We start from the raw sequence: 57,671 nt of genomic DNA, 5'->3' as shown, positions 1-57,671 counted from the left end.
TCCGCGCTTCGGACCCGGCGCGCCTGGGCGCCTGGTACCGGGACAGCCTCGGCCTCGACGCCGACGAGCACGGCCTGTGGCGCCAGGAGGCGGGCCCCACGGTCTTCGCGCCGTTCGAGGCCGGGACCGACTACTTCGGGTCCCCGACCCAGCAGACCATGCTCAACTTCCGGGTCCGCGACCTGGACGCCATGCTCGCCCAGCTCCGCGACCGGGGCGCCGACGTCGCCGAGGAGACCCAGGACATGGACGGCGTCGGCCGCTTCGGCTGGGTCACCGACCCCGAGGGCAACCGCATCGAACTCTGGCAGTCGGCCTAGTCCAGCCCGCGCAGCTTCGCGGGCTGAGCTTTCTTCGGATCGGGCTTTACCTCGTGACCGGCGGCAGGAGCGCCGCCGACGCCGGACTCGATGGCCGCCGTCACGATGCGGTTGCGGTCGCCTGAGGACAGCACGCCGTTGCTGACCAGCTCCTGGGTCACCGCCTTCACGTGCTTCACGAACCGGTCGTGGGACGCGTACTCCGCGTTCTCGTCGATGACGTCGTTGAGCGTGCAGCCGTTGCCGATGTCGGTGTTCTCGACCTGGCTGTCGACCCCGCCGATCACCACGGTCTCCCGGGTGTCGGAGTTCGGGCAGGCGTCCGGCGGTGGCGGCGTCGCGACCACCTTGAACGTCCCCGACTGCTCCGCCGAGACGTTCCCGGCGACGTCGGCGGCCCGGAACCGGACCGTGTGCGCGCCGAGCGCGGACACCACCACCGGCGCGGTGTACCGCGTCCACGCGCCGCTGTCCACTTTGTACTCGGCGAAGTCCACACCGGACTCCGCGTCGGCCGCCGTCAGCGTCACCGTCGCCTGGCCGACGTACGACCAGTCGCCGCTCTGCTTGCCGCTCACCGTCAGGGACACCGTGGGCGCGGTCGTGTCGCCACCGGCGACCACGGAGAAGGACACACTCCCCACCGCAGAGGTGTTACCCGCGACGTCACGAGCCCGGTAGTCCACCGTGTGCGCGCCGGCCGAAGAAACCTGAACCGGAGCGGAGTAGGCGGTCCACGCACCACCGTCCACTCGGTACTCCACGGCGCCGACCCCGGAACCCGCGTCCGACGCCGTGACCGTGACGACCGCCTTGCCGACGTAGTTGCCGTCACCGTCCTGCGTGCCGGCCACGGAGGCCGTGACGACCGGCGCCGTCGTGTCGCTCTTCACCACCGTGAAGTGGGTCATCCCCTCCGGTGACGTGTTCCCGGCGACGTCACGAGCCCGGTAGGAGAGCATGTGCATGCCCGCCGCGGTCACCGGAACCGGTGCCGTGTAGGCGGTCCACGCGCCGTCGTCCAGTTTGTACTCGACGGCGGCGACCCCGGAATCCGCGTCCGTCGCTGTGATCGTTGCCGTCGCGACGTCGACGTAGTTGCCCGACGCATCCTGCGTACCGGCGAGCGAGGCGGTCACCGTGGGCGCGGTGCCGTCCCCCTCCCGTTCGACGATCGTGAAGTGCGCCATGCCTTCGGCGGACGTGTTCCCGGCGACGTCGGTCGCGCGGTAAGCCAGCATGTGCATGCCCAGCGACGACACGACGACCGGCGCCGAATACGGCGTCCAGGTTCCGCCGTCGAGCTGGTACTCGACCGACGCGACGCCGGAGCCCGCGTCGGTCGCGGTCAGCGCCACGGAAGCCGACCCGAGGTAGTTGCCGGACGGGTCCTGGTCACCCGTCACTGCGGCGGTCACTGTCGGCGCGGTGGTGTCGCCGGTGCCGTCGGACACCACGAACTCCCCCACCATCGACGTGTGACCGGGGATGGTGCAGAAGTACCGGTACTTGCCCGGGGTGAGGGTGACGACGGCCTCGTGCCGGCCGTTCTGCGGGTCGAACGGGTTGGCCAGGACGTTCAGCGTGACGTCGTGGTTGTACCCCGGCGTCGAGGTGTCGAACGTCAGGGTGTGCGACATCCCCGTCGTGTTGCCGGTGGCTTCGCTGTTCTCGAAGACGATCGTGGTCTCGCCGGGCAGCGCGCCCGTCGGCGCGGACGCGTATTCGGTGGTGCTGTTGCTCCCGGTCCAGGTCAGGGTCTGGACCGGCGCCGCCACCGCGGGGGTGGCGAGCCCGAGCAGGGCCAGGAAAGCGGCCAGCAGCACGGCGATCAGGCGTGGGGACATCGCGGAAACCTTCCTGGGAGGAACGGGGGCCGGGCGTGTGCCCGGCCCCCGTCGCGCTACAGCTGCCGCACCCGGATGTTGCGGAACTCGGTCAGGTCGTTGTCACTGTGGTTCTGCAACCCGATGAACCCGCTGACGAACTGCCGCAGGTCGGTCGGCGGGTCCCCGGCGCGCGAGGACTGCTGGCCGGGCGTGTTGTCGAACTCGTTGATCACCACGCCGTTGCGGACGATCGTGTAGTGCTGCCCGACGACCTTGATCTCGTAGTCGTTCCAGGTCGCCTTCGGCCGCGCCCCCGCCTGGTCCAGCGGGCGCGGGTCGAAGTTGTAGATCGACCCGGTCTTCTGCGGCTCACCACTGTCGCCGTCGTAGATCTGGACCTCGTGGCCGCAGTAGATCGCGACCCACGCCTGCGACGTTCGCGCCGAGCCGACCGTCCCGCAGCTGCCCGCCGGCCGCTCGGCCAGCGGTGTCCGCGGATCCGGGAACCGGACGAAGACCCCGCTGTTGGCCCGGTTCGGGTCCGGGGCGATGTCCTTGAACTGCAGTTTCACCGAGAAGTCCCCGAACTGGCGCTGGGCGTACCAGAGCATGCCCAGCCCGCCGGCCGAGCGGATCGACCCGTCGGGTTGCAGCGTGAACTGCCCGGACGGCGCCTGTTCCCAGGCCCGCAGCGAGTCGGCCGTGCCGTCGAAGAGCGCCTCGTAGCCAGTGGTGCCCGGCTTCCCGATCGGCGACGCCTCCGCCGCCGCGTTCAGCTCGGCCGCCTCGGGAGTGCTGAGCACCCCGAGCTCGTCGAGCGTCTCGGTGGCCTGCTCGACGTGGTTGACGAACGCGGCGTGCGTGCTCCACGTGCCTTCGTCGTCGATGAAGTCGTCGACCGTGCAGCCACCGCCGGCGTTGCGGTTCGGCACCTTGGTGATGGTGTCGCCCAAGGTCACCACCGGACTCGGGTCGGCCACCGCGCACCCGACGTTCACCGCGGTCCGGGTGGTCACCGCCTCACCGTCCGCGTAGGTCACGGTCAGCTTGGCGGTGAAGATCCCGGTGCGCGGGTAGGTGTGGCGCGGGTCGGCCTGGGTGGACACCGAGCCGTCGCCGAACTCCCAGCGGTAGGACACACCGCCGGACTTCGACCCGGTGAACGCCGCCGTCAGCGCCTTGTTCTGCACCAGCACCGACGACGCGGCCGGCGCCGGGGTCGGCGCGCCACCGGTGTAGCTGATCTTCAGCAGCTTCTGGTTGGCGTCCAGGGAGAAGAAGCCGTTGCCGTAGTCGAGCACGTACAGCGCGCCGTCCGGCCCGAACTTGGCGTCCATCCAGCTCTGCACCCGGTTGTCCCCCGCGCCGCCCGGGATGATCTGGCGGAACGTCTCGGCGAACACCGGCGGCTGGTGCGTCGGCACGCCCGCCGGGTCCACGGTCACCGCGACCCGGTTCTGGGCGTTGGACTCGTCGCCGATGAACCACTTGTTGTCCCAGTACGCCGGCCACGCGACACCGCTGTTCGTGTTGACCAGGGAGCGGTGGTACGTCGGACCGGACATGACGGCCTGGCCGCCACCCCGCAGGTACGGCTGGGTGTAGGTGGCGTCCGCCGCGTTGTACGTCGGGATGGAGCTGTTGGGGCGGTTGGGGAAGACCGGGCCGCCGCCGTCGGGCGAGTACCAGATCATGTTGTCCTTGATCGGCGGCAGGTTCACCAGGCCGGTGTTGCGCGGCGAGGTGTTCACCGGGTTGTTGCAGTCGTACCAGCCGGTCAGCTCCGCGGCGTTCGTGCTGCTGCGGTCGCGGTAGGGCTGCCGGTTGCCCATGCAGTAGGGCCAGCCGTGGTTGCCCGCCTCGGTGATGATCGTCGCCGTTTCGTACTTCGCCGGCCCGAGTTCCGGGCTCGGCGAGGACGCGTCGGGGCCGACCCAGCCCGCGGTCATCCAGTTGTGCACCGGGTCGATCTGCAGCCGCGAGATGTTGCGGACGCCCATCACGTAGATCTCCGGGCGCGTCTTGTCCGCCGGCCCGTTCGGGAAGAGGTTGCCCTGCGGGATGGTGTACGTCCCGTTCGCCTCCGGGTGGATGCGCAGGATCTTGCCGTCGAGGTCGTTCGTGTTGCCTGCCGTGCGGCGCGCGTCCTGGAACGAGATGCCCTTGTAGTCGAGCGTCCAGTTGTTGCCCGAGTAGCCGTTCGAGCCGCCCGAGGAGTTGTTGTCCCCGGACCCGACGTAGAGGTTCCCGTCCTTGTCGAACGCCATGCCGCCGCCGGCGTGGCAGCAGCTGTGGATCTGGACGTCCCAGGACAGCAGGTCCTTGCGGGTGGCCTGGTCGAGCGTCTGCGCGGTGGCGTTGTAGGTGAAGCGCGAGACCGTGCGCTTGCCGATCCGCTTGTCGCGGTCGATCGACGCGTGCGGCATCCAGTAGGCGTACATGAACCCGTTCTCGGTGAACTTCGGGTCCAGCGTCAGCCCGAGCAGGCCCTCTTCGTTCTTGACGAGCTCGTCGCCGCTGCCGCGGTTGCCCATCACCGGCAAGGTCGTGAGCAGCTTGACCTTCTTGGTGACCGGGTCCCACTGGTGGACCGTGCCGCAGCCGAGGCCGACGTTCGGGTCGTCCCAGCTGACGATCGGCCCGGTCGGGCAGGCCGCCTTGCCGATGTAGAACACCTTGCCGTCCGGCGCGATGGTGAGCCCGTGCGGCTCGCCGATCTGGTCGAGCTGCCCGGCCGCGTTCTTCCCGGTCAGCCGCTCGACCTTGTAGTTCGCGGCGATCCCGGCCTGGCAGTCGCCGCGCACCATCCCGGTGGTCCAGCGCAGGGCGCCGAGCAGGTGCTGCCGGAACTGCGCCTCGCCGTAGGACCCTTCGGTGCGGCCCATGCCGGTGTAGAAGGAGCGGCCGCCGTCGTAGTCACGGCACCACGAGACCGGGTGGAACGCACCGTTCGCGCCGACCCCCGGGTTGTAGCCCTTCTCCTCGACCTGGGCGACCGTGTGGACGGTGCCGACCGGGTTGGACTCCCAGTTGAGCCAGCGGTCGGTGCGCGTCCAGTTCTGCGGCAGCCCGGCGGTGGCCGGGTGCTGGGCGTCGAGGACGTCGACGACGGCCTGCTGCGGTGCGGGCTCGGGCGGCGGCGGGGTCGTCGAGGTGTCCTTGAACAGCTTGAGGTCCGCGAGCTGGATGAGCGGCTCACCCGCGTTCGCGGTGATGTTCAGCCGGTAGTTCGGGTAGACCGTGGTGTTGGCGAAGGTGAACGTCCGCGTCTGGAACCGGTCGGTGAACGTCTCGTTCGTGCGGGTGTCCAGGTCGGTCCAGGCCTGCCCGTCGGCGGAACCCTGCAGGGTCCAGCTCTTCGGGTCGCGGCCGGGGAAGTCGTTCGCCGAGACCAGCGAGTAGCTGCTGACCGCGACCGGGGTGGCCAGCTTGTAGGCCGCCCAGCCGGTCGTCGCGCGCGCCAGCCACTTGGTGTTCTCGTTGTTGTCGGCCAGTTTCTCCTTGGTCTCGTCCGGCGGGTTCTCCGCGCTGGCGGTCACCGACGCCACCGTCTCGGGCGTCGGGCGGGCGCCGACCGGGCGCGCGCCGATCAGGCCGGTGAACCACGGCGACGAGTCCTGCGCGCGAGCCGCGTCGGAGACGCCGAGGAACCCGCCGCCCGCCTTCATGTAGGCCTGCAGCGCGGCTTCCTGCTCCCGCGCGAGCGTCACGCCCTGCGCGGACAGGAACACCACACCGCGGTAGCGGGCCAGGTTGGCCGTGCTGAACACGGCCGGGTCGGACGAGGCCGTGACCGTGATGCCGTTGTCCTGGCCGAGCCGCGCGATCGCGTCCGCCGCGCGCAGCACCGGGTCCTTCTGGCCGTCCGCCGAGCCGTGGAAGACCAGGACGTTCACCGGCACGTTCACCACGGCCGGCGCCGCCTGGGCCACCGGCATCACCATCAACGGCGAGCCGGCCGCGAGGACTGACCCGATGGCGAGCACCAGCGCTCCGCGTCTGCCGAACCAACGTCGTTTCATGGCTCCCCTCCTCATGCGTGCGTCCGGCCGTCGGGACTCATGTCGTGCCCGGCGTGGCCGTGCTGCTTGAACCGGTCGATCGCTTCCTGGGCGCCGTCGGGCATCCCGCCGTCGGCGTTGCGGACCAGGAACAGGCCCACCATCCCGCCGTCGGAGTGGGTCTGGACGTGGCAGTGGTACATCCACACCCCCGGCCCGGCGCCTTCCCCGGCGATCACCTGGAAACCGAACGAGCTGCCGGGGTCGAGGTTCTTGTTGTCGACGACCTGCGCGTTGTCGGCGGCGCCGTCGAGCATCCCGGTGCGGGTGTCGGCCCAGCGGTGCCCGTGCAGGTGGAACGTGTGCGGCAGGCTGCCGTAGCCGACGCAGACCCACTCGACGCGCTCGCCGAGGCGGGCCTCGAACATCGGCGTGTCGGGCGCCATCTCGTGGTTGATCATCATCTCGTTGAACACGACGGTGTACTGCTTGGCCGGCAGCAGGTCGCCGCGCTTGCGCACGATCAGCCCGCCGTAGAGCCCGCGGGCGAGACCGCCGGTGCCGTGGTCGGTGCCCATCGCGTGGTCGTGGTAGTGCCAGTACCCGGCGCTGCCCGGCATCCAGAACCCGCCGCTCGCTTCGTAGCGGGTCCGCGTCTTCCAGGTGTAGGTCCGCGTCTCGCGCGGGTTGTTGAACGACGCGTTGAGCGGGGCGCCGTCGGACGCGGTGTCGTAGGTGACCCCGTGCGGGTGGATCGACAGCCGCTGGTCGGTCAGGTTGACGAGCTCGATCTCGACGGTGTCGCCCTCGTAGACCTCCAGCAGCGGCCCCGGGATCGTGGCCTTGCCCGGCTCGAGGCCGTAGCCGTACAGGCCACCGGGCAGCGCCTCGGCGTAGATCGTGATCCGGCGGGTCAGGCCCGCCGCCGACGCCGCGTCGGCGGCGACGCCGACCGCCGGGATCAGCACCCCCGCGGCGGTTCCGGCCAGCATCGACCGGCGTGACACTCGCATGTGGACTCCCCCGCGTCTCAGAAGCGCACGGTGCGCAGGTACTCGAACCCGACCTTGGCGGTGTTCAGCGGATCCGTCGGCTCGTCGTGCTCGACGATGTACTCGGCGATGTTGTGGCAGGACGCGGCGAAGATGCGCGGGAAGTTGATCACCCCGGTGCCGGGGTCGGTCATCTGCCCGTCCGCGGTCCGGTCCTTCACGTGGTACTGCGTCACGCGCGGGTAGTTGCGCCGGAACAGCTCGACGGGGTCCGCGCCGCCGTTCACGGCCCAGAAGAGGTCGATCTCCAGGTGGACGTCCCGCTTGTTCGTCTTCGACGTCAGCACGTCGTACGGGAGCACGCCGTCGATCGGGTGGAACTCGTGGTCGTGGTTGTGGTAGCCGAGCTTGAGCCCGGCCTTCTTGAACGCCACCGCCGCGGTGTTCATCCGGCCCGCGAAGGCCTCCCACTCGGCGATGGTGCCGAACTGCGCGAACGGCACGACGGCGAAGGAGTTCCCGAGGATCTTCGCGTCGGCGATGGTCTGGTTCAGGTCGCCGTCGATGCCGACGTGCGTCGAGGACGCCTTGAGGTGGTTCTTGTCGAGGATCGCGCGGAACTCGGTGGCGCTGCGCCCGTACGTCCCGGCCAGCTCGACCTTCCGGTAGCCGATGTCGGCCAGCGCGGACAGCGTGCCCTCGGGGTCGTTCTGCAGCAGGGAACGCAGGGAGTAGAGCTGGATGCTGATCCTGTCGAGCGGAACGCGCTGCCTGCCTGGTGACGCGCTCGCGGTGCCGGGCAGCGCGAGCGCCGCCGCCCCGACCGTGAGCGCCGCTGTCGCGACGTTCAGGATCGTCCTTCGGGAGTACTGCTCAGCTTCATGACCGCACATGGAACTCCCTCATCTCGTTCGCTGACGTGCTGAAGAGCTGAAAAGCGGAAACGGGAACTAGTCCGCGATCGCGATCCACGCCGACTGCGTGGAAGCGCTTTCCTCGACGGCGTGCAGCACGCGCTGGACACGCAGGCCGGCGTCGAAACCCGGCTCGGGATCGGTGCCCGCGCCGATGGCGTCGAGCAGGTCGGCGACCTCGTGGGTGAACGTGTGCTCGTACCCGAGGAGGTGCCCCGGTGGCCACCACACGCCGACGTACGGGTGCTCCGGTTCGGTGACGAGGATGCGCCGGAACCCCGCCTCGGTACCGCCGCCCTCGTACCACTGGAGTTCGTTCATCGACTCGAAGTCGAAGGCCAGGCTGGCTTTCGACCCGTTGACCTCGAGCCGCATCGCGTTCTTGCGGCCCAGCGCGAACCGCGTGGCTTCGAAGCTCGCCACGGCTCCGCCGGACAGCCGCGCCAGGAACAACGCGGTGTCGTCGACCGTCACCGCGTCCGTCCCGCCGTTCTCGGACGGCCGCTCGTGCACGAAGGTGTCGGTCAGCGCCGAAACCCCGGTGAGATGCTCGCCGGTGACGAACTGCGCGGCGTCGACGATGTGCGCGCCGAGGTCGCCCAGGGCGCCCGACCCGGCGGATTCACGGCGCAGCCGCCAGGTCATCGGCAACCGCGGGTCGGACAGCCAGTCCTGCAGGTAGACCGACCGCACGTGCCGGATCTCGCCGAGTGCCCCGCCCGCCACCAGGTTCCTGGCGTGGGCGAGCGCGGGCACCCGGCGGTAGTTGAACGCGACCATGGCCCGTACCCCCAGTTCACGGGCCCGTCGCGCCGCCTCGGCCATCGCTTCGGCCTCGGCCACCGAATTCGCCAGCGGTTTCTCGCACAGCACGTGTTTCCCGGCTTCCAGCGCGGCGATCGCGATCTCCGCGTGGCTGTCACCCGGCGTGCAGATGTCGACCAGGTCGACGTCGTCGCGCGCGATGAGCTTCCGCCAGTCCGTTTCGACGTCGGCCCAGCCGAACCGCTGCGCCGCCGCCTTGGCCCGGGTCTCGTCCCGCCCGGCGAGGACGGCGAGTCTCGGCACCAGCGGTGGGTCGAAGAACCGGTGCACGCTGCGCCAGGCGTGCGAATGCACCGCACCCATGAACGCGTGGCCCACCATGCCGATCCCGATCGTTTCCCGTGCCGGGCTCAATGCCCCTCCTTCGGTTTGGTGAAGCCAGGTCAGGAGTCGAAGCCGACGTCGAGGTACTGGTCGACGTTCTCCTTGGTGACGACGGCGGAGTACGTCGTGATCTCGGCCGGGATGTCGTGCTCGGCGAGGTCGGCGACCCCCTTGCTCTGCCCGAGCAGGCGGGCCAGCGCGATCGCGGTCGAGGCCATCGACGGGCTGTAGAGCACGGTCGCCTTGATCGGCGACGCGTCGGCCTTGATCAGGTTCATCATGTTCTTCGAGCCGGCGCCGCCGACCATGATGAACTCCTTGCGGCCCGCGGTGTCGATCGCGGCGTTGACGCCGATGCCCTGGTCGTCGTCGTGGTTCCACAGCGCGTCCAGCTTGGGCGCGCTCTGGAGCAGGTTCGCGGTCTGCTGCTCACCCGACTCCGACGTGAACTGCGCCGAGACCCGCGGGCCGACCTTGTACCCGGCGCGCGCGAGGGCGTCCGAGAAGCCCTTACTGCGTTCCTGGGTCAGCGGCAGCGAGTCGATCCCGGCGACCTCGCCGATGACCGGGTTGGCGACGTTCTTCGCCTTGAGCTGCTTCGCGATGTAGTCGCCGGCGTTGACGCCCATCCGGTAGTTGTCGCCGCCGATCCACGTGCGGTACGCGAGCGGCGTGTCGAAGACGCGGTCCAGGTTGATCACCGGGATCCCGGCGTCCATCGCCTGCTGCCCGACCGAGGTGAGGGCCTTGCCGTCGAAGGGCAGGATCACCAGCACGTTCACCTTGGCGTTGATCAGCGTCTCGACCTGGGAGATCTGCTGGTTGACGTCGTTGGTGCCCTCGGTGGCGCTGAACTTCACCTCGCTGAACTTCTGCGCCTGGGCCTTGGCGTTCTTGGTGATCGCCGCGATCCAGCCGTGGTCGGCGGCGGGCGCGGAGAAGCCGATGGTGACCGGCTTTCCCGGCTCGGCGTTGCTGCCCGCGTTGGCGACGGGCGCGTTCGACTCCGAGTTCGCGGGCGTGTTCGACGTGCAGCCGGCCAGCACCGCGCCGGCGCCGAGGGCGGCGCCGCCGAGGAGGAACCCCCGGCGGGCGAGGAAGGGTTGTTCGGTCATGACGACCTCCAGAAGTGGTGATTACTACGGAGTCCTGGCCTTCCTGGCCCGGAACTGCAGGAGCACGGCGAGCACGATGATCACGCCCTTGGCGATGTTCTGGATGTCGGTGTCCAGGTTGTTGAGCGTGAAGAGGTTGGACAGCACCGTGAAGATCAGCACGCCGATCAGGGTGCCGATCAGCGAGCCGCGGCCGCCGGTGAGCAGGGTGCCGCCGATGACGACCGCCGCGATCGCGTCGAGCTCGTAGAACATGCCGTTGGTGGACGCGCCCGCGGTCGTCCGCGCGACGACCATGAGCGCGGCGATCCCGCAGCACAGCCCGGCGACGCCGTAGACGAGCGCGAGGTGCCGCTTGACGTTGATCCCGGCCAGCCGCGACGCCTCGATGTTGCCACCGACCGCGAAGGTCCGGCGGCCGAAGGTGGTGCGGTTGAGCACGACCCAGCCGACCACGAACACCAGTGCGAACAGCCAGATCAGCACCGGGATGCCGAGCAGCGCGCCGCGGAAGAAGGTGAGGAAGTCCTGGTCGGCGACGACCTGCGTGCGGCGGCCGCTGAGCCGCTCGGCGAGCCCGCGTGCCGAGACGTACATCGCGAGCGTCGCGATGAACGGCACGACCTTGCCGTAGGAGACGAGCACGCCGTTGACCAGCCCGCAGCCGAGACCCACTGCGAGTCCGCAGAGGACCATCACCCACGGGCCGTAGGACTGCGTGGCCAGTGTCGTCAGCCAGACGCTCGACAGCGCGACGATCGAGCCGACGGACAGGTCGATGCCGCCACTGATGATCACGAACGTCATCCCGACGCTGACCACGCCGATCGCCGCGGCGAGCCGCAGGATCGTCGAGATGTTGCTTTCGGTGAAGAACAGCTCGGGCCGGGTGAACTGGCCGACCAGGCACAGCACCACGAGCACGCCGGCCAGGCCCAGCAGCCGCGGGTCGGCCCGGAAGGAGAACCGCCTCGCCGGTGCGGACAGCGCTTTCGGTGGTGCCGTTTCGGTGTCGGTCATGCCGCGCTCCCCTCGAGAATCACGTCGAGCACCCCGGCCTCGGTGAGCCCGGACGAGGGCCGGTCGGCGAGGACGCGGCCCTCGCGCAGCACCAGCACCCGGTCGGACAACCCGAGCACTTCGGGGATCTCGCTGGACACCAGCACGATCGCCACGCCGCTCGCGGCCAGCTCGTCGATCAGCCGGTACAGCTCGGCGCGGGCGCCGACGTCGACCCCGCGGGTCGGCTCGTCGAGCAGCAGCACCCGGCAGCCGCGCACCAGCCACCTGGCCAGCACCGCCTTCTGCTGGTTGCCGCCCGAGAGCGTGCGGACGATCCGCCGCGGGTCGGCGGGGCGCAGGTCGAGGCGCCGCAGGCTCGCGCCGGCGTCGTCCAGTTCCTTCCCGCGTTCGGTGAACCCGAGCTTCGCGTAGCGGCCGAGGCTGGCCAGCGTCACGTTGTGCACCACCGGCAGGTCCAGCAGGAGCCCCTGGCTCTTGCGTTCCTCCGGGGCCAGCCCGATTCCCGCCTTGACGGCGGCGCCGATGTTCCCGGGGCTCAGCGCTTTCCCCTGCACCGCAACGGTTCCGCTGTCGGCCTTGCGCGCGCCGAAGATCGTCTCCAGCAGCTCGCTGCGGCCGGAGCCGACCAGGCCGGCGATGCCGACGACCTCTCCGGCGTGGACGGTGAAGCTCACGTCCTCGAACTCGCCGTCGCGGGTCAGCCCTTCGACTTCGAGCAGCGGTGTGGTGCGGTCGGCGTGCCCGTCGTGGCGCGGCCCGAACACCGTCTCGACCTTGCGCCCGGCCATCAACGCGACCAGGTCGGACGTCGGCGTCGTGCGGGCGTCGAGTCCGGTACCGACCGTCTGACCGTCCTTGAGCACGGTCACCCGGTGCCCGATCCGGCGCAGCTCCTCGAGCCGGTGGGAGATGTAGACGACCGAGACGCCGTCGGCGGTCAGCTCGCCGACGATGCGGAAGAGGTTGTCGACCTCCTCACCGGCCAGCGCCGCGGTGGGCTCGTCCATCACGAGCAGCCGGGCGTCGTGGGCCAGCGCGCGGGCCATCGACACCAGCTGCTGGCCCGCCGCGGACAGCTTGCCGACCTCGTGCCACGGCCGGATGTTCGCGTGACCCAGCCGGGCCATCAGCCGGGCGGCCTCGTCCCGGGCCTGCGAGATCCGGGTGAACCCGAACCGGGCGCGCTCGTGACCGAGGAAGATGTTGTCCGCCACCGAAAGCCCGGGCACGAGGTCGAGCTCCTGGTACATGGTGGCGATGCCCAGGCGCAGCGCGTCGACCGGCGAGCCGAGTTCGACCCGTTGTCCCTGCCAGGTGATCTCGCCCGCGTCCGGCCGGTGCGCGCCGGAGAGGACCTTGATCAGCGTCGACTTGCCGGCGCCGTTCTGCCCGAGCAGGCAGTGCACCTCGCCGGGTTCGACGTCGAGGTCGACGCCGTCGAGCGCGCGGACGCCCGGGAAGGACTTCACGATCCCGCGAACGGAAAGCAGGCTCATACCGAGGCCTCCTCGGTGCCGGCGGCGAGGGTGGGGTCGGTGAACAGGCGTTCGGCCGCCAGGTGCGCGGCACCGCGCAGCGGGGCGCCGAGGCCGAGTGCGGACGCCACGACCCGGGCGTGCCGCTCCGGCTGGGCGTGGGCGGCGAGTTCGACGCGGACCGGTTCCACCAGCCACTCCCCCAGTTCCGCGAAGTAGCCGCCGAGCACGACGACGTCCGGGTCGAGCACGTCGACCACAGTGGACAGTGCGACACCGAGCGCGACGCCGAGTTCGTGCACCGCGGTGACCGCGCGCTGGTCGCCGCGCCGCACGCGGTCCTTCAGCAGCGCGACCCGGCCTTCGACACCGAGTGCGGGGTCGAGCAGCGGGTCACCCGGCGCGGCGGCCGCGCGCAGGACCGCGGCCAGGTTCGCCTTCGTCTCGAGGCAGCCGGTGCGGCCGCAGGAACACCGCTCGCCGAACGGGTCGACGGCGATGTGCCCGACCTCGCCCGCGAAGCCGCGTGCGCCGCGCAGGACCACACCGCCGGACACGAGCCCGCCGCCGACCGCCGTCCCGCCGCTGAGGTAGAACAGCTCGCCGATTCCGGTGAGCGACTCGGCGAGCGCGCCGAGGTTGGCTTCGTTGTCCACGGCGACCGCGTCGGCGGGGAGGTTCAGCCGGGCGGCCATGAGGCCGGCGATCTCCGCGTCACGCCAGCGCAGGGCCGGGGCGAACCGCAGCACCGCGGCGGCCGAGTCGACCAGCCCGGGCACCGAGATCGCGACGCCGACCGGCGGGCCGGGCAGTACCCGGTGCGCGAGGTGGGCGAGCTCGTCCATGCCGCGCTGCAGCCCCGCCGCGGCGACGTCGACGGTCTCGGCCCGCTCGGCCAGCACCCGGCCGGACAGGTCGGTGACCACCGCCGACAGCCGGTCCGCCTCGATGCCCAAGGCCAGCGCGTAGGCGTCTTCGCCGTCCAGCTCGACCAGAACGCTGGGCCGGCCGTTGCCGGGGAGGACACCGGCGGGCCGGACCAGGCCCCGCCGCGCGAGTTCGGCGAGCAGGCCGGGAACGGCCGACTTCGCGACCCCGCAGCGGGTGGCCAGCTGGGTGCGGGACAGGGGGCCGGTGCGCAGGGCCCGCAGGACCGCGGCGAGGTTCGCCGTACGCGGGCTCACCGAGTCGGCTCGCCTGGTACCGGTCACGGCCACGATGCCCCCACCTGTGCTGCTGCGCCACTTTGTTACTCAGTCAGCGAAAGTAGGGTGACCCGTGTCACCCGTCAAGGTGATGAAGGCGTGCTTAGTCCGGTTTTCACCCGGATAGACGCGCCAAACCGTACATACTTTCGAATGTTTAGTGCAAAAGTCTGCACGGTTCGAGCGCTACGGCGGGGGTGTGTTCAGCGACCGAGGGTGAGGTTCCGATCGGCTCCTGCCGCAGGGGGTCGTGAGTGCGGCGGTCTGCTCCACCGGGGCGTGGCGCGGTGGCGATGGAGGATTTGGGACGCCTGACGGCCAGATTCCTCCATCGCCGAGCGCCGAGACTCCTGGAGCCCGACCAGCTCCCGCCGCAGACCTCTTGCGTGGGGGCGCGTCAGCTGCTGAGGGTGAAGGCCCGGTCGGTCGCGGACCACGCAGCACCGATCACGCCCGCCGTCTCGCCGAGTTCGGACGGCCGACCCGAGTCAACCACGAGTGAGCCGGTCGGGAATCTTCGGCCCCGGGACACGGCCGCGAAGTATCGATGGAGGATTTGGGACGCTGAGTGTCCAGAAAGCTCCATCGACGAGCGCTGAGGCCCCTGCCGTGACGCGGCTCTGAACGCCCACAACCGCAGGCGAGCGTGGTCAGCTGCTGAGGGTGAAGGCCCGGTCGGTCGCGGACCACGCCGCACCGATCACGCCCGCCGTCTCGCCGAGTTCGGACAGCACGATCGGGAGGTTGCCGGTCGCCAGGGGCAGGGAGCGGCGGTACACCGCGCTGCGCACCTCGGCGAGCAGCTGGTGCCCGAGCTGCGCCACGCCGCCGCCGATCACCACCATGCCCGGGTTGATGAAGCTGACCAGCGACGCGACGACGTGGCCGAGCCGGCGCCCGCCGTCGCGGATCAGGTTGACCGCGCCGAAGTCGCCCGCCGCGGCGGCTCGGCCGACGTCGCGGGCGGTGACCACCCCGCGTTCGGCGGCGGCGTCGGCGAGGTGGGCCGACCGGCCGCTGCGCGCGAGGGCCAGCCCGTCGCGGGCCAGCGCGGCGCCGCCGAAGTAGGCCTCCAGGCAGCCGACCTCCCCGCAGGCGCAGGTCGGGCCGAAGTCGTCGAGCCGGATGTGCCCGATGTCCCCGGCCGTGCCGGCGACCCCGCGGTACACCTTGCCGCCGAGCACGATGCCACAGCCGATCCCGGTGCCGATCTTGACGAACATCAGGTCGTCGGTCGAACGCGCGACCCCGGCGTGCCGTTCGCCGAGGGCCATCGCGTTGACGTCGTTGTCCACCGCCACCGGGCAGCCCCAGAGCCCGCCGAGGTGGTCCCGCACGTTGAACCGGTCCCAGCCGGGCATGATCGGCGGGGCGACGGCCATCCCCTCGGCGAAGCTGACCGGCCCCGGCAGCCCGATGCCCGCGGCGACCAGCCGGCCGGGTGCCTCGTCCCGGACCTTCGCCGCCAGCTCGGCGACCCGGCGCAGCACCGGGTGCGGCCCCTGCCGGACGTCGCAGTCCTCGACGGTGTGCGCGAGCACCTCGCAGGACGCGTCGGTCACGGCCACGCCGACCGACGTCGCGCCGACGTCCACCGCCAGCACCCGCAGCTCACCGGAGAGCCGGACCAGCGTCGACCGGCGCCCGCCGCGGCTGGCCGAGGGCCCCGCGGTCTCGACCAGGCCGACCTCGTCGAGGCGCGCCACCTCGGCCCCGACCCGGGCGCGCGGCAGCTCCAGCCGCTCCCCCAGCTCGACCCGCGACATCGGGCCCTCGTCCCGCAGCAGCGTCAGCAACCGGGTCTGGTGCCGGGTTTCGACCATCGAGTGCTCCGGAGACGACGCCGTGGATACCCCGCTCATCCGGTGGAGCCTACTGTGCCGGCGGCCGTCACTCCGCTGATCCGGGGTTCTTGCGCTGGTTGGCGAGGAAGCGCGCTTTCTTCTGGCGATTCCCGCACGTGTTCATGTCGCACCATTTCCGGGTGCGGCTTTGGCTGGTGTCGAAGAAGGCGGCTTGGCACGTCGTCGAGGCGCACAACGCCAGTTTTCCGTCTCGTTCGCCCGCGATGATGCTGATCGCGTCGGCGGCGATCACGCCGAGGGCGTCCTCCACTCGGGACGCCGAACCGAGCTGCCATCGTCGTGTGCCCTCGGGCGTCAGGATGGCCGCCGCCTTGCCGTCAGCACTGCGGTGGTTGAGGACCTCGACGGCGGACGCGGGAAGCACGTCCCGGATCGCGGCCGCCGTCGCGGCGGCGTGAATCGATTCCCGCAGTTCCCGGGCGAGTTCGAGCTGAGCGGGCGTGCAGGAGTCCACGGCGAGGCCGCTCACCACCAGCCAGTCGACGAGCCGGCGCGGGGTGGGAATGCGTTCCACGGCATCGCCGTGACGCTCCGACAGAGTCCCCGTGAAGCTGGTCGCCAGCACATTTCCGAGGCGGAATTCGGGGAACTCGATACGCATGGAACCAGCTTAGCAGGTTGCGTGAAGCCTTGGACGCCTGTTAGAACCATCTAAGACGGTTCACGACGACAGGAGGGCTCATGACCACCGGCGTGCACGTATTCGCAGCCCAAGCACCCGACGCCGACCTCGACGATCTCTGCGCACGGCTGGCCGCCGCGCGGCTGCCGGAGCCCGAAACGGTCCGTGGCACCCCGCGACGGTGGGACCAGGGCGTTCCGCTCGCCGACCTCGTCGATCTCGTGGACTACTGGCGCACCGGCTACGACTGGCGCTCGTTCGAAGAGCGCCTCGACCGGATCGGCCAGTTCCGCACGACCATCGACGGTCTGGGCATCCACTTCCTGCACCGCCGATCCGCGCGCGCGGACGCCACACCGCTGCTCATGACGCACGGCTGGCCGGGCAGCGTCGCCGAGTTCGTCGACGTGATCGACGAGCTGGCGGATCCGGAAGACGCGGACGCGCCGGCGTTCCACGTCGTGGCGCCCTCGCTGCCGGGCTTCGGTCACAGCGACAAGCCGGCCACCACCGGCTGGGGAACCGAAAAGATCGCGGCCGCGTGGGTGGACCTGATGGGACGGCTCGGTTACCCCGAGTTCGCGGCCCACGGCGGCGACTGGGGCGGCAACATCACCACGGTGCTCGGCGGCCGGTTCCCGGAGCACGTTCTCGGCATCCACACGACCTTCGCCGAGGGACCGCCCGGCTTGACCACGGACGGCCTGACGGCGGCCGAACGCCGGTGGACCGAGGAAACCCGCCACTTCTGGCGCCACCGCGCGGCGTACGCGAAGCAGCAGGCGACCCGGCCGCAGACCATCGGCTACTCGCTCGTCGACTCACCGATCGGGCTGCTCGCCTGGATCCTCGACAAGTTCGCCGAATGGTCGGACACCGAGGACAGCCCGTTCGAGACGATTTCCCGCGACCGCGTGCTCGACGACGTCACCCTGTACTGGCTGACGCGATCCGGCGCGTCGGCGGCCCGCATCTACTACGAAAGCCACAACTCGCTCGATCCCGGCCTCCGGGTCGACGTCCCCTCGGCGATCACCATGTACCCCCGCGACATCGAGAAGTACCCGCGTGCCTGGTCGCAGGAGCGGTACCGCCGGATCGTCCGGTGGACGGAGCCCGAAACCGGCGGGCACTTCCCGTCGCTGGAGGTTCCCGGGTTCTTCGTCGACGATCTGCGCGAGGGTCTCGCGGCCGTGCTGGCCGCTCCTCGGTGAGCCGGATCATTCCTTGGGTTTCTTCGTCTTCTCCGGCTTCGGGGTCTTGGACGTCTTCGGCGCCTTGGTCTTGGTCTTTTCCTTGGTCTTGTCGGCCTTCTTCTGCTTCCCCGTCTCAGCGGCCGTCTCGCCCGACGCCTCCTCGCCGGCGCTGTCCGTGACGTCGGGCTCCTCGCTCGTCGTCACGACTCCCGGAACCTCCGGCGCGGTGGTGAGCTGCGGGGGCGAACCCGGGTTCTCACCCTGCCCGGCGGGTCTGGCCGGGGCCATCACCTTCGTCGGCGCCGGGGCCACCACCCCGCCGTCGGTCACGGACGCGGGCGGCCCGGCGGAGGTGCTCGCGCCGATCGTCACCGTCGTGACCAGTGCCGCGCTCGCGGCGGCCACCTTCGCCGCCGTGGCCCACGACAGGGCGGACGCTCCGGTTCCGGCGGCCGCGCCCGTGCCTGCGGCCGCGCCGGTCCCGGCGAGGGACCCGGACAGCCACTGCGTGACGAACGGGACGCCCAGCAGCAGCGGCGCGATCGCGGCGGGCAGTTCCTCGTTGAGCCGCCGGAGACCGGTGGCCAGCTCGCGGCAGTCGGCGCAGCGGTCGAGGTGGGTGGTGATCCGGTTCGCTTTGTGCTCCCCGATCCCGTCGCGCACCCACCGGGAGAGCTGGCCGCCGACGACGCGGCAGTTCCGCCGCCGCGCGGCCGGGATGTGCTGGTCCAGGTAGGCCTGCCGCAGCCCTTCCCGGGCGCGGTAGGCCAGCGCGGCGACGCTGTTGGGCGTCATCCCGAGGTCCTCCGCGATCCGCGCCGGCGAATCGCCGTCGATCTCGGTGCGCCACAGCACGGTCCGCCACCGTTCGGGCAGTTCGGCGAAGGCGTCCGCGGCGACGGTGGCGTGCAGCCGGCTCCCCACCGGCTCGTCGCTGCCCACCGCCGGCAGCACGTCCGGCACCTCGGCGACCACGGAGACGCCGGAATCGCGCCGGCGCCAGTTGATCATCGTGTTCCGGATGGTCGTGAGCAGGTACGCGCGGAAATCCTCGTCCGGACCCGCGCCCGAGCTCAGAATCCGCAGTACACGGGTGAATCCTTCGGCGATCAGGTCGTCGCGCTCGGCGGCGTCGGCCGCGATCGCGGCCGCCACCCGCCGGGCGGCGACCAGGTGCCGGTCGTAGAGCTGGCCGTACGCCGAGGTGTCCCCGCCTCGCACCGCCTCGATCAAGGCCGCGTCGCTCGGAACGTCTGCCGTCCCGGCCACCGCCGGCACCACCTCGGTCATGCACCCCCCTTTGCCCGTGCGCCTGCACGTGCAGAACGTCACGAGATGGTGGTGCACCGAGCGCCCCGGCGCAAGGCATCGGCGCCAAGTCCCGCCTTCCTCCGGGGAGAGCGCTTCCCGGGCCCGCTTTGTCAGGCTCTGCGGCGCTGAGGCGTGGTTTCAGCGGCGCCCGGCCAGCGCCCGCACCTCGTCCTCCCCGAGTGCCCGGCCGTACAACCGGAAATCGGCGACGGCGCCCTTCAGGTACGGGTGTTTCGGGTTCTGCGAGCGGCCGAGGTAGTTCAGCTGGGTGGCGCCGAGCAGGAGCGGGCTCATCAGCGGCGCCGGGTTCGCGCCGGTCAGCTCACCGCCGAAGTACAGGCGCAGCCCGGCGCCCGCGGTCACCACCACGTGCGTCCACACCCCCGCCGGGAGCGCGACGGCGGCGTCCACGAAGTCCTCCGTCTCCATCCCGCCGAGCTTCATCGCGCAGCGCGCGACGCCGAGCCCGGTGCGCGGGGTCAGGAAGAGGTAGGACTGCGCGTTGAACCCGAGGTCGAACACCCGCGCCGAGTTGACGATCGTGTCCGCCCGGACCCACATCGACACCGTCAGCTCGGTCAGGTTCGCCGGCAGGCCCGAAGCCAGCCGCACGTGCCCGTCGACGCCGTCCAGTTCGATGCCCCGCGCCCCATGGGTCGCGCCGCCCGAGAGGATGGCATCCGGCCAGCGGTGGGTGCTCTCGGCCAGGCTCGCGCCGAGCGGGTACAGCGCGACGGTCTTCGGCGCCGGGCGCTCCGGCGGTGAGGCGAAGTAGACGCTGTAGTGCTCGTGCTGGACGTCGAGGAACGGGCTCAGCCGCAGCCGCCGCTCCCCCGCCTGGACGCTGAACTCCGCGCGGCCGGGCTCACGCCGCAGGGTGCGCGGATCCACGGTCGGGATCACCGGCGGCCCTTCCGCGCCGTGCCGGGCGGCCAGCACCAGCGGGCCGTAGGTGAGCGCGCGCACGGCCGGGTTGTCCGGCGCGGGCAGCCACCGCGGGGCCATCGGCAGGTGCAGCTCGACGACGTCACCCGCACGCCACCGCCGCCGGATCGTCGCGAAGCGCCCCGGTTCGGCGGACACGGGGGCGCGGTTGACCGTCAGCCGCGGCTTCGAGACCCACGACGGGATCCGGACGCGCAGCGCGAACTCGCCGGAGCCGTCGACGCGCAGCCGGACCGTCTCGTCGTACGGGTACTCGGTCTCCAGGCTCACGCGCGCGCCGTGGAAGTCCACTGTGGACGGGATGAACAGGTTGACGTACAGCGTGTCGCCCGTCGTGAAGTAGATGTTCTCGGCGTACTTGACGTGGGTTTCCAGGCCGGTGCCGTGGTCGCAGGTGAAGTTGCCGTAGTCGCTGCTGTAGGTGCCGGGGTCGGAGGTCACGCCCTCCTTGGGCTTGCGCTCGGTGCCCGGCGTCAGGCCGGTGTAGTAGGTGACGAACCCGTGCGGCGAGTCCGGGTCCTGCTCGCCGAGCAGCTGGTTGAGCAGCGTCCACTCGTAGTGGTCGAGGTACTCGGTGCGGCTCGGGTCCTGCCGGAACAGCAGGCGGCCGAGCTTGAGCATGTTGTAGCTGTTGCAGTTCTCGCAGGTGTTCTCGCCGAGCTGGCTGACGATCTGGTCGGGCGGGCCGAAGAACTCCGCGTTGGCGTTGCCGCCGATCACGTAGCTGTGGTGGTGGACGACCTGGTCCCAGAAGTACGTCGCGATCGTGCGGTAGCGCTGCTCGCCGGTGACGTCGTATTCGGCCGCGGCGCCGACGATCTTCGCGATGTCGGTGTTGGCGTGCCGCCCGGCGAGGGTGTCGGTGCGCGCCGCGAGCGGGGTGAAGATCTCGTCGTGGTCGAAGCGGCGGGCGAGCGTGAGGTGCAGCGGGTCCTTGGTGACGGCGTAGAGGTTGGCCAGGGCCTCGTTCATCCCGCCGAACTCGGTGTGGAGGACCTTCTGCATGGCGTCGTGGGACAGCGGCGCGGTGCGGGCGTCGATCCAACGGGCGATACCGCGGGCGACGTCGAGAGCGCCGGCGGTGCCGAGCAGCCGGTGCTGGTCGAGGAGCCCGGCGAGGATCTTGTGGATCGTGTAGTACGGCGCCCACACGGACTTCCCGGCTTCGAGGTTGACGAAGTCCGACTCCGGGAACGCCGAAAGGTAGCCGGACGGCGCCTGGCACTTCGCCAGCTCCGCCACCAGCCGGGCGCCCTTCGCGGCCAGCTCGGCGTCCCCCGTGTTCGCGGCCGCCAGGGCGAGGCCGGACAGCAGGTGCCCGGTGGTGTGCCCGCGCAGCTGGATGTCGGGGGCCTCCCAGCCGCCGCACGGCTCGGCCGAGGTGGGCAGGCCCGCGTTCAGCCGGAAGGTGTGCAGCAGCCGGTCGAGGTCGACGAACTTCAGGTACGCCACGGTCCGGCGCATGTTCGCCAGGTACCGGCTCTCCAGCAGCCGGACGCCGCCGAGCGCGACGGGCCGCACTTTCTCGGAAGCAGCAGCGGCACTCCACGGGACCACGGCGGCCAGACCAAGAGCGGCACCAAGACTGAGCGCGGTGCGCCGGGTGACGTTCATCGGATCTCCTCCTGCCGGTACGGCACCAAGCGCACCGGCCCGACCAGGCCGTACGCCTGGCGGGCCGCGATTGCGAACACCTCGGGGCGGCTCACGCGGAGCCGGTTGTTGAGCGTGGTGGCGATCTCCACCTCGATGCTGTTGCGCCCGGACCGCAGCCACGGGCCGACGTCGACCACCGTGTCCAGTACGTCCTGCGGCGGCAGGGCGGTGCCGTTGACCCGCACGCGGTAGGTGTCGAACACCTCCCCCAGGTCCAGGTACGCGCCCAGCCCGTGGTCCCACCGGCCCAGGTCCACGGTGGTGCGGTAGCGGCCGACCCCCGAGACGTCCTCCAGGCCCGGGATGGACGACCACGCCGCGAGCGCCGTCAGCGAGAACTGCCGCTTCGGCTTCACCGTCGAAGTCGGCGTCGCGCCGGGCTGCCAGTCTTCGACTTCGAGGGACCAGGTGGACAACGCCAGCGGCGCGGGCGGGGCGGCGACCGAAGTCCGCGCGACCCGGCCGGTCGACAGCGTTGTCGAGTACGTGCCTGCGACCGAAGAACGCACCTGCAGCTTGCCGTCCAGGTACCGCACCTCGGAGGCGTCCGACGAGACCGCGTGCGGGCCCCGATCGGACGTCAGGGCGACGATCACCGACTGTCCCGGGTTCAGCGACACCGACACCCGCACCTTGTTTCCGGAGCGGGTGAACACGCCGAGCCGTTCGGTCTCGCCGGTCCAGGCGTTGTACACCACCGGCTGCGCGTCACGGTCCTGCGCGGTCAGCCAGACGTCCTGCGTGACGGCCGTGATCTTGCGGTTCTCGGCGTGCCGCGCGTTGCAGAGGTAGTAGTAGTCCGTGTCGCCGTCGATGCGGTGGACGCTCATCACCGTGGACGGGTCGTGCTCCACGTCGCGCGTGACGCCCAGCTCGGCGAGCGCGGCCGGGATGCCCGTGGCGTCCGCGACCACGCGGACCGAAGGCAGCGCGACCAACGCTGTGACCAGCGCGCGAAGCCGGTCGTTCTCCCCCGCCAGCGCGAGGCCCTCGGTGTGGACGTCGGACGTCCAGGTGCCGATGACGATCGTCGGCAGGCCCGCCCGCGCGAAGTCCAGCAGACGCTGGGCCGCACGGACGGACAGCGTGTGCTCACTGCCGTGGAACTGGTCGCCGCCGAGGATCATCGCCTTGTACGCCGGGCCGTCGGGGGCCAGGCGGCCGTGCCGGACGACCGCGCTCGGCAGCTCCAGCACCGCTTCGCTCAGGAAGCCGTGGGTCCAGCCGGCCGGGATGCCGTCGTTGGTCGCCCACGGCGCGCCGATGCCGGTGGAGGTCCAGCCCTTCTGCCGGTAGAACGCGATGTCCACCTGCGGTTTCCCGGTGCGCAGCACCAGTTGAGTGCGGGCGAACCAGCCGGCGATGTCCGGCACGTGCCCCCACGTCGGCTGCCGCGGGCCCCACGCCTCGGCGTACCCGATGCCGTTGCCGTTGTACGGCGAGAACGCCGCGAACCCGGGCCACTGCGCACCCGGCGCCGTCGCGTACGCGAACCCGTGCAGCACGGCCTGGTTGACGCCGCCCGCGAACACGCTGCCCATCGTCTGCAGCACCTTGTCCCAGGTGGTGTTGTACGCGCCATTCGCGTACGCCGCGGATTCGCACGACAGCAGCTTCCGCCCGCCCATGTCCCGGCCGGACGCGAGCACCCGGTAGTCGTCGAGGTTCTTGAACCCCAGCGACTCGCTCTCCGGGACGTCCAGCAGCGCGGCGCTGCGGATGGCGTCGGTCTGCAGGCCGTACGGCTGGACGCGCAGCGTCATGCCGAGGCGGTGCGCGAAGTCGCGCACCGGGATCAGGTGGTTCTCGTGGTAGAGGTCCGAAAGCACCTGGTTGTAGTCGTCACGGACGTGGTTCGACGTGTCGGCGTCGAACGCGTACAGGTACTTGCCCTTCTTCTGGACGACGATCGGCAGGTACGGCAGCAGGTCGTAACCGGCGCGCCGCCGGAACTCGGCCAGGAAGGACGGCGTCCAGATCGTCGCGTCGGTCTCGATCTCCAGGGAGTCCTCGAACAGGTCGCCGCCGACGTCATGCAGCAGGCCGCGGATGGCGCGGGTGAGGATCGTCGAGTTCCACTCGTCCAGGACGACGCGGGTGCCCGCCGCGCTGAAGTGGTCGACGACGTACGCGAGCGGTGTGGTGTGCGGGCCCGCTTCCGGCTGCTGCGCCGAGCCGCGCGCCCAGTACGCGAACAACAGCCAGGTCCCCGACGGCGCGGTCCAGTCGATCTGTCCATTGTGGACCTCGATAGTCCGCACCGACGCCGGATCCAGTGTCACCGTCGCCGCGGTGGGTGAACCGACCACCAGAGCGGCCTGGACGGCGACCAGGTCCTGCTTGCCCACGACGTCCTCGGCGGGCACCACCGCGGCCGGCGGCGGGCCCGAGTAGCTGCCCTCGACCGTGACGACGCCGTGGGCCAGTTCCTTGCTGGCCGCGACGTCGTCGGGCGTGATCGTCGGGACCGCGGTCGGCCAGCACGGGCCCATCGCGAGGTCGACGGTCAGGCCGCGGGCCTTGGCCCGGCGCAACGCCGTCTCCACCGCGGCGAGCCACGCGGGCGTGCCCCAGCCGTGGTGCTCCGGGTCCATCACGGTCTGGACGCTGTGGTGGACGTCCTGGATCTCGACCCCGCCGAACCCGGCGTCGGCGATCTGGTCCACCTCGCGGGCGATCTCGCCGAGGTCGACCAACCCGTGCGGCCACCACCAGCGGAACTTGGCGGCGGTACTCGCATCGGGCTTGGCGAACTGCTTCAGGAACGGCTTCCCACCTGAGGCGAGGGCGGGAGGAGCCCACGAGAGGGTGGCGCCCACACCCAGGGCGGCGCCGACCGTGAGCACCGTACGTCTGCTGATCGTCATCGGGTGGCCTCCAGCCGGGCGGTGACGGCGGCCTGCGGGCGCAGCGCGACCGGGCCGACGAGGCCCGACACGAGGATCTTGTTGCGCTCGTTGGCCAGGGTGTTGGTGACGCGCACGCTGATCGTGTTGACACCCGGGTGCAACGCCTTGGTGGCGTCCACTGTGTACGGATGCCAGAGCGCGGCGGGCAGCTGCGTGCCGTTCACCGTCGCCGTGGCGAGGTCGTGGACCTCACCGAGGTCGAGCACCAGCTTGCGTTTCGCCAGGTCAGCGGCCGTGAGCGTCACCGTTGTCGTGTAAACGGCGCTGCCGGAGAACGTCGGCGCGAAAGTGGTCCAGGAACCGAGCGGGCGTTCGGTGGCGACGGCGCCGTCCTGCTCCAGCTTGACGGTCCACGGCCCGTTCAGCGCGATCGGCGCCAAGGGATCGGTCACGCGAACGGTGCCCCGGTAGGTGCGGCCGTTCGCCTGCCCGGTGAGGGTGTAGCTGCCGGACGCCGTCGCGGTGACCGCGGCCTGGAGGTCGCGCCCGTTCTGCGAGACCGCAGTCGCGGGCAGCGTGCCGTCGGTGAGGTGCGCGGTGTCGTGGACGCCCTTGCGGAACACCACGCCCAGCGTCTCGTACGGCTGGAGCGTGACCGGGACGCCGGTGGTGCTCCGGCCGGTCGTGTACGCCGTGGCGACCTTCGCCGTGCCGGTGCGCGGGTCCCAGATCTCGGGGGTGCCGTCGACCGGGAACGTCGCCGTGGTGGTGACGACCGCGTCGCTCTCGTTGTTCAGCAGGAACGCCGTGTCCGCGCCACGGCCGGTGCGCGACACCCGGACGGCGTCCGCCGCGGGCTGCAGCCGGGCCGCGCCGTCCCCGGCGTTCTGCGCCAGGCCCGCGATCGTGTTCACGTCGGTGACGACCGCGACCGCACCGGCACCACGCCGGGTCCACGAAGCGCCCGCACCACCGAAGAGTGAACGCAGCTCACGCGCCAGGTCGGCGTCGCGGCCGGTGGCCTCGCGTATCGGCAGCGGTCCGACCGCGACGACGTGCCCGCCGGTCTGGACGAACTTCGCCAGCGAACGCGCGGTCGCGAGGTCGAGCACCGGGGTGCGCGGCAGCACCGCGAGCTGGTAGTCCGCCTGGCCGACCTGCAGGGTTCCGCCGCGCGAGACGGCCTGGAACCGCGCGGCCGGGTCCCCGGACAGCGACGAGTCGCTCAGCAGGTCGAAGTCGACCTGGCCGCGTTCCAGCGCGTACGCCGTCGCCGAGAAGTCGGCGTCCAGCTGGTGCGACGCGTCGGCCACCCGGGTCTGCTCGGCGGCCCGCTGCGGCTGCACGAGCGCGGTCCGGGCGAGGCTCTCGCCCCGGCCCAGCTCCATCACGCGGCCGATCCACGCGTCGACGTCCGGCATGTCCTCCCAGAACGTGCTGCGCGGGCCGAACGGCGGTGCGAACGTCACCGATGTCTCGTCGGTGTACATCGCGTGCAGGAACGTGAGGTTGACACCGCGGGTGGCCAGCGCGCCGACGGTGGCGTGCATGTAGTCCGGTGCCACCTGCCAGCCCGCGTTGCCGAACGTCTCCATCAGTGTCCGCGGCGCGCCGCTCTGGTGCGCGGCCGAGGAAGCGTTGCGCCCCAAGGTGGTCTGCTGGCCGGCGGTGTAGTCGGTGGTGATCATGTCACTGCCGGGCACCTGCGCCCACTGGTTGTCCTTCGACAGGTCGCCCGTCGAGTTCATCCGCTGCTGCGGGCTCTGCTCGTCGAGCAGCGGGTTGGAGATCAGCTTGAGGTGGTGCTTGGCCATCCAGTCGGCTTCGCGCCTGTAGTAGCTGGTGGAGAACAGGTTGTCGACGGCCCGCCAGTACGTCCCGGCGGCCTGGTCGGCGACGGTGTCCAGGCCGTCGGCCGCCGCGGTGTAGGCGACGCCGGGGGTGCCGCCGGCCGCGCGGACGGCGTCGGCGAGCCCGGGTGAGGAGGGCAGGCGCTTGAACGGGTGCGGCTGCGCGGAGGCGATGAACGGCTCGTCGTCCCAGAACCCGGGCACGACCGTGCCCATCGCCCACGGGAAGCGGCGTGCGTACTCCTCGGGCGCGATGCTCAGGAAGGCGTCCGTCGCCTTCGGGTCGAGCAGGTCGAGGTACCCGCGGGTGTAGCCGCTCGAGTCGTCCTGCAGGAGGACCTGCGAGTAGACGTCGACCTGCCAGCGGCCCGCGGGGACCTGCCAGGTGGAGCCCTTCAGTTCCACCGCGGCGTTCGTGCCGACCGGTCGCGCGGCCGCCGCCGTGACGCCGGCGAGGTTCACGCGGTTCTGCGGGAAGTCCGCGAGCGCGGTGGCGTTGTCGAAGGTCGACGTCCACAGCTTCGTGCTGTCGGGGGCGGTGACGGTCAGGTCGTCCCACAGCGAGCGTTGGGTGCCCTCGGCCGAGACCGCCGCGGCGCCGGTCGGGTAGCTCGCGTCGGTCGCAGCGGGCTGCACGGTGTTGTTGATCTTTGGCGTGATCGTGTTCCCGGAGACCGTGACGTTGATCGTCTGGACGTGGGTCGGGGTGAAGCCCGGGGTGTTGACGCCGGTGGTCAGCCGCGTCCGCGTCGCACCGTCCACTTTGTACACACTCGCCGCGCCCTTCGGGTCGACGTCCACGAGGTAACCGTGGGTGCCGTCCGAGCGCACGGCCAGCTGGACGCCACCCGCGGTCAGCGTGACCTTGCCGCTCACGGTGTAGTCGGTCCAGCCGGCACCAGGGGTGAGCGGGGCCATGCCCGGCTTCGTGGCCGGGTCGACGACCAGCTTGCCGGTGTCGACGCTGAGCCCCGACGTCTCGGCGAGCGGCAGCGTCACCGGGCCGTCGACGATCCGCGTCGACCGCAGCAGGCCCTTCAGCCGCAGGTCCGGGCGGGCCGGGATGGTGCGGGTGCCGAGGGTGCCGCCGTTGACGACGTAGTTCGCGCCGCGGCCGCTCGGGAAGTTGTTGTCGTTGAACAGCCACATCTTCATGCCGGTGCGCTGCGCCTCGCGCAGCACGTGCCCGACGAGCGTGAACCAGTCTTCGCTGAGGAAGACCGGTTTCATCGAGTCGCCGCCGAGCGGGAAGATCACCGCCTCGTACACGCCCTTGGCACGCATCTCGGCCATCTGCTGGTCGGTGATGTCACTGGTGATGGTGTTGTTCCAGTACCAGTAGATCGCCGGGCTGCTGTCCTTCGGCGGGTTCGCGAAGGCGGCCGGGTCGAACCGGGCCGGGGTGGTCGTCTCGGCCGGGCCCCGGTCGTGGTCGGCGGTGGCCGGGGTGGCGACGGCGATCGCCGTCGCCGCCGCGAGCACCAGGGAGGTCAGGGTTCTGCGCATGGGATTCCCCTTCAGCCGCGCGGAATGGGTTGCCGGAAGGTGTGGGTGCCGGAGCCGACGTGGAACACGGCGTCACCCTGCGGCAGGTGCACTTCGGCCGTGCTGCCGGGCGGGATCGTGACGGTCAGGCGGTATTCGCGGTCGGACTTCGTCCAGGCCGTGGAGATCCGGCCCTGCGGGCTCTCGTAGCTCCCGGACGCGGACGTCAGGTCGCCGACCACCGCCGGGTCGATCACCAGGTTCTTGAAGCCCGCCGAACCGGCCGCCTGCCCGATGCCGGTCAGGCGGGTGGTGAGCCAGCCGTCCATCGCGCCGAGCATGAAGTGGTCCTGCGACTGGCCGCTGCCGCCGTCCCAGGTCTCGCCGAGCGCGGTCAGCCCGGCCGCGACCTGGTGGCCCAGGCTGGGGCTGGTGGTCTGCGTGGCGATCCGGTAGACGACGTCGTCGCGGCCCGCGGCCGACAGCACCCGCAGCACCGACGGGAACGAGATCTCTCCCATCACCAGGTGCCAGCCGGCGGCCTCGACGACGTCCACCAGGTGCTGGGTCTGGCCGGCCCGCAGGTCGGCGGGCACCGCGCCCATGTCGAGCGCGAGGGCCGTCGCCCCCTGGCCACCGCCGCCGAACAGGCCAGTCGCGGGTACGTAGTACTTAGCCCAAACGGCCCTGGCCAGCGCGTCGGCCTGCGCGCGATAGGGCGTGGCGTCCTGGCCGAGGGCCGTCGCCACCTTGGCGAGGCCGTCGGCGACCGCCCAGACGCCGAAGCTGCTGGGAATCGCCCGCGGCATCGCCGGGGACTCGGTGGTGATCCAGTCGCCGAGGCCGTAGTCGTAGACGCCGTCGGTCCACCGCGTGGTCTGTCCTTGCAGGTAGGCGAGGTAGCGCTGCATCGCCGGGTAGTACCGGCTCAGCAGTTCCTTGTCGCCGTAGGCCTGGTACGCCTTGAGCGGGACCTGGACCAGGGCGCCGCCCCAGTTCGGGTCGTCGCGGTAGGAACCGGCGAGCGTCACGTGGTCCGGGACGGTGCTGGGCACCAGGCCGGACGCCTCCTGGCCGTCGGCCATGTCCTGGACGATCTTGCCGAGGTAGGCCTCGACGTCGTAGTTGCGGGCGATCGCGTCGAAGGCGAGGTGGTCCTGCTCCAGCCAGCCGAGCTTCTCGCGGCTCGGGCAGTCGGTGAGGATGCTCTGCATGTTGTTCTCGACGGCGGCGCGGGTGAGCCGGTGGATGCCGTCGAGGGTCGTGTCCGAGGAGTCGAAGTCGCCCGCGGACCGGTTGTCCGCCATCGTGCGCAGGCCGGCGACCGAGAGCTGCGCGTTGTCCGGGACGCCGACGACCTCGAGGTAGCGGAAGCCGTGGTAGCTGAAGTCGGGGTGCCAGGTCTGCCGGCCGCCCTTGCTCGTGAAGCTGTCCCAGATCGGCGCGCCGACGTTGCTGATGGACTGGTCGACGTGCCCGTCACGCAGCGCTTCGGCCGGGTAGATCCGGACATTCGTGCCGGTTGGCGCGGTGAGCGTCACCTGCGGGAGGCCGGCGATGTTGCGTCCGAGGTCGTAGACACGGATGCCGGGCGCGGGACGGGAGATCTCCTTGCCGGGTAACTGTTCCACGACGCGGACGGGCTCGCTCTGGCGGCCGGTCAGCTTCGCGGTGCTCGTCGCCGGCACCACCTTGGCCCAGTTCCGGCGGTCGGCGCCGGGCTTGTCCCAGCCGGGGATCTCGCGGCGGGCGTCGTAGTCCTCGCCGCCGTACCAGTACGACGCGGTGGTGGCGCCGAGCGTGGTGCGCCAGCTGGAGTCGGTGCCGATCCGCTGGACGGTGCCGTCGGCCATGGTGACCTCGAGCTGCGCGATCACCTGCGGGTCGCTCGCCGTGCGGGCGAACTTCCGGTAGCGGCCGGAGGTGTGCAGCGAGTCCGCGGTGCCGTTGCCGACCGCGATGCCGATCGTGTTCGCCCCGCCGCGGACCTGGTTGGTGACGTCGTAGGCGGCGTACGTGACGCGGTCGGCGTAGTCGCTGTCGCCGGGTTCCAGGACAGCGTCACCGACGCGGGCGCCGTTCAGGCTGGGCACGTAGACGCCGAGGCCGCTGACGTACAGGCGGGCGCTCGTGACGCGGCCGTGCACGGAGAAGTCCTTGGCGAACACCGGCAGCGCGGGCGGCAGCCAGGTCGCCGGTGCCGGCTGGTTCGTGACGGTCTTGGCCACCGTGAACGGCCCCGCCGCGTCGGCAGCCGTCTGGACGGTGTAGTCGACCGGGAAGTTCGGCGTTCTGCCGTCGGCGGTGAGGGTGTCGGTGCGGGGGTACAGCACGATCTGGTCGAAGGTGTGCGCGGCGCCGAGGTCGATCGTGAGCCAGACGTCGGCGTCCGGGCCGGTGTGCGCGGCGCTCTGGTAGCCCGCGTTTCCGGCGTCCTCGGGGTTGGACGTCGTGAGGCCGTCGGCGATCAGGCCCGGCTCCCACTCCTTGCGGACGGTCTGGGTTTCCGATGCGGTGACGTACTTCTGGCGGCCGTCGGCGAGGTTCGCCGCAGGGTTGGCCGAGTCGCGGATCTGGAGTTCGGCCAGCTGCAAGCGGTACGTCAGGTCGGGGAAGCGGCGGGTGTCGCCCGTGGTGACCATGCGGTTCTGGGCGTCGAGAGGCTGTTCGGCCAGTGGGAGTCCGAGTTTGGTCACGTCCAGTTTGACGTACTGGGCGTTCTGGGCGGGGAGCGTCACCACCACGGGCTGCGTCGGCTTGGTGCTCAGCTGCCATTGGCTGTTGGTCACCCAGCCCGCCGACCAGTCTTTCTGGTTCGTCAGGCCGGTTTCGAACCAGGTCGGCCTGCTCCAGTCCGACGTCGTGGTGCCGGACCAGGTGCGGACGCGCCAGTAGACCCGCTGGCGGCTGCCCAGGGCTCGTCCCGCGTAGTCGAGTCCTGTGGTGGTGCCCTTGGTGCGGCCGGTGTCCCAGAGGTCAGGGTGGTTCAGCCTGGCTTCCGACGTTGCCGCTTGAACTTCGTACGCCGTCTGGTCTCGGGTGTTCTGCCAGCTCAGCTCGGGTGTGGTGTCGTCCGTCCCCAGTGGACTCTCCAGGTGGTTCGCGCGGAGGTCCTTCGGGGTGGCGTGGTCGCCGGCTTCGGCGGTCGCCGGGACCACCAGCGTGGCCAGGGCGAGGATGGCGAGGAGGTGGAGGGGTCTGTGGCGCACAGCAGCTCCTGGGGTGGCCGGTGGGGTGCGGCCTGGATTCGGCGGTGAATCGTTTCAATCGTTGCTGGGACGCTACGTGGGCTTTGCTTGCGGGACAAGGATTCTGTCCGGGATCGGACAGGGGTGCGGCGCGCGGGTCACACCAGGCCTCTTCGGGCGGCCCACACGACTGCTTGGATGGGGGTGGTGCAGCCCAGTCTGTCGCAAATGGACCTCAGCCGGCGGCGGACCGTGCGGTCGGACAGGTCCAGGCGCCGCGCTATGGTTTCCACCGGCAGGCCTTCGGCCAGCAGGGCGAGCAGGTTCAGCTCCGCGTCCACCAGGCACACGGCCCCTCCTCAGTCCGCGACGACGATGACGTGCAGGGTTCTCGGCCCGTGCACGCCCTCCACCCGGGTCAGCTCGATGTCGCTCGTCGCGCTCGGGCCGCTGACCCAGGTCTGCGGCCGGGCCGGGTCCAGCGCCGCCACCGCTTGCGGGACTCCCGGGACGATCCGGTCCTCTCGCAGCACGCAGACGTGGACGTCCGGGACCAGGCTGAGCGCGCGGCGGCCCTGGCCGGGTCCGTGGTCCAGGACCAGGGTTCCGGTGGTCGCGATGCCCAGTGCCGCCGTGGTGACGACCGCGTCGAACATGTCCAGGTCCGCCGCGTCGGGTACGCCGTCGAGCTTGACCGGGAAACCCTCTGGTACCAGCACTTTCCGTGCCGGGCCCAAGGCCTTCCGGATGGCGTCGGGCAGCTCGGCCGCCGTGCAGCGGGTCAAGGCCGCGCGGTAGTCGACCACGCGCTCGGCGAACAGGTCCACGATGTTCGGCGGCGCGACCGTGCGGTAGCCGCGTGGGACGGGGGCTTCCGTGCGGTCCGCGTTCCGCAGCGCGCCGCGGACCGACGCCAGGATCTCGTCGCGTGCGCTCACGGCCTGCCTCCCCTGCGCCACCACGTCCGGAACGATTCCCTTGACGGGGCCGGTAAGTCACGGGCGTTCGTCCACAGGGAACCCGGCCAGGGCAGGCGGCCCAGGGCCCGGCGGCCGCCCGGGAGGACGCGCTTGCCGAAGCGGGTCAAGGCCCGGTTGGCGACGCCCAGACCGCGTTCGGCGGCGCTCAGGCGCCGGGCGTCCGACAGCAGCCAGGACGCCGACTTCATCGCCAGCGCCTCGGGTTTCGGGGTGCCCTCGCGGTGGGCGTCGACGACCTTCGACCGCAGGTGGACCAGGACCTCGGGGATGTCGATGCGCACGGGACAGGCGTCGAAGCACGCACCGCACAGGCTGGACGCGTACGGCAGCGAGTCCGTCTGCTCGTCGACGCCGACGCCCTTCAGCAGCGGGTTCAGGATCGCGCCGATCGGGCCCGGGTAGACCGAGCCGTACGCGTGACCGCCCGTGCGCTCGTACACCGGGCAGACGTTCAGGCACGCCGAGCAGCGGATGCAGCGCAGCGCCTGGCGGCCGACCTCGTCGGCGAGCGCACGCGTGCGGCCGTTGTCCAGCAGGACCACGTGCATCTCCTGCGGGCCGTCGCCGGGCGTGACACCCGACCACGTCGAGGTGTACGGGTTCATCCGCTCCCCCGTGCTGGAGCGCGGCAGCAGCTGCAGGAAGACGTCCAGGTCGGACCACGTCGGCACGATCTTCTCGATGCCGACCACGGAGACCAGCACCTCGGGCAGGGTCAGGCACATCCGGCCGTTGCCCTCGGATTCGACGACGACCAGCGTGCCGCTGTCGGCGACCGCGAAGTTCGCGCCGGACACCGCCATCCGCGCCCGCAGGAACTTCTCGCGCAGGTGCAGCCGGGCGGCGGCGGCCAGCTCGGCCGGCTCGTCGGACAGCCCCGGGGGCGCGTCGTCCATGCCGCGGCGGAAGATCTCGCGGATCTCCGCGCGGTTGCGGTGGATCGCGGGCACCAGGATGTGGCTCGGCAGGTCGTCACCGAGCTGCACGATCAGCTCCGCGAGGTCGGTCTCCCACGCGGTGACGCCGTGCTCGGCCAGCGCCTCGTTGAGCCCGATCTCCTGGGTGACCATGGACTTGACCTTGACGACCTCGTCGACCCCGTGGGTGTGCGCGACCTTCGCGACGATCTCGCACGCCTCGGCGGCGTCGCGCGCCCAGTGCACGGTCGCGCCGCGCGCCTGCAGGGACGCCTCCAGCTGCAACAGGTACTCGTCGAGGCGGCGCAGGGTGTTGTCCTTGATCGCCGCGCCGGCCAGCCGCAGCTCCTCCCACTCCCCGACCTCGCCGACGACGGCCGCGCGCTTGGCGCGGATGGTGCCGGTGGCGTGCGCGAGGTTGCGGCGCAGCTGGGTGTCGGCAAGCGCTTTCCGGGCCGCCTCGGGAAAGGCCGGCATGCCGACGAACGTGGCGCTCACGCGTCCTCCTCGGTGAAAGCGAGCACGTCGGCCAAACCGCCGCGGTCACGGGCGAACGTGCCACTCATGCGTCCTCCTCGGTCGAGGCCAGCACGTCGGCCAAGTGCATCACCCGCACGCCGCCACGCTCACGGGAAAGCAGGCCGCCGATGTGCAGCAGGCACGAGTTGTCCCCCGCGACCAGGACCTCGGCGCCGGTGCCGCGGACGTGGCGGGCCTTGTCCGCGCCCATGGCCGTCGACGTCTCGGCGTTCTTCACCGCGAACGTGCCGCCGAAGCCGCAGCACTCGTCGGCGGCGGGCAGGTCGACCAGGTCCAGCCCGCGGACCTCGCGCAGCAGGCGCAGCGGCTTGTCGCCGACGCCGACGCCGAGCATGCGCAGCGAGTGGCAGGTCGGGTGGTAGGTGACGCGGTGCGGGAAGTAGGCCTGCACGTCGGTCACGCCGAGCACGTCGACGAGGAACTCGCTCAGCTCGTAGACCTTCGGCGCCGCCGAAGCGAGCCTCTCGTCCCCCGCCCGCCGCGCGACGATCGAATGCTGGTGGCGGATCGACCCCGCGCAGGAGCCGGACGGCGTGACGATCGCGTCGTAGCCCTCGAAGGCGTCCACGAACGTCCGCACCACCGGCACGGCTTCGTCGAGGTAGCCGGTGTTGACCATCGGCTGCGCACAGCAGGTCTGCGCGGCCGGGAAGTCCGCGTCGACGCCGAGGCGGCGCAGCAGCCGGAACACCGACTTGCCGGTGTCGGGGAACAGCGCGTCGTTGATGCAGGTGACCAGCACCGCGACGTTCACGTGAACAGCCCCGCCGCCTGCCGCAGCATCGCGACCTCCGAATTGAAAGGTTTCATAAACCTGGCGCGGTGACGCTACTATGCGACGGAACACGAAGTCAATGACGTGCTAAAACCCGGATTGACGCGATCTTGCCGTCCAGCACTCCGGATTGTCACGTTTCAACACTCACCTCGAGCGCGCCCCCGTGTCCCGCCCGCCGGGTCCGCTCAGCGAGAAGAACCGCCGTGCTTCGGGCAGAATTGAACGCGTCCGAAACACCGTTGCCAGCCGGAGGTAGGAGCCCGTGACGCACACCCTGGTCGACGCATCCGATCGGTGGAAGCCCCTCAACCAGCTGCTGACCGAGCTGCTGGACCGCATCGCCGCGGAGATCCCCGGCTGTGTCGGCGCGGCCCTCACCACGGGGCACGACGGCGGTCCGCTGTCGGTCCTGGCCACCCACGGCGTCGCCGAACGCCTGGCCCCCGCCGAGGTGCGCCACGGCGGCCCGATCGCCGACGCGGCCGCCACCGGCGACGTCGTCACCACCGACGACCTCTTCTCGGACCCGCGCTGGCCCGGCCTGCGCCGGGAGGCCCTCGCCAAGAGCCACCCCGAGCTCGCCGACCGGTGGAGACGGGTGCGTGGCGTCGTCGCGTTCCCCGGCCCCTGGGACGACGGCGGCACGCTCGTGCTCTCCGCCGTGCTCGACGGGCCCGTCGGCCCCGAGGTGCGCGCGGTGCTGGCCCGCTACGAGAAGCTCACCGCCGACCTGCTGGTCGTCGCCGAAGCCGCGGCCGCCGGCGACTCGGCCCAGGTGCTGGCCATGCTCGCCTCCCGCGCCGCGATCGAGCAGGCCAAGGGCGCGATCACCGCGCTGCGCCGCTGCGGCGCCGAGGAAGCCTGGAACACGCTGCGCCGCACCAGCCAGGAGTTCAACGTCAAGGTCCGCGACCTCGCCGTCGCCCTCGTCGAGCACCTCGGCCAGGTTCCCGTCCGGCAACCCGACGGGACGATCCCGATCACCCCCGACCACCCGGCTCGCGACGCGGCCCGGCAGCTGTGGACGGCGTTCACCGCGGACCGGCCGGTCGGGCCGTAGCCGGTTCCCCGCGTCAGGTTCGCTCGGTCTCCTCGGTCACCTCCGCGACCTCGTCCGCGTCCATCGCCTTCGTGTCACGCGGGGGCAGGAACGGCTCGTCCTCGCTGTCCTGGCCGCCTTCGATGCCGCGGCCGCGGGCGAGCTCGGCGTCCAGCTCGGCGCCGAGCAGCACCGCGAGGTTCGAGATCCACAGCCACACCAGGAAGACGATCACCCCGGCCAGCGAACCGTAGGTCTTGTTGTAGGAAGCGAAGTTCGCGACGTACACGGCGAACCCGGCCGACGCCAGCGCCCACAGCACGACGGCCAGCAGCCCGCCCGGCGTCAGCCACTTGAAGCCCGGCTGCCGCACGTTGGGGCCGGCCCAGTACAGCAACGCGAACGCCAGGCTGACCAGGATCGCGATCACCGGCCACTTCGCGATCTCCCACACCAGCACGCCCGTCGACCCGATGCCCACCAGGTCGCCGAGCCGGCGCGCGACCGTGCCCGTCGCCACGACGCCGAGCGCGCACGCGCCCAGCAGCGCCACGATCCCGACCGTCAGCAGGATCCGCAGGGGCAGGACCTTCCACACCGGGCGGCCTTCCGGCATGCCGTAGATCGCGTTGCCGGCCCGCATGAACGCGCCGACGTACCCGGACGCCGACCACAGCGCGCCGAGCAGGCCGAAGATCGCCACCGGCCCGGCGAGGCCGCGGGAGCCGGACAGCTCCTTGATCGCGCCGACCAGGATCTCGCGGCCCTGACCGGGCACGACCTGGTTGACGTTGTCGATCAAGGTCTGCGTCGCGCTGGGCCCGAGCAGGCCCAGCAGAGCCGTCAAGAGCACCAGGCCGGGGAAGATCGACAGCACCCCGTAGTAGGTGAGCGCGGCGGCCCAGTCGGTGAGGTTGTCCCGGCCGAACTGGTGGACGGTGCGCTTGAGCACTTCCCACCACGACCGCCGGGACAACTCGGTCGGGCCATCGGGTTCTTCGCCTCGCCTGCGCACCGGCACCACTCCTGCCTCGTCGCCGGGGGGTTTACCCCGTTGCGGCGGCGGGAAACGGGCCGGGCTTCACAGGTTGACACCGGGGTCTTCGGCGACCGACCGCAGTGCCGTGATCGTCGGGTGGCCCTCGGCCAGCAGGGCCGCGTCGCTCCCCGGCGGCAGCTCACCTTCCACCACGACCGAGGTCAAGGCGATCGTGCCGGCACCGTCGTCCCGGACGCTGCTCTGCACGGCACCGAACTCGGCCAGGCCGGCTCGTTGCGCTTCCCCCGCCTCGGGTGTGTTGGGCACGTTGAGGTTCAGCACCGTCCCCGCCGGGAGGGCGGCGAGCCGGTCGAACCACGCGGCGGCCACCGTGACCGCCGTGTCCCAGTACGGCCGCTCGTCGTCCGGTTCGACGTCGAGCGAGACGGCCAGCGCGCGGGCGCCGTTGATCGACGCGGTGAGCGCCGCCCCGACGGTGCCCGAGTGCAGGATCGCCCGGCCGATGTTCGCGCCGCGGTTCACCCCGGACAGCACCACCGCCGGCGGCTCCCCGAACGCCCCGTGCGCCGCCACCAGCGCGATCAGCCCCGGGTGCGCGGCGACGGCGTACCCGGGAACCCCTGGCAGGCCAGGCAGTTCGAGCCGCTCGACGGCCACCCGCCGCACGTCGCCCGCCGCCGTCAGGCCCGCGCTCGTCCCGCTCGCCTCCTCGGCCGGCGCGGCGACGACCACGTCCCAGCCGTGCTCCCGCGCCCCGCGGGCCAGGGCGTGCAGCCCCGGCGAGCCGATACCGTCGTCGTTGGTGACCAGTACCCTCATGCGTCCGTCCTACAGGTCGACGGCCTTGTTGCCGCCGGGTTCGGGTGCCGATCCGGTGACCCGCGCCTTGGCCATCTCGAACAGCGCCCGCGGTTTGCCGCCGGGTGCGGTCCAGTACTCGGCCGAGCCGGTGTCCACCTTGAGCAGCACGACCTCCGCGTCTTCCGGGCCGCCCGGGAACCAGGCCTCGACGAACTCGTTCCACAGCGCCTTCTTCCGGGCGACGTCGTCCACCACCGACGCGGCCCCGCTGAGCGAAAGCCAGGATCCGGAGCCGGCGTAGCCGACGTTGACCTGGCTGTCGCGGGCGATCTCGGCGACCATGTCGGCGCTTCTCGAGACGAAGAACCACGCCGTCCCGTCGAACTCCACCCGCTGGCCGGTCATCGGCCTGCTCACCAGCTTGCCGTCGGCCTGGCGGGTGGTGATCATCGCCGTGCCGACCTTCTTGGCGATGTCGGTGACGATCTGGTTGTCCTCGGCACTCATGGGCTGCTCCCGTTCTGACGTCGTCAGGCCCGGTTTCCCCGCGGGCAGCCCGTTCACTCATCCGCCGGTCAGCTGATGAAGCCCGCCGTCTTGAGCCAGTCGTGGGCCACCGTGGCGGGCTTCTGCCCGTCGACGCTGACCTTCTTGTTCAGGTCGGTGAGCGTCGCGGTGTCGAGCTTCGCGGCGATCGGCGTGAAGACCTGCTCCAGCTGCGGGTACTTCTGGGCGACCGCGGAGGCGATCGAGATGGCCGGGTTGTACGTCGGGAAGAAGTGCTTGTCGTCGTCGAGGACGACCAGCTTCTGCCCGGCGACGCGCCCGTCGGTCGAGGCGACCGAGCCGAAGGCGCAGGGGTCGCCCTTGCCGATGCTGGGGTAGACGACGGCGTCGTTGAGCACGTGCACCTGCGCTTCGGGCAGCGTGAACCCGTAGGTCTTCTCCACGCCGGGGAAACCGTCGTCCCGGCTCTTGAACTCCGAGCCGATGCACGTCGAAGCCGCCGCCGGATCCTTCTTCGCGAGCGCCGCGTAGTCCGAGATCGTCTTGACGCCGGCCTTGGCGACCGCGGCCGGGTTGCCCGCCAGTGCGTAGGTGTCGTTGGCCGGCGAGCGTGCCCACCAGGTGACGCCGTTGGCGGCGTCGGCCTTCTTGACCGCGTCGTACTGCCCCTGCGGGTCGGCGATCGGCGTGGTCTGCTTGAGGTAGCTGACCCACGCGGTGCCGGTGTACTCCCAGTACAGGTCGACCGCGCCGCTGGTCAGCGCCTGCCGGACGTTGGTCGAGCCGGTGATGTTGGTCTTGTCCTGAGGGCTCGCCCCGGCCGCCTGCAGCGCGACGAGCGCGATCTGGCCGAGCAGCAGCTGCTCGTCGAACTCCTTGGAGCTGACCCGGATCTGCGCCCCGCTCAGCGCGTCGATCTTCTTGATGGACCCGGCGCCCACCTGGGTGCCGGCGTCGTCCTTGCCGATCGTGCACCCCGCGGCGAACACCGCGACGAGCGCGAGGACGGCGGCTGTCGTGCGCTGGAGCATGGGTGGAGCCTCCTTGAGTGGGTCGGGCTACATACCGCGCGGGTGCAGGATCTCCTCGGCCACCAGGCCCAGCCAGTCGGCGAAGAGCGCCAGCGCGGCGACGACGATGCCGAAGGTCAGGCTGAGGATCGGGCGGTAGAGGCCGATCCCGGCGACGAGACCGCCGCCGAGACCGCCGCCGTCGATGAAGGTCGCCAGCGTCGCGCTCGCGACCGTGAGCACCAGCGCCGTGCGGATGCCGGCGAGGATCACCGGGACGGCCAGCGGCAGCTCGATCCGCCACAGGATCGACGTCCGCGTCATGCCCATCCCCCGCGCGGCGTCGACCAGCGTCGGGTCGACGCCGTCGAGCCCGACGATCGTGTTGCGCAGCACCGGCAACGTCGCGTAGACGACCAGCGCGGTCACCGCCGTGCCCGTTCCGGTGCCGACCCAGAGCGCGAGCAGCACGACGAGCCCGATCGACGGGATCGCCTGGCCGAGGTTGCCCAGGCCCAGCCCGATCGGCCGGGCCCACCGGGCGCCGGGGCGGGTCAGCAGGACGCCGAGCGGGAGCGCGATGGCGATCGTGCAGACCGTCGAGATCAGCGTGAGGCGCAGGTGCGCGCCCAGCTCGGTGAAGATCTCGTCGGCGTTGAGGTAACGCTGTTCGATCGAGTCGGCCGGGTGCGCGCGCACGAGCAGGACCAGCGCCAGCAGGCCGAGGGTGAGCAGCACCGGGCGCACCAGCAGCCCGAGGCGACGCCGGCTCGGCCGTGCGGGCGTCACGACGTCCGGGCGGGGCGTCTCGACGATGTCCGGGACCGGAGGCGTCTCTTCGGCGGGCCGGAGCGCGGTGAGGAGGCTGGGCACGTCACACACGGTGCCGTCCTCGCTCACCCGTACCGCGGTGCTTCCGGTGCGCACCATCGTGTCCAGCGCGTCCCGCAGGGTGGCCTCGCGCGAGACGGCGGGCAGCCCGTCCGCCTCGGCGGGCCGGAGGTCCAGGTCCGCCACCCGGATCAGCGCGAGCCGTTTCAGATTCCGCTTCGAGCCGACGAACGACGCGACGTAGTCGTCGGCCGGCGCGGCGAGGATCGCCTGCGGCGTGTCGTACTGCGCGAGCACCGAACGCGGCCGCAGCACCGCGATCCGGTCGCCGAGCTTGAGGGCCTCGTCGAAGTCGTGCGTGACGAACACGATCGTCTTGCGCACTTCCCGTTGCAGGCGCAGGAACTCGTCCTGCAGCCGGGCGCGGGTGATCGGGTCGGCAGAGCCGAACGGCTCGTCCATCAGCATCACCGGCGGGTCCGCGGCCATCGCCCGCGCCACGCCGACCCGCTGCTGCTGGCCGCCGGAGAGCTCCCGCGGGTAGCGGGTGCCGTGCTCGCGGGTCAGGCCGACGACGTCGAGCAGCTCGCGCACGCGCCCGGCGACGCGCCGCCTGCTCCAGCCGAGCACCCGCGGCACCACGCCGATGTTGGCGTCCACCCGCAGGTGCGGGAAGAGCCCGACCTGCTGGATGACGTAGCCGGTGTGGCGGCGGTGTTCGTCGAGGTCGAGCGCGGCGACGTCGGTGCCGCCGATCGTGACGGCCCCCGACGTCGGCTCGACGAGCCGGTTGATCATCCGCATGGTCGTCGTCTTGCCGCAGCCTGACGGCCCGGTCAGCACGACGATCTCGCCGGCCGGGATGCGCATCGTGAGGCCCTCGACCGCGGGCACCGCCTGCCCCGGGTAGCGCTTGGCGACGTCCAGCAGCTCGATCGTCTCGCCGGCGGTGCCCACGACCTGCGCCGGGGCCGCCTCTTCGCGGGCACGCGGACGCCGCCACGTGGTGAGCTTGCCGAGCGCCACGAACGCCAGGTCGAACAGGAGCGCCAGCACCATGATCCCGAGCGTCCCGGTCAGCACCTGGTTCAGGGAGTTGACCGAGCCGAACCGGCCGAGGCCGTCGAAGATCTCGTTGCCGAGCCCGGGCCCCTTGACGTACGCGCCGATCGCCGCGATCCCGATGGTGATCTGCGTCGAGACCCGGATGCCGGAGAGGATCACCGGCCAGGCCAGCGGCAGCCGCACGCGCCACAGCAGCCGCACGCGGCCGAGCCCCATCCCGCGTGCCGCGTCCACCACGGCCGGGTCGACGCCGCGCAGCCCGACGATCGTGTTGCGGGTGATCGGCAGGAGCGCGTAGAGCACCAGTGCGAACAGGACGTTCGTCAGTCCCAGCCCGAACGGCCCGATCAGGATGCCCAGCAGCGCGATCGACGGGATGGTCAGGAACGCCGCGGTCGTCGTGGTCGCGATCGAGCCGAGCCACCGGCGGCGGTAGGTGAGCAGGCCGATCGTCATCCCGACCAGCACGGCCAGCGCCATCGCCGCGAGGGTGAGGTCCACGTGCAGGATCGCGTCGTTCACGACGTCGATCCAGTTCTCGCGGAGGTACTCGATGAGGCTCAGGGCCGCGCTCCTCGACGTCGAGGGGCGGAAAATCCCCGACCGCCCCAGTCCGGCTGACCCCCAGCCCAGCACGTCCGGAGGGCGCTGTCCACCGCCCCGCCGGATCCGCGCCGCCTCACGCCGCGGTCTGCGCCGCCGGTGACCTGCGGGAACGGCGGCGCTCGAACGTCAGGCCGGCCACCGCCAGCAGGAGCCCGAGCGCGCTCACCACGACCCCGGCCCACGCCGTGGCGCGGTAGCCGAGACCGGCCGCGATGACGACACTGCCCAGCGCCGCGCCGAGGCTGTTGGCCGCGTTGAAGGCCGACTGGTTGAGCGCCGCTCCCATCAGCTGGGCACCGGGCGCCACCGCGATCAGCCGCGCCTGCAGCACCGGCCCGAGGAACAGGATCGTCGCGCCGATCAGGAAAGCGCCGGTGAACAGCCCGAACGCCGAACCCGCCGTCAGTCCGAAGTAGACGTTCGCGGCGATCACCGCGGCGAAGCCCGCCACCATGGCCCGCCGCAGGTCCCGGTCGGCGTACCAGCCGCCCAGCACGTTGCCGGCGGTCATGCCGAGCCCGACGGCGACGAGCACCCACGCGACCGAGCCGGGCGAGAGCCCGGTGACCGACGTCGTGATCGGCGCGAGGTAGCTGTCCACCGCGAAGAACCCGGCGATCCCGATCGAGGCGGTCGCCACGACCAGCCACACCTGCGGCCGGCGCAGCGCGCGCAGCTCGTCGGCCGGGGAGCCGCCCGAGGCCGGCGCGTCCGGCACCGTGGCCGCCACGGCCAGCAGCGCGAGCAGGAACACCCCGGCGATGACCAGGTACGCCGTCCGCCAGCCCGCGGCCTGCCCGAGCCGCGTGATCACCGGGACCCCGCCGACGTTGGCGACGGTCAGCCCGCTCAGCACCACCGCGAAACCCCGGCCCTCGCTGCCCGGCCCCATCAGGGTCGCCGCCAGCAGCCCGGCCGCCCCGAAGTACGCGCCGTGCGGCAGCCCGGCGGCGAACCGGGCCAGCAGGACCAGCCCGAACGTCGAGGCCACCGCGGACGCCACGGTGCCGAGCACGAACAGCACCAGCAAGCCGAGCACCAGGCGCTTGCGCCGCATCCGCGCGGTGATCGTGGCGATCAGCGGCGCGCCGACGACCACGCCCAGCGCGTACGCGGTGATCATCCACCCGGCGTGCGCGACGGCGTCGGGCTCGCTGCGGGTGTACTCGTCGCCGAGCACGCTGCGCGCGATCTCCGGCAGCAGGCCTGCCGGCACGAACTCGGTCAGGCCGATCGCGACCGAGCCGAGGGCCAGCGACAGCAGCGCGGCCCAGCGGCGCCGTCGGGAGAGGTCGTCCATTCCGGCGACTTTAGCAACGCTGTTGCGTTAGTACCAGAAGCCGTGGGTAAGGTGGCGCGGTGCACCTGGCCTTCCTGCGCGACTACCACGAGGCGCTGGTGATCGCGCTGGCCAGGACCGTGCCCACCCTCGAGCGCGGTACGGTCGCCGAGGTCACCGGGCTGACCCCGCAGGCGGTGTCGAAGGTGCTGGCCCGGCTGGTCGAGGAGGGCCTGCTCGAACCGGCCGGGGTGCGCCGGCCCGCACTCGGCAAGCCGGCCGCGGTCTACCGGCTCGTCCCCGGGAGCCGCTGGGCGATCGGCGCGCACGTCACCCGCCGTGAGCTGCGCCTGGTCCTGACCGACCTGGCCGGCGCCGTCCGCGCGTCCGCCGTGACCCCGCTGCCGGACGACTTCACCCCGGACCAGCTGCTGGCCCGCCTCACCGACGGCGTCACGACGCTGATCGCCGACCACCGCCTGACCACGCCCGTCCCGGCCGGGGGCGCGGACCCGTCACGCGTGCTGGCCGGCGTCGGCATCGGCATGATCGGGCCGCTCGACCAGGCGGCCGGCACCGTCCGCGGCGCGCACCGGCTGCGGCATTGGCGTGACGTCCCGCTCGCCGAACTCGCCGAGAAGAGGCTGGGCCTGCCGGTGGTGCTGGACAAGGACGTCACCGCCGGGGTCACCGCCGAGGCCTGGCGCCGCGGTCCCGCGTTCCGGGACGCGGCCCTGGTCGTGGTCGACGCCGGCGTCGGGGCCGGGCTGTGGCTGGGCGGGGCCGCGCACCGCGGCGCGCACACCAACGCCAGCGAGTTCGGCCACGCCGTCGTCCAGCTCGACGGTCCGCTGTGCGTGTGCGGCCGGCACGGCTGCCTGGAGGCCGTCCACGAACGCGCGGCCGGCCCGGCCGCGGCGGCGGCCGTGCTCGCGACCGGCGTGGTGAACCTGCTGCAGACCCTCGACCTCGGCCACGTCGTCCTCGGCGGCGCCGACCTGCTCCGCGACGGCGAGGTCTACCGGGAAGCCGTGGAACACGCGGTGCGCACCCAGCTCCCGGGCGCCGGCTGGCTCACCGTGGAGGTTTCCCTGACGTCCCTGGGCACGGACGTCGTCGCGGCCGGCGCGGCCATGCAGGTGCTCAACACCCGCTACGGCCTCCCCGACCCCACCGGTCTCCGGCTGCCGATCGGCGGACCGGGATAACCGTTTCCGCCGCCGTGTCGAATCGGGCCGGGCGCGTTCGTAGTCCTGGTACGAGGGGCCCGAACGCGGGCCCCCGGGACGACGAGGAGCGGGCCGTGAACCCGGAGACCGTGAGCGCCACCCTGACCATCACCGTGCCCGTCACCAGGGTGTTCGAGGTGCTGGCCGACCCGGCGGCCCACAGCGCGATCGACGGCACCGGCTGGGTCCAGCAGGCCCCCGACCGGGCGCCGCTGACCGAGGTGGGCCAGCTCTTCCGGATGGACATGCACCACGCCGACCACCCCGACGGCGACTACCAGGTCGTCAACAAAGTGCACGTGTTCGAGGCGCCGCGGGCCATCGCCTGGCTCACCGGGTCCGCCCAGGGTGGCGGTGAGCCGGAGTTCGGCGGCTGGATCTGGCGCTACGACCTCCGGCCGCTCGGCCCGTCCGCGACCGAGGTCACCCACACCTACGACTGGTCGCAGGTGCCGCAGTTCGTCCGTGAGCGCGGCATCCGGTTCCCGCCGTTCGGCCCCGGCCACCTCGAGAACTCGCTGCGCCACCTCGCCGAGCTGGCCGCCCGCCCGATCGGCCGCACCGAGGGAGCTGCTTGATCGCCACCAGCACCTTCGACGGCTTCGGCACCCACGAGGTCCGCGGCCCGTGGGTCACCCGGGTGCGGGACCTGCCGGCGACGGTGGTGCCGTTGCGCTCCCACGGCCGCCTGTCACCGAACCGGGCGCTCCCGGCCGCCGGCTTCGACCTCGGACCGCTCGATCGCCGGACCCTCCAGGAGCCGGTCCGCCGGCACGCCCGAGGCCGCCGCCGGGCCCGTCCGGCCGTGCCGATGCATGCCCGTTCGCCGGGGTACCAGGGCGAACATATCCCTTGAGCTGCAAGAAAACTTCGTACATCCGTCAGCTGACGGATGTCTGGCACGGCCCCATCGCGAAGCATGATTCCACGGGGCTCTGCCGCTCCGGACCTCGGTGCCGAGGAGGAGCGATGTACCGTGCTACGTCCGTCTCGACAGCAGTGATCTTCATCTTGGCCCTCAATCTCCGGCCGGCCGTCACGAGCCTGGGCGCCGCTCTTCCCGATATCTCCGTTGCCGGTTCGCTGGTCGCCGCGATCCTCGTCGCCCTGCCCCTGTGGGCGATCGGCCTCGGCGGCTGGGCGACCCCGTGGCTGTGCGGGCGGGTGGGGACCCACCGGACCGTCACCGTGTCCCTCGCCGGGCTGGCGGTGTCGCTGTTCGGGCGCGTGCTCGGGGGGCCGATCCCGCTGCTGGCCGGGACGACGCTGGCCTGCCTGTCCATCGCGGTCCTCGGCACCATGCTTCCCCTTCTGGCCCACGGCTCCTCCGCCTACCCCCTCGGGCTCGGCGTGGGCAGCACGGCCGGGGCGCTGATCACGCCGCTGACGGTGATGTCGTCGTCGTGGCGGGTCGGCTTGGGCGTCTGGGTCGTCGTGGCCCTGCTGGCCGAGCAGGTCTGGCGGCGCACGCCCGGCGAGTTCCTCGCCCCGCGCATAGCGGGCAAGCCGGTGCGGGCGACCGCGCTGACCATCCACTTCGGACTCATCTCGACGGTGACGTTCCTCGTCATGGGCTGGCTGCCCGGAATCCTGCGCAGCGCGGGGGTCTCCCCGACGGTCGCGGGCGCGTGCCTCGCGTTGTCCATGGCGATGGGACTGCCGATGATGTGGCTGGTCCCCGGCTGGACGCGCCGGTGGCACAACCAGACGCTGCTCGTCGTCGTCCTCGCCGTCCCCAACGTCGTCGGCGTCGCCGGGCTGCTGCTCGCCCCGGCCGCCGCACCCTGGGTCTGGGCCGGTGCCACCGGCATGGGCATGGGCTCGCTCGCCTTCGTCCTCACCACCATTTCCTTGCGCAGCAAGGACAGTTCGCTCTCGCTGTCCGCCGTGGTCCAGGGCGTGGGCTACGTGGTCGCCGGGTTCGGCGTGCTGGCGTGTGGCTGGCTGCACACCCGCACCGGGTCCTGGGAGGTGCCGCTGCTGCTGGTCCTGGCGATCCTGCTCGGCCAGGTGATCAGCGGCCACGTCACCGTGTCGCACCGGCGGCCGGCGGCACCCGCGATCCCCCGCTGGACCGCTCTGCTCCGCCAGCCGGAGGCACCCGAGGTCAGCGCTTGACCCGCATCCTGCTTCGAACACTCGGGCTGGGCGGCCGGTGCGGCCGCTCAGCCCGAGGCGGGCTGGTGGCGGGCGGCTTCCCGGGCGATGTCGATCCGCGAGCTCACCCCGAGCTTGGTCAGGATGTGCGAAACGTGCGTGCCGACGGTGCGCGGGGACAGGTACAGCCGGGCCGCGATCTGCGGGTTCGACAGCCCTTCGACGACGAGGGCGGCTATCTTGCCCTCCGTCGGGGTCAGGCTGTCCCAGCCGTGGGTGGTCTGACGGTGCTTGACCGTCGGGCCACGCCGGATGCCGAACGCCCGGAACCGCGCACGCAGCCGGACCACGTCCCACTGCGCGCCCAGCTCCGTGTAGAGGTCCAGAGCGTGGGTGAAGGCGGCCCGGGCCGAGCCGCGGTCGTCGGCCGGGCCCTCGGCGAACGCGGTCGCTGCGGCTTCCAGGGCCTTGGCCCGGGAGAGCGGACGACTCGCGTCACGGTAGCCGTCGGCGGCTCGCAGCAACGCTGTCGCGTCCCGGTCGAGCAGGCCGGTGCAGTACTGCGCCAGCGCGAGCCGGTGCGGGACGGTGGATTCGGCGGCGATCGCGCGGACCCGGGCCCCGATCGCCTCGGCGGCCCGCTCGTCGTTGTTCGCCACGGCCAGCCGGGCGGCGTCCCCGAGCAGGTCCTCCCCCGCGTCTTCGCCGTTCAGCCCTTCGAGCAGCGTGGCCAGCGCCTCGTCCGGCGCGCCGGCGTACTCGAAGGCGAGGCTGCGGGCGCGCACCAGCAGTTCGACGACCTGGTCGCCGATGCGTTCCGAGTACGCCGCCGCGACGTCGACGTGCCACTGGGCCGCGGCCGCCTCGCCGCGGTGGAAGTGGATGATCGCGGCGACCCCGTGGTCGCAGCACACCACGCTCGGGTCCTTGCGGTCGTCCGGGATGACGTCCACCTCGGCGAGCGCGTCGTCCCACCGGCCGGCGCCGAGCAGCAGCTGCCCGAGCGCGCTCTGGACCTGGGTCAGCCGCACGGCGCTGCCGGTGCGGTCGGCCAGGTCACGGGCCTGCCCGGCCGCGGCGAGCGCGTCGGTGTAGCGGTTGAGCGCGCCGTAGGTGACCGACTGGTTGATGCGCAGCCGCAGGGTGAGGTCGATCAGCGCGGGGTCGCCCCGCACGATGACGATGGCGCGCTCGAACAGCGGCAGCGCCTCGGTCCACTCGCCCCGCGTCATCGCGACCATGCTCAGCACGTACAGCGCCCACCCGGTCGTCCAGCGGTCTTCGACCTCGCCGAGCTCTTCGAGCGCCTGGGTGGCCACGCGGTCCGCGATGTCCACCTCGCCGAGCTCCCGCTGGGCACGCGCGATGAGCACCAGCAACCGGACCCGGTGCCGGGTCTGCAGCCCCGGCTGCTTCACGGCGTCTTCCAGCACGACGAGGGACTCGGGGAGGCAGCCGGTCAGCGCGCGGCACTGGAGGACCGTCGTGTGCAGGTCGATGAGCACGTCGGGGTCGCGGACGCGGTCCAGTGCGCGGCAGGCGATCCGCTCGGCCTGGGCGATGTTGCCCACCCCGAAGTACGCGTCGGCCAGCCGGCAGGCCAGCGCGCCCGTCACGGCGTCGTCGAGCGGAGCGTCGCGCACCGCGCGCCGCAGCAGCGCGACCGCGGCCGCCGGTGCCTGGCCGATCAGCGACGTGGCCACGTCGAGCAGCCACCGCACGGCCCAGGGCGGCACCGGCAACCGGCTGTCCGTTGTGGACACCATGGGCAGCAGCTGCCGCGCGACCCGGTCGACCGGCGCGCTCGCCTCGGCCAGCGCCCACGCCGCGGACTGGTGCCAGGCGATCCGGACCGCCGTCGGCATCTCGTCGTACAACGCCTTGCGGATCAACGGGTGCCGGAACGCCAGGTCGTCGCCGGCCGCCACCAGCACGCCGGCGGCGCGTGCCTCGTCGAGGGCGGGCAGCAGCTCGGCGAGCGAGCAGTTCGTCACCGTCGCGAGGTCCGCGACCGAGAAGCCGTCCCCGAGCAGCGCCGCCGCCCGCAGCACGGTCCGCGCCGCCTCGGACAGGAAGCCCAGCCGGTCCGCGATCGCCTCCGGCAGGGAGTCCGGCGTGGCTCCGCCGGTCAGCTCCACGACGCCCGCGTCGCCGACGTCCAGGCACGAGCTCCGGCTCAGCGCGTCGAGCAGTTCGGTGAGGTACAACGGGTTCCCGGCGGCGTCGGCGGCCAGCTGCTCCAGCTCGTCACCCGGTTTGCCGCCGGCCAGCGCGGCCACCAGCTCGAGCACCGCCGGTTCGGCCAGCCGGCCCAGCCGCAGCCGCCCCTCCGGGCCGACGAGCCGGAACAGGGAGCGCAGGTCGTCGCGGCGCGGCACCGGCCGGGTCACCCCGATCAGCAGCAGCGGGAGCTGCCGGACGGAGCGGACGAGCCGGCTCCACACCGCCACCGTGGTGCGGTCGGCCCACTGCAGCTCGTCGACGACCAGCACGACCGGCCCGTCGAGGCAGAGCTCCTCCACCAGCACGATCACCTGCTCGGCGGCGGCGGTCGCGAGGTCGGTGCCCTTGCCCGCGGTGGCCCGGCCCCGCAGCAGCTCGGCGATGGCGCCCCGGCGCGGATCCTGCGTGGATGCCGTGATCTGCAACGCGTCCAGCAGCGGCAGCAGCGGCAGTGACTGCCCCAGCTCGTCACCGGCGCCCCAGTACACCTGGCAGCCGGCACCGGCGGCGGCGGCGCACCCGGCCCGGACCAGCGCGGACTTCCCGATGCCCGGCTCGCCGTCCACCAGCACGGCGCGCCCCCGGCCCGCGGCCACGTCGCACACCCAGGCGGCCAGCCGGGACAGCTCACCGTCCCGGCCGACCAGCAGCTCGGTACCGTCCGTGAGCGGTCGCACACGGCGATAATAGAAGCAGGACAGTTTTCAAACAAGAGGGTATGCTCGAAGAGCGCCGGAGTCGCCGCCCCGTTACCCACTCTTACCGGGCGATAAACATCCATTTCCAAAATTGTTCGGAAATGCTGTTCCCGTTTGATTCCGCCGCCCGGCGTTGGTGGATCATTAACCATCCGTTGGCCGCCTCGTGCTCCAGCTCTGCTAAGCTCCTCCGGTCCCGGACCGCCGGTGGCACGAGTTTGACCACCGGTGGAACGACGCCGCCGCACCGGACGCCCGCCGTCGGCGCCGCGGCGATGTTGACCATTTTCGCAGAACACCTCCCGGGCACCCCGCGGCCTTCGCCGCCGACAACGCGATCACCACGTCCGCGCCCGGCGCGGCGGCCGCTCCGGACGAAAGCGGGGTGGACCTCCGTCCCACCCGGTGAAATGGGTGGCGACCGGCAGGCAACCCGAATCCCGTTGCCGTTTCGATACAATTCCCGGCCGCGCCCGTCACCCGTCCGTGCACTGATCCATTCGAGGATTTCGACCGCGTATCCGTGGTCGTTTGCCGGTGCCCCCACGAATACCCCCGGGATCGGCACCGCCCGGTCCGGGGACCGCACCGGTGACCGTCCGCGATCCCGAACAGGTGGCGTCCACCTGGGTGACACCACGGGAAAGGGAAACAGCACGGGCACCCGTGATCGAATGACCGGGAGCGCTGTTCAATGGCTCAGCCGGATCGATTTCCGGTGCCGTCGTAGAAAGCCGTGAACGTCGAAACCGGCTCACGGGTGGTGCGATGGGCGCCGAGCGGGTGCTCGTCGTCGGCGTGACCGAGGGCGATCCCGCAGACGACAACGTGGTCACCGGGCACCCGCACGTGCCGCCGCAGCACCGGGTGGAAGTCGAGGAACGCCGCCTGCGCGCACGTGTGCAGCCCGGCGCCGCGCGCGGCCAGCATCAGGGCCTGCAGGAACAGGCCCGCGTCGACCAGCGCGCCCTGCCGCGGCCGGCGGCTGACCGTCAGGATCATCCCGACCGGCGCGCCGAAGAAGTCGTAGTTGCGCCGGTGGTGGCCGCGGCGGCCGTCGGCGTCGTCGGCCGCGATGCCCAGCGCGTCCCCGTAGAGCCCTTCGCCGAACCGGCGGCGGCGCGAGCGGAACGGCTCGCACCACTCGTCCGCGCCGGGCTGGTAGGCGAACTCCCCCGCCGCCCGGGCGCCCTCGTCGTGCGCGCACAGCAGGTCCGCGGTCAGCGCCCGCTTCGCCGCCCCGGTCAGCACGTGCACCTGCCAGGGCTGGCTGTTGGAGTTGCTTGCCGACCGGGCCGCCAACGCGAGCAGCCGCTCGACTTCCGCCCGCGGCACCGGGTCCGGCCGGAACGCCCGGCAGCTGCGGCGGCTGAGCAGGGCGTCTTCGACGGTGGCGCTCACTCGGCGGGCGGGGTGATGTCGTAGGAGATCCGGCCGGCGGGCAGGAAGAACAGCGCGATCAGGGCGCCGCCCTTGACCTCCGGGTAGTGGTGGCTGCCGGGCCCCGGCGCGGTCCAGCCCGGCCCGCTCCAGCCGCGCGGGCCCCGCAGCTTCGCGCCGGGATCCAGCGGCACCACGAGGTTGAGCTCGCCGTAGGGGTGCTGGTGGTACTGCCCGCGGTAGGGCTCGACGCTGTCCATGTAGACGGCGGTGACGCTGAAGTAGTTGAGGACGTCGCGGGGTTCGGCGATCCGGCTGCGCCGGTACTTCGGGCCGTCGACCTCGATGTTCGCCGCCCAGCCCTCCCGGACGCCGTCGGTGATCATCCGCGCCAGGTCGTCGTACAGCGGGCTGCCGGGCCCGTGGTGCTCGTTGAGCCAGGTCTCCAGCTCCCCGCCGGCGGTCCGGTTCTTGACGGTGTCGAGGAACGGGACGCTCCGGTCGATCAGCTCCTGGGTGGTGGTCATCCTCGGGCTCCTTCCGCAGGTGGTCCATCCGACGGTAAGGCGAGGTTTCGTTACAGTCAAGTATCGTAACTTAACAGTCATCGGCTGTAACGCATCGGCTAGGCTCCAGCCATGGCGCCAGCACGCGAAGAAGCCGAGGCCCGCCCGGGCGGACGTCCCCGCGACTCCGCCCTCGACGAAGCGATCATCCTGGCCACGCGGGCGCGGCTCGTCCGCGACGGCTACTCGCTCATGACCATCGGCGACATCGCCACGGACGCCAAGGTCAGCCGCCCGACCCTCTACCGGCGCTGGAGCACGAAGTTCGATCTGGTCGTCGACGCGCTGGACTACGGCTTCCGGCGGCAGCGGGACGCCTACACCGTGGACCTGGGCAGCATGGAGCCGCGCGAGGCGCTCGTCGAGGCCGTCCGCCGCCTGGACCCCGCCTACTTCAACCCGGACGCGATGGTGCTCATGGGCAACTTCGCCGGCGAGGCGATCCGCACGCCGGAGCTGCTCGGGATCCTCCGCGAGCACGCCGTCGAACCCCGGGTCGGCCTGGTCGAGAACGTGCTGACGCGGCTGCAGGAAGCCGGCGCCGTCCAGGACGGCATCGACAAGCACACCATCGCGACGATGTGCTTCGGCAGCTACTTCGCCGCCTTCTACCGCGGCGAGAGCCGGGACGACATCCCCGAGGCGGTCGTTTCGGTGCTGTGGCCGGCGATCAGTGTGCGGAAGGCGCCTCGCAAGCGCGCCCGCGCTACTTCGTGACCTGGATGATCGTCTTGCCGGGCTGACGTTTGCGCCGGCTGAACGCCTCGGCCGCCTCGGTCAGCGGGTGCACTTCGCCGACCAGGGGCTTCAGGCGTCCGTCGCGCACCCGCTGAGCCAGGTCGGCGAGCCGGGCCCGGTCGGGTTCCACCACGAAGAAGACGGCGCGCCCGTCCCGGGGCCGCACCTCGGGCGGCATGGCGATGGTCACGAGGGTGCCGCCGGGGCGCACGAGCGCGGCCGAGCGCGCGAGGACGTCACCGCCGACGACGTCGAGCACCAGGTCGACCTCGCCGGCGTCCTCCACCGGTTCCGCGTCGAGGTCGAGGAACGTGTCGGCGCCGAGGCCGAGCGCGACGTCGCGGTCGCGGGCCCGGCCGGTGCCGATCACCCGGGCCCCGGCTTCCCGGGCGAGCTGGACGGCGATCGACCCGACCCCGCCGGCCGCGCCGTGGATCAGCACGGTCTGGCCGGTGACCAGCCCGCCGTGGTCGAACAACCCTTGCCACGCCGTGAGTCCCGAGATCGGCAGCGCGGCGGCGACGGTGTGGTCGATGTCGGCGGCGAGCGGCGCGAGGTTGCGCGCCTCCACGGCGGTGTACTCGGCCAGGGTGCCGTCGCGGGTCCAGTCGGCGAGGCCGAACACCCGCTGGCCGACGGTGAGCCCGGTGGTGCCGTAACCGAGCTCGGCGACCACGCCGGACAGCTCGTGCCCGGGCACGCTGGGCGTGCGGTCGCGCCCGGCCCGGTCGGTCCAGGTGGCGGGCCAGGTGAGCTCGCCGGGGGTGAACCCGGCGGCGTGCACCCGCACGACGACGTCGTTCTCGGCGGCGTGCGGGTGGGGCAGGTCGGTCAGGGTGAACCCGCCGACCCCGGCGTCACGGTCCCGTACGGTGATGGCTTGCACAGCGCGCTTCCTTTCGCGGCTCGGGAGTCACGTCGTTCATCCTGGCCCGGACGGCTCAGCTCGGCCAGGCCGAGCCGGTGATGCGCTCGACGGTGGTCGTGCGGCGGAAACCGGGGAGGAAGTGCTCCAGGACGTCGGAGTTCACCGTCCCGTTCGTGGTCTCCGGGCGGTGCTTGAGCCCGTCGAAGTAGGCGTGCAGGAACTCGTTCTTGAACTCGCCCCGCGGGTGCACCGCGACGATCTCCCCCACCTGCTCGGTGTCCAGCTCGCCCAGGCCGAAGCCGAGCACGTCGGTCAGCACGCCGAAGTGGATGGCGGCGATCTCCGGGCCCATGCGGCCCGGGATGCCCGGTGTCGTGTGCAGGGCGATCGCCGTCCAGACGGTGTCGGCGGCCGCGGCGGAGAAGCCGCGCTCGAGCAGGAACCTGCGCCCGTGGTCGGCGCCGTCGACCTCGAACCGCTGCTCCGCCGCGGAAAACGGCGTCACGAGACCGGCGTCGTGGAACATCGCGGCCAGGTAGAGCAGTTCGGCGTCCGGTGTCACCCCGAGCCGGGCGGCGTGGATCCGGCTGAAGAAGTAGACGCGGCGGGAGTGGTGGTAGAGCAGCGGGCTGGTCGTCTCCTGGACGATCCGGGTCGCTTCGGCGACCGCCGCCGTTTCGGGAACCTCCACACCCGCGATGACCTCTGCCATGACTTCCGCTCTTTCCGCTCGTGGCCGCCGGACGGGCTGACTGACCGTCCGGCTTCCATGGTGCCGCCGGCACCGGCGCGGCGCCGCTGCCACCCGGCCACGAACCCCTCGGATCAGGACACCGGCGGGACCACCAGCCGGGCCAGCGGCACGTGGTGCTGGCCGGCGTGGATGTCGCGGTCCCGCAGGGATCCCTGGCTCACCGGGCGGGGGAACGAGATCTTGACGACGTTGAGCGACGGGATCCGGAAGATCTGGATCGTGCTCTCCTCGACCCGGTACAGCCGGGCGATCACCCGTTCGTTGAGGAACGACTCGTCCGCGGCGATCCGGTAACCCCGGTCGTCACGCATGAACAGCTCCATCGTGACCCAGAACGGGCCCGCGTTCTTGGACCTGACCTCGTGGGCCAGCTCCGCCAAGGTGGTCTCAGGCATGGGTCTTCTCCCCGAACTCGATCCGGAACAGGTCCAGCGGCGCGCAGTCGACGACGTGGTTGAGCACGAACTCGTAGGCCGCGCCGCGCTCGACCTCGGCCGGCGAGGACGCGAACGCGAAGCTCGGCAGGTAGTCCATCGCCATCGTCGGCAGGTGCAGCATCAGCGGGTTGGCGATCTTGGCCACGGCCGTGGCGGTCGCCTGGTCGGGTGCGTTGACGAGCAGCATCACGCCGACCTCGCGCGGCGGGCCGCTTTCGGGTTCGAGCTCGCCCAGCACCGCGTTGTGGCCGTAGAGGCGCAGGTCGAACGCGTATTCGTCGGCCGCCAGGCCGAGGGTCTGGGTCACCCGCTGCGTGAGCACCGCGCGCAGCAGGTCCGCCCACGCGTCGATGTCGGCCAGCACCAGCGGGTCCCGGACGCCCGTGAACGACATCGTCTCGTACCCGGTGATCCGCGCGCCCTCCAGCTTGATCGTGTGCTGCTCGGCGACGTGGAACTGCGAGCCTTCGACCCGCACGATCCGGTCGTCGAGGGCGACGTACTTCGCGTCGCGGACGTCGAGGGTGCCGTCGGGCTCCCGCATCTCGAACGGGTTCGCCGTCTCGTAGAGCATGTGGGCGGCGACCAGGATCGGCGTGCACGCCACCGCGGGGTCGAGCGGCTCGATGGTGAAGCCGCCGGCGTCGATCGTGGCGAGGACGCCGCCCGCGCGCGGGTTGCTGGTGCACTGCCCGCCGCACTCGATGATCTTGGCGGCGTGCCACGTCGGCCCGGGCGGCATGCCCTTCATCAGCGGGTAGGCGGCCGCGACCGCGGTGTCGGTGGCGCGGCCGGCGAGCACGACCTGGGCCCCGTCGCGCAACGCCGCGACGATCGGCTCGTGCCCCATCGCGCCGACGATGTGGGTGCAGCTCTCCAGGGTCTCGGCCGCCAGCTCCCCCGACGGGGTCAGCGGATGCACCCGGCCCGCGCCGAGGTGCTCCTTGAGGTCGGCCGCGTCCTGCTCGCTGTAGATCCTCGCGACCTTCAGGTCGAGCCCCTCCTCCGCCATCACCTCGGCGGCGATCCCGGCGACCCAGTCGACGCCGGTGTCGGTCCCGCTCGTGCCGCAGGAGCCCACGACCACCGGGATGCCCGCACCGGCCGCGGCCGTCAGCAGGCTGCGCAGGTCGCGCGCGACGGCCTTCGCCGTCGTCTTGGCCGTCGCGGCACCGAGGTAGTACGGGCCGGAGTCCGTGGAGCCGCCGTCGATGCTGATGACGTCGGCGCCCAGGGCGATGCCGCGCTCGACCGTCGCGTGGTCCCAGCCGGCGCCGAGCATGCCGCTCGGGGCCAGCACGCGCACTGTGTCCATGTCTTTCGGGTCCCTCATTTCTCTCCGTTCACCACGAACCGTGCCCGGCCCGCGAGGGCCGCCACGAGTTCCTCGGCTCCGCGCAGGCCGGCGGCCCGGCGCGCTTCGGCGGTCTGGCCGGCCAGGTGCGAAAACACGACGATTCCGTCGATCCCGCGAAGCGGGCTGTCCGCGGGCAGCGGCTCCTCGCCCACGACGTCCAGCACGGCACCGGAAATCTCGCCGTCCCGTACGGCCGCGGCGAGCGCGTCCTCGTCGACGATCGCGCCCCGGGCGGTGTTGACCAGCAGGGCCGTCGGCTTCATCAGCTGGAACGCCTGGGCGTTCAGCAGGCCGCGAGTCCGTTCGGTGAGCGACGTGTGCACCGAGACATAGTCCGAAGTGGACAGTAGCTCGGGCAGCTCGACGAACCGGACGCCCGGATCACCGGACGGGACGCCGGTGGTGCAGAGCACCGTCATGCCGAAGGCTTGAGCCAGCGGCACCACCGCCCGCGCGGACGCGCCGTAGCCGATGAGACCGAGCGTCGAGCCACGCAGCTCGTGACCGTCCTCGCGCGGCCACTTCCCCTGCGCCACGCCGGAAGCGGACTGCACGAGCCGCCGAGCCCCGGCGAGCAGCAGGCCGAGGGTGTACTCGGCCACGGCGTTGGCGTTGACGCCGGGCAGGTTGCTCACGCTGATCCCCAGCCGGGCCGCGGCGGCGACGTCGATCGAGTCGTAACCCACGCCCGTCCGCACGACGACCCGCAGCCGCGGTGCGCGGGCCAGCACCTCGGCCGTCAGCGGCTCGGTGGCGGCGACCAAGGCCGCGTCGATCCGGTCGAGCGCCGCCACGAGCTGCCCGGGATCACGGCGGCCGAGCAACGGCGCGTGCACCGTTTCCAGCCCGGCGGAGCGCAGGTACTCGTCGACCTCGTCCCCGGGGCGGAGGTAGTCGGTCGTGACCAGGACGCGGTTCACAGCTCGGGCCCGTCGGCGCGGCGTCGGCGCAGCACGGCGACCCGGGCGACCAGCAGAACGGCGACCAGTGTGACGGCCCCGACGTCGAGGAGCATGAACGGCCAGCCCGTCACGTCGACCATGCCGCCGACCAGCGCCGGCCCGACGAACCCGCCGGTCGACCAGCCGACGGTGTAGAGGCCGGTGTAGGTCCCGAGCACGCGGGCCGACGGCGCGAGGTTCCACAGGACGACCGCCATGTTGACCATGAACGCCGCCGCGCCCGCGGCGGCGACGCAGAAGGCGACGACGGTGCCGGCCGGGGTCGCCGCGACGGTCCCGAGCACCATCGCGGCGGCGAACACGACCATCCCGGCCAGGATCACCCGCAGCCGGCCGAAGCGTTCGGCGAGCAGCGCGGCCGGGTAGGCGGCCACGATGAAGGCCACCCCGCTGGGCAGCGACACCCCGCCCGCGTCGCCGCGGGACAGGTGCAGGGCCTCCATGCCGTAGTTGGTGACGAGCGACCGCGAGGCGAACCACGCGCTCCCGAAGGCGAAGACGGCCAGGATGACCAGCAGCCGGCTGCGGTCGGCGTCCCGGACGATGTCCAGCAGCACCTGGCGCATCGGCACGCGAGGTGCCTGGGCCCCGGAGCCCTGACGGTCCTCCTCGAGGGCGGCGAGGTAGGCCGGCGACCGGCTGTCGCGCACCTTCCAGGCGAGCACGGCCACCGACACCAGCATCAGGATCGCCGGGATGACGAACGACAGCTTCGGGAAGTCGTCGATCAGGAAGAGGCTGATCAGCGCCGCGACGATCACCGTGATGCTCGAGGCGACCTTGACCGCGGCGTTGGCCCGGCTGCGCCGCTCGGGGGCGATGAAGTCCGGCAGCAGCGACTCGGCGATCGGCTTGAACGAGTTCGCGACCAGCGCGTAGCCGAACATCGTCAGGATCAGCAGGGGCAGCGAGGCCGCGGCGTGCGGGATGAGGACGAACAGCACCGCCGCCACCGGCATGCCGACCACGAGGTACGGGATGCGCCGGCCCCACGCCGTGCGGGTGCCGTCCGAGCGGTTGCCCATCCACGGCTGGATGAAGATGCCGAGCAGGTTGTCCATCCCCATCAGCGCCCCGATGAGCGCGGCGCTGCCGAGGTGCTCGCGCAGCAGCGGCGGGACCTGCGAGTCGTAGAGGTTCCACGTCGACTCCTGCGCGAAGACCGCGAGAGCCACGAAGAACGTGATGCGGCCCGTCCGCGCGCGGGGCGTGGTCAGTGTCATCGTCGGCACCTTCCCTCCGCCACCGCCCTGGTGGCGACCGCTACCGTACTTTTGCTATAGCAAGATGGTCAATAGTTGCAAAAGACTTTTGCGGTGCCTACTAGGCTGGCGGTCATGACGGGCGAAGCGCTGAAGGGCGTCACCACCGACACGCTGGCCGACCGCGTGTACCGCGCCCTCCGCGACGCGATCACCACCGGCGAGCTCCGCCCGGGCCAGAAGGTCACCGAACGCGGGCTGGCCGAACGGCTGTCGGTCAGCCCGACGCCGGTGCGCGAGGCCATCCGGCGTCTCGAACAGGACGGGCTCCTCGAACGCACCGGCCCGCGGACGGTCAAGGTGGCGGAGTTCGGCGACGTCGCGATCCAGGACCTCGCCGAGGTCGAGGTGGCCCTGCGCGGGATGGTGGCCCGCTTCGCCGCCCGGCACGCAACACCCGCGCAGCTCGATCAGCTCGACGCCGTCCTCGACGAAGCCGACGACCTGCTCATCCTCGTCAAGCAGCGCCACCAGGCCGGGCAGGACGTCTCACGGCACCTGGACCGGCTGCTCGACGCGATGCAGCGCTTCAACGGCGTCGTCGAGTCCTGCGCCGGCAACCCGGTACTCGTCCGCCTGCTGGACCAGACGCGGGTGTTTTCCGCACCGGAGCGGCGTTCCCGCCTGGTCGAGCTGATCAGCTCGGACGACCGGTTCGGCATGGAGCGCTACGCGATCCACCGCGCGCTGGTCCGAGCGCTACGGGCGGGCGATTCGGCGGCGGCCGAGGCGCTGGTGCTGGAGGACGCCCGCGGCG

The 57,671-nt window shown here is 71.7% G+C and carries 44 protein-coding genes (2 of these 44 only partly in view); 9 read left to right on the top strand and 35 right to left on the bottom strand.

Annotation, left to right across the window (positions count from 1 at the left end):
* Nucleotides 1–320, top strand: the 3' portion of a protein-coding gene (locus ACIOD2_RS44900; protein ID WP_400551713.1) for a VOC family protein. The gene continues 34 nt to the left of window position 1, outside the view; the window shows 320 of its 354 coding nt (coding positions 35–354); the start codon falls outside the window, past its left edge; the stop codon is at nt 318–320.
* Here the strand turns inward: ACIOD2_RS44900 and ACIOD2_RS44895 are convergent.
* From ACIOD2_RS44895 to ACIOD2_RS44845, 11 genes are all read right to left on the bottom strand, one after another.
* Nucleotides 317–2,167, bottom strand: a complete 1,851-nt coding sequence (locus ACIOD2_RS44895) for an OmpL47-type beta-barrel domain-containing protein (protein WP_400551712.1) — start codon at nt 2,165–2,167, stop codon at nt 317–319. The genes ACIOD2_RS44900 and ACIOD2_RS44895 overlap by 4 nt on opposite strands.
* A gap of 56 nt (nt 2,168–2,223) precedes the next feature.
* Nucleotides 2,224–6,186 (bottom strand): ThuA domain-containing protein, encoded by a 3,963-nt coding sequence (locus ACIOD2_RS44890; protein WP_400551711.1) that lies wholly within the window; start codon nt 6,184–6,186, stop codon nt 2,224–2,226.
* Entirely contained in the window at nt 6,183–7,163 is a 981-nt protein-coding gene (locus ACIOD2_RS44885; RefSeq protein WP_400551710.1) for a multicopper oxidase domain-containing protein, read from the bottom strand. The genes ACIOD2_RS44890 and ACIOD2_RS44885 overlap by 4 nt, the downstream gene beginning before the upstream one ends.
* Before the next feature lie 17 nt (nt 7,164–7,180).
* Nucleotides 7,181–8,035: a sugar phosphate isomerase/epimerase family protein gene (locus ACIOD2_RS44880; RefSeq protein ID WP_400551709.1), complete on the bottom strand. Its 855-nt coding sequence runs from the start codon at nt 8,033–8,035 to the stop codon at nt 7,181–7,183.
* 57 nt (nt 8,036–8,092) lie between these two features.
* Nucleotides 8,093–9,235 (bottom strand): Gfo/Idh/MocA family protein, encoded by a 1,143-nt coding sequence (locus tag ACIOD2_RS44875; RefSeq protein WP_400551708.1) that lies wholly within the window; start codon nt 9,233–9,235, stop codon nt 8,093–8,095.
* Between the two features lie 29 nt (nt 9,236–9,264).
* Nucleotides 9,265–10,320, bottom strand: coding sequence for a substrate-binding domain-containing protein (locus ACIOD2_RS44870; RefSeq protein ID WP_400551706.1), 1,056 nt, complete (start codon nt 10,318–10,320; stop codon nt 9,265–9,267).
* Nucleotides 10,321–10,344: 24 nt separating this feature from the next.
* Nucleotides 10,345–11,340 carry an ABC transporter permease gene (locus ACIOD2_RS44865; RefSeq protein ID WP_400551705.1) on the bottom strand — a complete coding sequence of 332 codons (996 nt, stop codon included), beginning with the start codon at nt 11,338–11,340 and terminating at the stop codon, nt 10,345–10,347.
* The gene (locus tag ACIOD2_RS44860) at nt 11,337–12,839 is read right to left on the bottom strand and encodes a sugar ABC transporter ATP-binding protein (RefSeq protein WP_400551704.1); all 1,503 of its coding nucleotides are present in this window, start codon (nt 12,837–12,839) and stop codon (nt 11,337–11,339) included. Before ACIOD2_RS44860 ends, ACIOD2_RS44865 begins: the two co-directional genes overlap by 4 nt.
* Nucleotides 12,836–14,035, bottom strand: a complete 1,200-nt coding sequence (locus ACIOD2_RS44855; RefSeq protein WP_400551703.1) for an ROK family protein — start codon at nt 14,033–14,035, stop codon at nt 12,836–12,838. Before ACIOD2_RS44855 ends, ACIOD2_RS44860 begins: the two co-directional genes overlap by 4 nt.
* Nucleotides 14,036–14,673: 638 nt before the next feature.
* Nucleotides 14,674–15,846 (bottom strand): ROK family transcriptional regulator, encoded by a 1,173-nt coding sequence (locus ACIOD2_RS44850; protein ID WP_323327744.1) that lies wholly within the window; start codon nt 15,844–15,846, stop codon nt 14,674–14,676.
* A gap of 67 nt (nt 15,847–15,913) precedes the next feature.
* Nucleotides 15,914–16,489: a CGNR zinc finger domain-containing protein gene (locus ACIOD2_RS44845; RefSeq protein ID WP_400551702.1), complete on the bottom strand. Its 576-nt coding sequence runs from the start codon at nt 16,487–16,489 to the stop codon at nt 15,914–15,916.
* Between the two features lie 80 nt (nt 16,490–16,569).
* Between ACIOD2_RS44845 and ACIOD2_RS44840 the strand changes: the two genes are divergently transcribed.
* Nucleotides 16,570–17,724, top strand: coding sequence for an epoxide hydrolase family protein (locus ACIOD2_RS44840; protein ID WP_400551701.1), 1,155 nt, complete (start codon nt 16,570–16,572; stop codon nt 17,722–17,724).
* A 6-nt stretch (nt 17,725–17,730) separates the two neighbouring features.
* Here ACIOD2_RS44840 and ACIOD2_RS44835 read toward each other — a convergent pair whose 3' ends face one another.
* From ACIOD2_RS44835 to ACIOD2_RS44795, 9 genes are all read right to left on the bottom strand, one after another.
* Nucleotides 17,731–18,996, bottom strand: coding sequence for an RNA polymerase sigma factor (locus ACIOD2_RS44835; RefSeq protein WP_400551700.1), 1,266 nt, complete (start codon nt 18,994–18,996; stop codon nt 17,731–17,733).
* 159 nt (nt 18,997–19,155) lie between these two features.
* A complete protein-coding gene (locus ACIOD2_RS44830) occupies nt 19,156–21,576 on the bottom strand; it encodes a beta-L-arabinofuranosidase domain-containing protein (RefSeq protein ID WP_400551699.1) in 2,421 nt (806 codons plus the stop codon).
* Nucleotides 21,573–24,485 carry a glycosyl hydrolase gene (locus ACIOD2_RS44825; protein WP_400551698.1) on the bottom strand — a complete coding sequence of 971 codons (2,913 nt, stop codon included), beginning with the start codon at nt 24,483–24,485 and terminating at the stop codon, nt 21,573–21,575. The genes ACIOD2_RS44830 and ACIOD2_RS44825 overlap by 4 nt, the downstream gene beginning before the upstream one ends.
* Complete coding sequence (locus tag ACIOD2_RS44820) at nt 24,482–27,823, bottom strand: glycosyl hydrolase (protein ID WP_400551697.1); 3,342 nt, start codon at nt 27,821–27,823, stop codon at nt 24,482–24,484. Before ACIOD2_RS44820 ends, ACIOD2_RS44825 begins: the two co-directional genes overlap by 4 nt.
* A gap of 11 nt (nt 27,824–27,834) precedes the next feature.
* Nucleotides 27,835–31,011, bottom strand: a complete 3,177-nt coding sequence (locus tag ACIOD2_RS44815) for a family 78 glycoside hydrolase catalytic domain (protein WP_400551696.1) — start codon at nt 31,009–31,011, stop codon at nt 27,835–27,837.
* A 137-nt stretch (nt 31,012–31,148) separates the two neighbouring features.
* Entirely contained in the window at nt 31,149–31,340 is a 192-nt protein-coding gene (locus tag ACIOD2_RS44810) for a LuxR C-terminal-related transcriptional regulator (RefSeq protein WP_400551695.1), read from the bottom strand.
* A gap of 9 nt (nt 31,341–31,349) precedes the next feature.
* Nucleotides 31,350–31,928 carry a lactate utilization protein C gene (locus ACIOD2_RS44805; RefSeq protein WP_400551694.1) on the bottom strand — a complete coding sequence of 193 codons (579 nt, stop codon included), beginning with the start codon at nt 31,926–31,928 and terminating at the stop codon, nt 31,350–31,352.
* Nucleotides 31,925–33,364: a LutB/LldF family L-lactate oxidation iron-sulfur protein gene (locus ACIOD2_RS44800; RefSeq protein WP_400552070.1), complete on the bottom strand. Its 1,440-nt coding sequence runs from the start codon at nt 33,362–33,364 to the stop codon at nt 31,925–31,927. Before ACIOD2_RS44800 ends, ACIOD2_RS44805 begins: the two co-directional genes overlap by 4 nt.
* Nucleotides 33,365–33,449: 85 nt before the next feature.
* Nucleotides 33,450–34,181: a (Fe-S)-binding protein gene (locus ACIOD2_RS44795; RefSeq protein ID WP_400551693.1), complete on the bottom strand. Its 732-nt coding sequence runs from the start codon at nt 34,179–34,181 to the stop codon at nt 33,450–33,452.
* Nucleotides 34,182–34,467: 286 nt separating this feature from the next.
* Here ACIOD2_RS44795 and ACIOD2_RS44790 point away from each other — a divergent pair, with 286 nt between their 5' ends.
* Nucleotides 34,468–35,265, top strand: a complete 798-nt coding sequence (locus tag ACIOD2_RS44790; protein ID WP_400551692.1) for an ANTAR domain-containing protein — start codon at nt 34,468–34,470, stop codon at nt 35,263–35,265.
* Between the two features lie 13 nt (nt 35,266–35,278).
* Here the strand turns inward: ACIOD2_RS44790 and ACIOD2_RS44785 are convergent, their stop codons facing one another.
* The 6 genes from ACIOD2_RS44785 to ACIOD2_RS44760 form a co-directional block, all read right to left on the bottom strand.
* Complete coding sequence (locus tag ACIOD2_RS44785) at nt 35,279–36,265, bottom strand: YihY/virulence factor BrkB family protein (protein ID WP_400551691.1); 987 nt, start codon at nt 36,263–36,265, stop codon at nt 35,279–35,281.
* Between the two features lie 60 nt (nt 36,266–36,325).
* Nucleotides 36,326–37,063 carry a 5'/3'-nucleotidase SurE gene (surE, locus tag ACIOD2_RS44780; RefSeq protein WP_400551690.1) on the bottom strand — a complete coding sequence of 246 codons (738 nt, stop codon included), beginning with the start codon at nt 37,061–37,063 and terminating at the stop codon, nt 36,326–36,328.
* Nucleotides 37,064–37,072: 9 nt separating this feature from the next.
* Nucleotides 37,073–37,552 carry a pyridoxamine 5'-phosphate oxidase family protein gene (locus ACIOD2_RS44775; RefSeq protein WP_400551689.1) on the bottom strand — a complete coding sequence of 160 codons (480 nt, stop codon included), beginning with the start codon at nt 37,550–37,552 and terminating at the stop codon, nt 37,073–37,075.
* A 68-nt stretch (nt 37,553–37,620) separates the two neighbouring features.
* Entirely contained in the window at nt 37,621–38,583 is a 963-nt protein-coding gene (locus tag ACIOD2_RS44770) for a glycine betaine ABC transporter substrate-binding protein (RefSeq protein ID WP_400551688.1), read from the bottom strand.
* 27 nt (nt 38,584–38,610) lie between these two features.
* Nucleotides 38,611–40,980 (bottom strand): ABC transporter permease subunit, encoded by a 2,370-nt coding sequence (locus ACIOD2_RS44765; RefSeq protein ID WP_400551687.1) that lies wholly within the window; start codon nt 40,978–40,980, stop codon nt 38,611–38,613.
* A gap of 157 nt (nt 40,981–41,137) precedes the next feature.
* Nucleotides 41,138–42,364 (bottom strand): MFS transporter, encoded by a 1,227-nt coding sequence (locus ACIOD2_RS44760; RefSeq protein WP_400551686.1) that lies wholly within the window; start codon nt 42,362–42,364, stop codon nt 41,138–41,140.
* A 59-nt stretch (nt 42,365–42,423) separates the two neighbouring features.
* Between ACIOD2_RS44760 and ACIOD2_RS44755 the strand changes: the two genes are divergently transcribed.
* The 4 genes from ACIOD2_RS44755 to ACIOD2_RS44740 all read left to right on the top strand — a co-directional run bounded on the left by ACIOD2_RS44755 (nt 42,424) and on the right by ACIOD2_RS44740 (nt 45,690).
* Nucleotides 42,424–43,551, top strand: coding sequence for an ROK family protein (locus ACIOD2_RS44755; protein WP_400551685.1), 1,128 nt, complete (start codon nt 42,424–42,426; stop codon nt 43,549–43,551).
* Between the two features lie 95 nt (nt 43,552–43,646).
* Complete coding sequence (locus ACIOD2_RS44750; protein ID WP_400551684.1) at nt 43,647–44,150, top strand: polyketide cyclase; 504 nt, start codon at nt 43,647–43,649, stop codon at nt 44,148–44,150.
* The gene (locus ACIOD2_RS44745; RefSeq protein WP_400551683.1) at nt 44,147–44,428 is read left to right on the top strand and encodes a hypothetical protein; all 282 of its coding nucleotides are present in this window, start codon (nt 44,147–44,149) and stop codon (nt 44,426–44,428) included. Before ACIOD2_RS44750 ends, ACIOD2_RS44745 begins: the two co-directional genes overlap by 4 nt.
* Before the next feature lie 113 nt (nt 44,429–44,541).
* Nucleotides 44,542–45,690 carry an MFS transporter gene (locus ACIOD2_RS44740; RefSeq protein ID WP_400551682.1) on the top strand — a complete coding sequence of 383 codons (1,149 nt, stop codon included), beginning with the start codon at nt 44,542–44,544 and terminating at the stop codon, nt 45,688–45,690.
* 47 nt (nt 45,691–45,737) lie between these two features.
* Here the strand turns inward: ACIOD2_RS44740 and ACIOD2_RS44735 are convergent, their stop codons facing one another.
* From ACIOD2_RS44735 to ACIOD2_RS44725, 3 genes are all read right to left on the bottom strand, one after another.
* Nucleotides 45,738–48,569 carry an AAA family ATPase gene (locus ACIOD2_RS44735; RefSeq protein ID WP_400551681.1) on the bottom strand — a complete coding sequence of 944 codons (2,832 nt, stop codon included), beginning with the start codon at nt 48,567–48,569 and terminating at the stop codon, nt 45,738–45,740.
* Nucleotides 48,570–49,289: 720 nt separating this feature from the next.
* Nucleotides 49,290–49,991, bottom strand: coding sequence for a nitroreductase (locus ACIOD2_RS44730; protein ID WP_400551680.1), 702 nt, complete (start codon nt 49,989–49,991; stop codon nt 49,290–49,292).
* Nucleotides 49,988–50,497: a DUF4863 family protein gene (locus ACIOD2_RS44725; protein WP_400551679.1), complete on the bottom strand. Its 510-nt coding sequence runs from the start codon at nt 50,495–50,497 to the stop codon at nt 49,988–49,990. Before ACIOD2_RS44725 ends, ACIOD2_RS44730 begins: the two co-directional genes overlap by 4 nt.
* Nucleotides 50,498–50,608: 111 nt before the next feature.
* Between ACIOD2_RS44725 and ACIOD2_RS44720 the strand changes: the two genes are divergently transcribed.
* The gene (locus ACIOD2_RS44720; RefSeq protein ID WP_400551678.1) at nt 50,609–51,253 is read left to right on the top strand and encodes a TetR/AcrR family transcriptional regulator; all 645 of its coding nucleotides are present in this window, start codon (nt 50,609–50,611) and stop codon (nt 51,251–51,253) included.
* Here ACIOD2_RS44720 and ACIOD2_RS44715 read toward each other — a convergent pair.
* The 6 genes from ACIOD2_RS44715 to ACIOD2_RS44690 form a co-directional block, all read right to left on the bottom strand.
* A complete protein-coding gene (locus ACIOD2_RS44715; protein WP_400551677.1) occupies nt 51,243–52,160 on the bottom strand; it encodes an NADP-dependent oxidoreductase in 918 nt (305 codons plus the stop codon). The two genes, ACIOD2_RS44720 and ACIOD2_RS44715, sit on opposite strands and share 11 nt — an antisense overlap.
* A 55-nt stretch (nt 52,161–52,215) precedes the next feature.
* Complete coding sequence (locus ACIOD2_RS44710) at nt 52,216–52,854, bottom strand: HD domain-containing protein (protein ID WP_400551676.1); 639 nt, start codon at nt 52,852–52,854, stop codon at nt 52,216–52,218.
* A gap of 113 nt (nt 52,855–52,967) precedes the next feature.
* A complete protein-coding gene (locus ACIOD2_RS44705; protein ID WP_400551675.1) occupies nt 52,968–53,291 on the bottom strand; it encodes a DUF4387 domain-containing protein in 324 nt (107 codons plus the stop codon).
* A complete protein-coding gene (locus tag ACIOD2_RS44700; protein ID WP_400551674.1) occupies nt 53,284–54,648 on the bottom strand; it encodes an acyclic terpene utilization AtuA family protein in 1,365 nt (454 codons plus the stop codon). Before ACIOD2_RS44700 ends, ACIOD2_RS44705 begins: the two co-directional genes overlap by 8 nt.
* A 14-nt stretch (nt 54,649–54,662) precedes the next feature.
* Nucleotides 54,663–55,610 carry a phosphoglycerate dehydrogenase gene (locus ACIOD2_RS44695; RefSeq protein WP_400551673.1) on the bottom strand — a complete coding sequence of 316 codons (948 nt, stop codon included), beginning with the start codon at nt 55,608–55,610 and terminating at the stop codon, nt 54,663–54,665.
* The gene (locus ACIOD2_RS44690) at nt 55,607–56,875 is read right to left on the bottom strand and encodes an MFS transporter (RefSeq protein ID WP_400551672.1); all 1,269 of its coding nucleotides are present in this window, start codon (nt 56,873–56,875) and stop codon (nt 55,607–55,609) included. The genes ACIOD2_RS44695 and ACIOD2_RS44690 overlap by 4 nt, the downstream gene beginning before the upstream one ends.
* A 114-nt stretch (nt 56,876–56,989) precedes the next feature.
* On the opposite strand from ACIOD2_RS44690, the gene ACIOD2_RS44685 reads away from it, so the two are divergent.
* Nucleotides 56,990–57,671 carry the 5' portion of a GntR family transcriptional regulator gene (locus tag ACIOD2_RS44685; protein ID WP_400551671.1) on the top strand. It continues 47 nt past the right edge of the window, so only the first 682 of its 729 coding nucleotides appear in the window; it begins with the start codon at nt 56,990–56,992; its stop codon lies off the right edge, out of view.

This window comes from Amycolatopsis sp. NPDC088138 (assembly GCF_044741685.1).
Taxonomy (GTDB): Bacteria; Actinomycetota; Actinomycetes; order Mycobacteriales; family Pseudonocardiaceae; genus Amycolatopsis.
Note: the sequence above shows the minus strand (reverse complement) of the source record. Positions and strands in the feature narration are given on the sequence as shown.

Bases quoted from the DNA above. Each gene is read 5' to 3' on its own strand.
- ACIOD2_RS44725 (WP_400551679.1), bottom strand. From the start codon at position 50,497: ATGACCACCACCCAGGAGCTGATCGACCGGAGCGTCCCGTTCCTCGAC.
- ACIOD2_RS44840 (WP_400551701.1), top strand. From the start codon at position 16,570: ATGACCACCGGCGTGCACGTATTCGCAGCCCAAGCACCCGACGCCGAC.
- ACIOD2_RS44720 (WP_400551678.1), top strand. From the start codon at position 50,609: ATGGCGCCAGCACGCGAAGAAGCCGAGGCCCGCCCGGGCGGACGTCCC.
- ACIOD2_RS44870 (WP_400551706.1), bottom strand. From the start codon at position 10,320: ATGACCGAACAACCCTTCCTCGCCCGCCGGGGGTTCCTCCTCGGCGGC.
- ACIOD2_RS44865 (WP_400551705.1), bottom strand. From the start codon at position 11,340: ATGACCGACACCGAAACGGCACCACCGAAAGCGCTGTCCGCACCGGCG.
- ACIOD2_RS44835 (WP_400551700.1), bottom strand. From the start codon at position 18,996: ATGACCGAGGTGGTGCCGGCGGTGGCCGGGACGGCAGACGTTCCGAGC.
- ACIOD2_RS44890 (WP_400551711.1), bottom strand. From the start codon at position 6,186: ATGAGGAGGGGAGCCATGAAACGACGTTGGTTCGGCAGACGCGGAGCG.
- ACIOD2_RS44885 (WP_400551710.1), bottom strand. From the start codon at position 7,163: ATGCGAGTGTCACGCCGGTCGATGCTGGCCGGAACCGCCGCGGGGGTG.
- surE (WP_400551690.1), bottom strand. From the start codon at position 37,063: ATGAGGGTACTGGTCACCAACGACGACGGTATCGGCTCGCCGGGGCTG.
- ACIOD2_RS44775 (WP_400551689.1), bottom strand. From the start codon at position 37,552: ATGAGTGCCGAGGACAACCAGATCGTCACCGACATCGCCAAGAAGGTC.
- ACIOD2_RS44895 (WP_400551712.1), bottom strand. From the start codon at position 2,167: ATGTCCCCACGCCTGATCGCCGTGCTGCTGGCCGCTTTCCTGGCCCTG.
- ACIOD2_RS44830 (WP_400551699.1), bottom strand. From the start codon at position 21,576: ATGAACGTCACCCGGCGCACCGCGCTCAGTCTTGGTGCCGCTCTTGGT.
- ACIOD2_RS44845 (WP_400551702.1), bottom strand. From the start codon at position 16,489: ATGCGTATCGAGTTCCCCGAATTCCGCCTCGGAAATGTGCTGGCGACC.
- ACIOD2_RS44690 (WP_400551672.1), bottom strand. From the start codon at position 56,875: ATGACACTGACCACGCCCCGCGCGCGGACGGGCCGCATCACGTTCTTC.
- ACIOD2_RS44760 (WP_400551686.1), bottom strand. From the start codon at position 42,364: ATGGACGACCTCTCCCGACGGCGCCGCTGGGCCGCGCTGCTGTCGCTG.
- ACIOD2_RS44825 (WP_400551698.1), bottom strand. From the start codon at position 24,485: ATGACGATCAGCAGACGTACGGTGCTCACGGTCGGCGCCGCCCTGGGT.
- ACIOD2_RS44860 (WP_400551704.1), bottom strand. From the start codon at position 12,839: ATGAGCCTGCTTTCCGTTCGCGGGATCGTGAAGTCCTTCCCGGGCGTC.
- ACIOD2_RS44880 (WP_400551709.1), bottom strand. From the start codon at position 8,035: ATGTGCGGTCATGAAGCTGAGCAGTACTCCCGAAGGACGATCCTGAAC.
- ACIOD2_RS44710 (WP_400551676.1), bottom strand. From the start codon at position 52,854: ATGGCAGAGGTCATCGCGGGTGTGGAGGTTCCCGAAACGGCGGCGGTC.
- ACIOD2_RS44770 (WP_400551688.1), bottom strand. From the start codon at position 38,583: ATGCTCCAGCGCACGACAGCCGCCGTCCTCGCGCTCGTCGCGGTGTTC.
- ACIOD2_RS44740 (WP_400551682.1), top strand. From the start codon at position 44,542: ATGTACCGTGCTACGTCCGTCTCGACAGCAGTGATCTTCATCTTGGCC.
- ACIOD2_RS44800 (WP_400552070.1), bottom strand. From the start codon at position 33,364: ATGCCGGCCTTTCCCGAGGCGGCCCGGAAAGCGCTTGCCGACACCCAG.
- ACIOD2_RS44705 (WP_400551675.1), bottom strand. From the start codon at position 53,291: ATGCCTGAGACCACCTTGGCGGAGCTGGCCCACGAGGTCAGGTCCAAG.
- ACIOD2_RS44850 (WP_323327744.1), bottom strand. From the start codon at position 15,846: ATGGTCGAAACCCGGCACCAGACCCGGTTGCTGACGCTGCTGCGGGAC.
- ACIOD2_RS44820 (WP_400551697.1), bottom strand. From the start codon at position 27,823: ATGCGCAGAACCCTGACCTCCCTGGTGCTCGCGGCGGCGACGGCGATC.
- ACIOD2_RS44700 (WP_400551674.1), bottom strand. From the start codon at position 54,648: ATGGACACAGTGCGCGTGCTGGCCCCGAGCGGCATGCTCGGCGCCGGC.